Origin of the sequence: Kribbella koreensis, from assembly GCF_039525325.1 — a bacterium.
Taxonomy (GTDB): domain Bacteria; phylum Actinomycetota; class Actinomycetes; order Propionibacteriales; family Kribbellaceae; genus Kribbella; species Kribbella koreensis.
The window spans coordinates 227,847-282,805 of the sequence record NZ_BAAAHK010000020.1; the positions used below are offsets into that span (position 1 = coordinate 227,847).

The 54,959-nt window shown below is 67.9% G+C and carries 58 protein-coding genes and 1 other RNA gene (2 of these 59 cut by a window edge); 29 read left to right on the forward strand and 30 right to left on the reverse strand.

Annotation, left to right across the window (positions count from 1 at the left end):
- A protein-coding gene (locus ABD116_RS36165; RefSeq protein ID WP_343981271.1) for a hypothetical protein crosses the window boundary here: on the forward strand, positions 1-326 show its 3' portion. Its footprint begins 34 nt before the window's first position; the window shows 326 of its 360 coding nt (coding positions 35-360); its start codon lies off the left edge, out of view; the stop codon is at positions 324-326.
- 9 nt (positions 327-335) lie between these two features.
- On the forward strand, positions 336-872 hold the full coding sequence (locus ABD116_RS36170) for a histidine phosphatase family protein (RefSeq protein ID WP_343981273.1): 537 nt from the start codon (positions 336-338) through the stop codon (positions 870-872).
- On the opposite strand, the gene ABD116_RS36175 is transcribed toward ABD116_RS36170, so the two are convergent.
- Positions 869-1,840, reverse strand: coding sequence for a MerR family transcriptional regulator (locus ABD116_RS36175; RefSeq protein ID WP_343981275.1), 972 nt, complete (start codon positions 1,838-1,840; stop codon positions 869-871). The two genes, ABD116_RS36170 and ABD116_RS36175, sit on opposite strands and share 4 nt — an antisense overlap.
- A 163-nt stretch (positions 1,841-2,003) precedes the next feature.
- Here ABD116_RS36175 and ABD116_RS36180 point away from each other — a divergent pair, with 163 nt between their 5' ends.
- Positions 2,004-2,297, forward strand: coding sequence for a WhiB family transcriptional regulator (locus ABD116_RS36180; RefSeq protein ID WP_343981278.1), 294 nt, complete (start codon positions 2,004-2,006; stop codon positions 2,295-2,297).
- A 348-nt stretch (positions 2,298-2,645) separates the two neighbouring features.
- Here the strand turns inward: ABD116_RS36180 and ABD116_RS36185 are convergent, their stop codons facing one another.
- The gene (locus ABD116_RS36185; protein ID WP_343981281.1) at positions 2,646-3,236 is read right to left on the reverse strand and encodes a helix-turn-helix domain-containing protein; all 591 of its coding nucleotides are present in this window, start codon (positions 3,234-3,236) and stop codon (positions 2,646-2,648) included.
- 92 nt (positions 3,237-3,328) lie between these two features.
- Here ABD116_RS36185 and ABD116_RS36190 point away from each other — a divergent pair, with 92 nt between their 5' ends.
- Positions 3,329-3,961 carry a class I SAM-dependent methyltransferase gene (locus ABD116_RS36190; protein ID WP_343981284.1) on the forward strand — a complete coding sequence of 211 codons (633 nt, stop codon included), beginning with the start codon at positions 3,329-3,331 and terminating at the stop codon, positions 3,959-3,961.
- Positions 3,958-5,547: an MFS transporter gene (locus ABD116_RS36195; protein WP_343981287.1), complete on the forward strand. Its 1,590-nt coding sequence runs from the start codon at positions 3,958-3,960 to the stop codon at positions 5,545-5,547. The genes ABD116_RS36190 and ABD116_RS36195 overlap by 4 nt, the downstream gene beginning before the upstream one ends.
- On the opposite strand, the gene ABD116_RS36200 is transcribed toward ABD116_RS36195, so the two are convergent.
- The 5 genes from ABD116_RS36200 to ABD116_RS41875 form a co-directional block, all read right to left on the reverse strand.
- On the reverse strand, positions 5,544-5,912 hold the full coding sequence (locus ABD116_RS36200; RefSeq protein WP_343981290.1) for a PLD nuclease N-terminal domain-containing protein: 369 nt from the start codon (positions 5,910-5,912) through the stop codon (positions 5,544-5,546). The two genes, ABD116_RS36195 and ABD116_RS36200, sit on opposite strands and share 4 nt — an antisense overlap.
- 70 nt (positions 5,913-5,982) lie before the next feature.
- Positions 5,983-6,870, reverse strand: coding sequence for an ABC transporter permease (locus ABD116_RS36205; RefSeq protein WP_343981293.1), 888 nt, complete (start codon positions 6,868-6,870; stop codon positions 5,983-5,985).
- Positions 6,857-7,663: an ABC transporter ATP-binding protein gene (locus ABD116_RS36210; RefSeq protein ID WP_343981296.1), complete on the reverse strand. Its 807-nt coding sequence runs from the start codon at positions 7,661-7,663 to the stop codon at positions 6,857-6,859. Before ABD116_RS36210 ends, ABD116_RS36205 begins: the two co-directional genes overlap by 14 nt.
- Positions 7,664-7,708: 45 nt before the next feature.
- On the reverse strand, positions 7,709-8,788 hold the full coding sequence (locus ABD116_RS36215) for an ABC transporter substrate-binding protein (protein WP_343981300.1): 1,080 nt from the start codon (positions 8,786-8,788) through the stop codon (positions 7,709-7,711).
- 125 nt (positions 8,789-8,913) lie between these two features.
- On the reverse strand, positions 8,914-9,009 hold the full coding sequence (locus ABD116_RS41875) for a putative leader peptide (protein ID WP_363704822.1): 96 nt from the start codon (positions 9,007-9,009) through the stop codon (positions 8,914-8,916).
- A gap of 175 nt (positions 9,010-9,184) precedes the next feature.
- On the opposite strand from ABD116_RS41875, the gene ABD116_RS36220 reads away from it, so the two are divergent.
- The 5 genes from ABD116_RS36220 to ABD116_RS36240 all read left to right on the forward strand — a co-directional run bounded on the left by ABD116_RS36220 (position 9,185) and on the right by ABD116_RS36240 (position 15,905).
- A complete protein-coding gene (locus ABD116_RS36220; RefSeq protein WP_343981303.1) occupies positions 9,185-10,444 on the forward strand; it encodes an NAD(P)/FAD-dependent oxidoreductase in 1,260 nt (419 codons plus the stop codon).
- A gap of 53 nt (positions 10,445-10,497) precedes the next feature.
- Positions 10,498-11,157, forward strand: coding sequence for a DUF1365 domain-containing protein (locus ABD116_RS36225; RefSeq protein WP_343981306.1), 660 nt, complete (start codon positions 10,498-10,500; stop codon positions 11,155-11,157).
- Positions 11,154-12,416: a class I SAM-dependent methyltransferase gene (locus ABD116_RS36230; protein WP_343981309.1), complete on the forward strand. Its 1,263-nt coding sequence runs from the start codon at positions 11,154-11,156 to the stop codon at positions 12,414-12,416. The genes ABD116_RS36225 and ABD116_RS36230 overlap by 4 nt, the downstream gene beginning before the upstream one ends.
- Positions 12,417-12,418: 2 nt before the next feature.
- Complete coding sequence (locus tag ABD116_RS36235) at positions 12,419-13,156, forward strand: SDR family NAD(P)-dependent oxidoreductase (RefSeq protein ID WP_343981312.1); 738 nt, start codon at positions 12,419-12,421, stop codon at positions 13,154-13,156.
- Between the two features lie 91 nt (positions 13,157-13,247).
- Positions 13,248-15,905: a family 78 glycoside hydrolase catalytic domain gene (locus tag ABD116_RS36240; RefSeq protein WP_343981315.1), complete on the forward strand. Its 2,658-nt coding sequence runs from the start codon at positions 13,248-13,250 to the stop codon at positions 15,903-15,905.
- On the opposite strand, the gene trmB is transcribed toward ABD116_RS36240, so the two are convergent.
- The 5 genes from trmB to ABD116_RS36265 form a co-directional block, all read right to left on the reverse strand.
- Positions 15,886-16,587 carry a tRNA (guanosine(46)-N7)-methyltransferase TrmB gene (trmB, locus tag ABD116_RS36245; RefSeq protein WP_343981317.1) on the reverse strand — a complete coding sequence of 234 codons (702 nt, stop codon included), beginning with the start codon at positions 16,585-16,587 and terminating at the stop codon, positions 15,886-15,888. The genes ABD116_RS36240 and trmB overlap by 20 nt on opposite strands.
- A 105-nt stretch (positions 16,588-16,692) precedes the next feature.
- Entirely contained in the window at positions 16,693-17,247 is a 555-nt protein-coding gene (locus tag ABD116_RS36250; RefSeq protein WP_343981320.1) for a DUF3592 domain-containing protein, read from the reverse strand.
- A 12-nt stretch (positions 17,248-17,259) separates the two neighbouring features.
- Positions 17,260-17,694: an SRPBCC family protein gene (locus tag ABD116_RS36255; protein WP_343981323.1), complete on the reverse strand. Its 435-nt coding sequence runs from the start codon at positions 17,692-17,694 to the stop codon at positions 17,260-17,262.
- A complete protein-coding gene (locus ABD116_RS36260) occupies positions 17,691-18,005 on the reverse strand; it encodes an ArsR/SmtB family transcription factor (RefSeq protein ID WP_343981326.1) in 315 nt (104 codons plus the stop codon). The genes ABD116_RS36255 and ABD116_RS36260 overlap by 4 nt, the downstream gene beginning before the upstream one ends.
- 70 nt (positions 18,006-18,075) lie before the next feature.
- Entirely contained in the window at positions 18,076-21,078 is a 3,003-nt protein-coding gene (locus ABD116_RS36265) for a bifunctional [glutamine synthetase] adenylyltransferase/[glutamine synthetase]-adenylyl-L-tyrosine phosphorylase (RefSeq protein ID WP_486336015.1), read from the reverse strand.
- A 267-nt stretch (positions 21,079-21,345) separates the two neighbouring features.
- Between ABD116_RS36265 and ABD116_RS36270 the strand changes: the two genes are divergently transcribed.
- Positions 21,346-21,753 carry a hypothetical protein gene (locus ABD116_RS36270; protein WP_343981329.1) on the forward strand — a complete coding sequence of 136 codons (408 nt, stop codon included), beginning with the start codon at positions 21,346-21,348 and terminating at the stop codon, positions 21,751-21,753.
- Positions 21,754-21,942: 189 nt separating this feature from the next.
- Positions 21,943-22,518 carry a peptidylprolyl isomerase gene (locus tag ABD116_RS36275; RefSeq protein ID WP_343981331.1) on the forward strand — a complete coding sequence of 192 codons (576 nt, stop codon included), beginning with the start codon at positions 21,943-21,945 and terminating at the stop codon, positions 22,516-22,518.
- 12 nt (positions 22,519-22,530) lie between these two features.
- On the opposite strand, the gene glnA is transcribed toward ABD116_RS36275, so the two are convergent.
- Positions 22,531-23,871, reverse strand: coding sequence for a type I glutamate--ammonia ligase (gene glnA, locus ABD116_RS36280; protein ID WP_343981334.1), 1,341 nt, complete (start codon positions 23,869-23,871; stop codon positions 22,531-22,533).
- Between the two features lie 147 nt (positions 23,872-24,018).
- Between glnA and ABD116_RS36285 the strand changes: the two genes are divergently transcribed.
- Together ABD116_RS36285 and ABD116_RS36290 are read left to right on the forward strand one after the other, a co-directional pair.
- A complete protein-coding gene (locus ABD116_RS36285) occupies positions 24,019-24,402 on the forward strand; it encodes a thiol-disulfide oxidoreductase DCC family protein (protein ID WP_343981337.1) in 384 nt (127 codons plus the stop codon).
- 17 nt (positions 24,403-24,419) lie between these two features.
- The gene (locus tag ABD116_RS36290) at positions 24,420-24,824 is read left to right on the forward strand and encodes a hypothetical protein (protein WP_343981339.1); all 405 of its coding nucleotides are present in this window, start codon (positions 24,420-24,422) and stop codon (positions 24,822-24,824) included.
- Here the strand turns inward: ABD116_RS36290 and ABD116_RS36295 are convergent.
- From ABD116_RS36295 to ABD116_RS36305, 3 genes are read right to left on the reverse strand one after another with little or no spacing between them, the layout of a single operon-like run.
- Positions 24,750-25,697 (reverse strand): HTTM domain-containing protein, encoded by a 948-nt coding sequence (locus ABD116_RS36295; protein WP_343981341.1) that lies wholly within the window; start codon positions 25,695-25,697, stop codon positions 24,750-24,752. The genes ABD116_RS36290 and ABD116_RS36295 overlap by 75 nt on opposite strands.
- Positions 25,694-26,173, reverse strand: coding sequence for a hypothetical protein (locus ABD116_RS36300; protein WP_343981344.1), 480 nt, complete (start codon positions 26,171-26,173; stop codon positions 25,694-25,696). The genes ABD116_RS36295 and ABD116_RS36300 overlap by 4 nt, the downstream gene beginning before the upstream one ends.
- 43 nt (positions 26,174-26,216) lie before the next feature.
- A complete protein-coding gene (locus tag ABD116_RS36305; protein ID WP_343981347.1) occupies positions 26,217-26,786 on the reverse strand; it encodes an ArsR/SmtB family transcription factor in 570 nt (189 codons plus the stop codon).
- A gap of 68 nt (positions 26,787-26,854) precedes the next feature.
- Between ABD116_RS36305 and ABD116_RS36310 the strand changes: the two genes are divergently transcribed.
- From ABD116_RS36310 to panB, 4 genes are all read left to right on the forward strand, one after another.
- Positions 26,855-27,445, forward strand: coding sequence for a dienelactone hydrolase family protein (locus ABD116_RS36310; RefSeq protein ID WP_343981350.1), 591 nt, complete (start codon positions 26,855-26,857; stop codon positions 27,443-27,445).
- A 9-nt stretch (positions 27,446-27,454) separates the two neighbouring features.
- Complete coding sequence (locus ABD116_RS36315; RefSeq protein ID WP_343981353.1) at positions 27,455-27,817, forward strand: nuclear transport factor 2 family protein; 363 nt, start codon at positions 27,455-27,457, stop codon at positions 27,815-27,817.
- Between the two features lie 63 nt (positions 27,818-27,880).
- Positions 27,881-29,668, forward strand: coding sequence for an NAD+ synthase (locus tag ABD116_RS36320; protein WP_343981356.1), 1,788 nt, complete (start codon positions 27,881-27,883; stop codon positions 29,666-29,668).
- A gap of 176 nt (positions 29,669-29,844) precedes the next feature.
- The gene (gene panB, locus ABD116_RS41880; protein WP_425552226.1) at positions 29,845-32,478 is read left to right on the forward strand and encodes a 3-methyl-2-oxobutanoate hydroxymethyltransferase; all 2,634 of its coding nucleotides are present in this window, start codon (positions 29,845-29,847) and stop codon (positions 32,476-32,478) included.
- Here the strand turns inward: panB and ABD116_RS36330 are convergent.
- Positions 32,475-33,377: an aldo/keto reductase gene (locus ABD116_RS36330; protein WP_343981359.1), complete on the reverse strand. Its 903-nt coding sequence runs from the start codon at positions 33,375-33,377 to the stop codon at positions 32,475-32,477. The two genes, panB and ABD116_RS36330, sit on opposite strands and share 4 nt — an antisense overlap.
- Before the next feature lie 153 nt (positions 33,378-33,530).
- Between ABD116_RS36330 and ABD116_RS36335 the strand changes: the two genes are divergently transcribed.
- Positions 33,531-34,028, forward strand: coding sequence for an NUDIX hydrolase (locus ABD116_RS36335; RefSeq protein ID WP_343981362.1), 498 nt, complete (start codon positions 33,531-33,533; stop codon positions 34,026-34,028).
- A 24-nt stretch (positions 34,029-34,052) separates the two neighbouring features.
- On the opposite strand, the gene ABD116_RS36340 is transcribed toward ABD116_RS36335, so the two are convergent.
- On the reverse strand, positions 34,053-34,229 hold the full coding sequence (locus ABD116_RS36340) for a hypothetical protein (RefSeq protein WP_343981541.1): 177 nt from the start codon (positions 34,227-34,229) through the stop codon (positions 34,053-34,055).
- Positions 34,230-34,292: 63 nt separating this feature from the next.
- Positions 34,293-35,030 (reverse strand): helical backbone metal receptor, encoded by a 738-nt coding sequence (locus tag ABD116_RS36345; protein ID WP_343981365.1) that lies wholly within the window; start codon positions 35,028-35,030, stop codon positions 34,293-34,295.
- 314 nt (positions 35,031-35,344) lie between these two features.
- Here ABD116_RS36345 and ABD116_RS36350 point away from each other — a divergent pair, with 314 nt between their 5' ends.
- The gene (locus ABD116_RS36350) at positions 35,345-35,950 is read left to right on the forward strand and encodes a histone H1-like repetitive region-containing protein (RefSeq protein ID WP_343981368.1); all 606 of its coding nucleotides are present in this window, start codon (positions 35,345-35,347) and stop codon (positions 35,948-35,950) included.
- A gap of 79 nt (positions 35,951-36,029) precedes the next feature.
- Here the strand turns inward: ABD116_RS36350 and ABD116_RS36355 are convergent, their stop codons facing one another.
- Positions 36,030-36,218, reverse strand: coding sequence for a hypothetical protein (locus ABD116_RS36355; protein WP_343981372.1), 189 nt, complete (start codon positions 36,216-36,218; stop codon positions 36,030-36,032).
- Between the two features lie 53 nt (positions 36,219-36,271).
- Here ABD116_RS36355 and map point away from each other — a divergent pair, with 53 nt between their 5' ends.
- Positions 36,272-37,120 (forward strand): type I methionyl aminopeptidase, encoded by an 849-nt coding sequence (gene map, locus ABD116_RS36360; RefSeq protein WP_343981375.1) that lies wholly within the window; start codon positions 36,272-36,274, stop codon positions 37,118-37,120.
- Complete coding sequence (locus tag ABD116_RS36365) at positions 37,117-37,500, forward strand: GNAT family N-acetyltransferase (RefSeq protein WP_343981378.1); 384 nt, start codon at positions 37,117-37,119, stop codon at positions 37,498-37,500. The genes map and ABD116_RS36365 overlap by 4 nt, the downstream gene beginning before the upstream one ends.
- Here the strand turns inward: ABD116_RS36365 and ABD116_RS36370 are convergent.
- From ABD116_RS36370 to ABD116_RS36380, 3 genes are read right to left on the reverse strand one after another with little or no spacing between them, the layout of a single operon-like run.
- Positions 37,488-37,952, reverse strand: a complete 465-nt coding sequence (locus ABD116_RS36370; RefSeq protein WP_343981382.1) for a GNAT family N-acetyltransferase — start codon at positions 37,950-37,952, stop codon at positions 37,488-37,490. The genes ABD116_RS36365 and ABD116_RS36370 overlap by 13 nt on opposite strands.
- Positions 37,953-38,786, reverse strand: coding sequence for a nucleotidyltransferase domain-containing protein (locus ABD116_RS36375; RefSeq protein ID WP_343981385.1), 834 nt, complete (start codon positions 38,784-38,786; stop codon positions 37,953-37,955). It lies immediately after the preceding gene.
- Positions 38,783-40,264 (reverse strand): S10 family peptidase, encoded by a 1,482-nt coding sequence (locus ABD116_RS36380; RefSeq protein WP_343981388.1) that lies wholly within the window; start codon positions 40,262-40,264, stop codon positions 38,783-38,785. Before ABD116_RS36380 ends, ABD116_RS36375 begins: the two co-directional genes overlap by 4 nt.
- Before the next feature lie 65 nt (positions 40,265-40,329).
- On the opposite strand from ABD116_RS36380, the gene ABD116_RS36385 reads away from it, so the two are divergent.
- Positions 40,330-40,725: an ester cyclase gene (locus tag ABD116_RS36385; protein WP_343981391.1), complete on the forward strand. Its 396-nt coding sequence runs from the start codon at positions 40,330-40,332 to the stop codon at positions 40,723-40,725.
- The gene (locus ABD116_RS36390) at positions 40,725-41,324 is read left to right on the forward strand and encodes a TetR/AcrR family transcriptional regulator (protein WP_343981393.1); all 600 of its coding nucleotides are present in this window, start codon (positions 40,725-40,727) and stop codon (positions 41,322-41,324) included. Before ABD116_RS36385 ends, ABD116_RS36390 begins: the two co-directional genes overlap by 1 nt.
- A 103-nt stretch (positions 41,325-41,427) precedes the next feature.
- On the opposite strand, the gene ABD116_RS36395 is transcribed toward ABD116_RS36390, so the two are convergent.
- From ABD116_RS36395 to ABD116_RS36405, 3 genes are read right to left on the reverse strand one after another with little or no spacing between them, the layout of a single operon-like run.
- Complete coding sequence (locus tag ABD116_RS36395; RefSeq protein WP_343981396.1) at positions 41,428-42,567, reverse strand: ThuA domain-containing protein; 1,140 nt, start codon at positions 42,565-42,567, stop codon at positions 41,428-41,430.
- Positions 42,568-42,580: 13 nt separating this feature from the next.
- Positions 42,581-45,397, reverse strand: coding sequence for a carbohydrate-binding protein (locus ABD116_RS36400; protein WP_343981398.1), 2,817 nt, complete (start codon positions 45,395-45,397; stop codon positions 42,581-42,583).
- A 14-nt stretch (positions 45,398-45,411) separates the two neighbouring features.
- Positions 45,412-48,264: a fascin domain-containing protein gene (locus tag ABD116_RS36405; protein WP_343981400.1), complete on the reverse strand. Its 2,853-nt coding sequence runs from the start codon at positions 48,262-48,264 to the stop codon at positions 45,412-45,414.
- 167 nt (positions 48,265-48,431) lie between these two features.
- On the opposite strand from ABD116_RS36405, the gene ABD116_RS36410 reads away from it, so the two are divergent.
- The 3 genes from ABD116_RS36410 (at position 48,432) to ABD116_RS36420 (ending at position 50,069) form a co-directional block, all read left to right on the forward strand.
- Positions 48,432-48,800 (forward strand): DUF952 domain-containing protein, encoded by a 369-nt coding sequence (locus tag ABD116_RS36410; protein WP_343981402.1) that lies wholly within the window; start codon positions 48,432-48,434, stop codon positions 48,798-48,800.
- Positions 48,801-48,807: 7 nt separating this feature from the next.
- An RNA gene (rnpB, locus tag ABD116_RS36415) (RNase P RNA component class A) lies at positions 48,808-49,211 on the forward strand.
- A gap of 15 nt (positions 49,212-49,226) precedes the next feature.
- Positions 49,227-50,069 carry a 1-aminocyclopropane-1-carboxylate deaminase/D-cysteine desulfhydrase gene (locus ABD116_RS36420; RefSeq protein ID WP_343981405.1) on the forward strand — a complete coding sequence of 281 codons (843 nt, stop codon included), beginning with the start codon at positions 49,227-49,229 and terminating at the stop codon, positions 50,067-50,069.
- Here the strand turns inward: ABD116_RS36420 and ABD116_RS36425 are convergent.
- A complete protein-coding gene (locus ABD116_RS36425) occupies positions 50,066-50,746 on the reverse strand; it encodes a DUF899 domain-containing protein (RefSeq protein ID WP_343981408.1) in 681 nt (226 codons plus the stop codon). The genes ABD116_RS36420 and ABD116_RS36425 overlap by 4 nt on opposite strands.
- A gap of 166 nt (positions 50,747-50,912) precedes the next feature.
- A complete protein-coding gene (locus ABD116_RS36430; protein ID WP_343981411.1) occupies positions 50,913-52,028 on the reverse strand; it encodes an MFS transporter in 1,116 nt (371 codons plus the stop codon).
- A 52-nt stretch (positions 52,029-52,080) separates the two neighbouring features.
- Here ABD116_RS36430 and ABD116_RS36435 point away from each other — a divergent pair, with 52 nt between their 5' ends.
- Positions 52,081-52,815, forward strand: coding sequence for an AraC family transcriptional regulator (locus ABD116_RS36435; protein ID WP_343981414.1), 735 nt, complete (start codon positions 52,081-52,083; stop codon positions 52,813-52,815).
- Here the strand turns inward: ABD116_RS36435 and ABD116_RS36440 are convergent.
- The gene (locus ABD116_RS36440) at positions 52,812-53,354 is read right to left on the reverse strand and encodes a GNAT family N-acetyltransferase (protein ID WP_343981417.1); all 543 of its coding nucleotides are present in this window, start codon (positions 53,352-53,354) and stop codon (positions 52,812-52,814) included. The two genes, ABD116_RS36435 and ABD116_RS36440, sit on opposite strands and share 4 nt — an antisense overlap.
- Between ABD116_RS36440 and ABD116_RS36445 the strand changes: the two genes are divergently transcribed.
- The gene (locus tag ABD116_RS36445; RefSeq protein WP_343981420.1) at positions 53,344-53,952 is read left to right on the forward strand and encodes a TetR/AcrR family transcriptional regulator; all 609 of its coding nucleotides are present in this window, start codon (positions 53,344-53,346) and stop codon (positions 53,950-53,952) included. The genes ABD116_RS36440 and ABD116_RS36445 overlap by 11 nt on opposite strands.
- 34 nt (positions 53,953-53,986) lie before the next feature.
- Here the strand turns inward: ABD116_RS36445 and ABD116_RS36450 are convergent, their stop codons facing one another.
- On the reverse strand, positions 53,987-54,959 hold the 3' portion of the coding sequence (locus tag ABD116_RS36450; RefSeq protein WP_343981424.1) for an RNB domain-containing ribonuclease. It continues 464 nt past the right edge of the window; the window shows 973 of its 1,437 coding nt (coding positions 465-1,437); its start codon lies off the right edge, out of view; it ends in the stop codon at positions 53,987-53,989.

A 54,959-nucleotide genomic window follows, 5' to 3' on the forward strand; every position in this document is an offset into this window, starting at 1 on the left:
GCGACCTCAGTGGGGTGTCGGGGACGGGCGTGGTCGCTGAGGGGTGTGTGTTCACCGATGGGTCGGTCGCGCTCCGTTGGCGGGGTACGAATCCGGCGACGGCCGTCTGGCCCGACCTGGAGTCGGTGCTGGCCGTGCACGGCCATCAGGGTGCGACAGAGGTCCGCTGGCTGGAAACTGAGGCCGAGGTCGAGCGGGCCGACGTCGAGTTGGAGCAATTGTTCGGGGGGCAGCACAACGTGCGGCCGCCGAGTTCACTGTCCGATCCTTCCGCGCTTCCGCCAAGCCGCGCCAGAGGCTGGGCGGGGGCCCGACATCTGAGGTAGAAGGTTCCCGTGACCCAGATCTACCTGGTCCGGCACGGTCAGCCGGACTATGCGCCGGTGGATAGCCGTGGCTGGCCCGGAATGGCCGCTGACGCCGCTCCACTGACCCCAGAGGGGGCCAAGCAGGCCGAGGCGGTCGCGGACCTCCTGAGTGGCATCGGTGCCACATACCTGGTCAGCTCGCCGTTCACCCGGGCGCTTCACAGTGCCGCGATCATCGGGCACCGGTTGGCTCTCGGCGTACGGGTCGACTACGACCTGCGCGACTGGCTGCCGGACAACACCGGCTCCTGGCGCGGGGTTGCCGACGTCCGGGCGGCTGAGGCCGAGCTGGACGAGTACGACGGCGAGTGGCCGGAGGGGATCCGCCGTTCTTGGGAGCCACTGTCCGTGGTGCGAGCCCGGGCTCGGGAGGCTCTGGCCCGGCATACGGCGAGCACGGACGGGCCGGTGCTGGCGATCACGCATGCCATGGTCATCCGGGCGCTGACCGGTGAGCGCGGCGTTGAGCACGGCGGGCACGTGTACTTCAGCTACGAGGGCTAGGGGCGCACTGCCGCTACCAGGGCCGCGACGGCCTCGGCCAGGGAGTTCACCCAGCCGTCCGGCTTCCCCAGCGTCTGCCAGCCGGGTCCACCGACCACCAGCTGGTACGACGGCCTGGTGCGCGCCAGGGTCCGCAGGGCGTCCCCGTCGGCCGTCTCGGGCGTACTCGACCAGATGAAGACGGCGGCCGGGCGGATCCGGCGTACGGCGTCCGAAAGCGAGCTGACCGGGGTCGCTGCGCCTAGGGTCCGCACCTTGATGCCACGCTCAGCCAGTGCAGCCGCCACCGCGAGGAGGGGTAGCGCATGGTCCTCCCGCTCGAGACACGCGAGTACTACGGCCCGCTCGCTCTCGTCCGGCTTGAGGCGCTCGACTGCCCGACGGGTGTGGTACCTGAGCCCACCGGCGACCGCATCCGACGCCAGGTGCTCGACCTCGACGCAGGCACCCGTGCGTTCCCACTGGTCGCCGACCTCGACCAGTAGCGGCATGAGCCGGCTGGTCCAGGCCTCGACCGCCCCGGACTTGTCCAGGCTGCGGGCGACCTCGTGGGTGAGCCGGTCGCTGTCCATGGCGTTCGCCAGCTCGAACAGGTCGGCCAACTTGCCCGGGCCGTCGGTGCGGGAGCGGGCTGAGCGGCGTACCGGCAGTGGCTTCGGCACTGCGTGTGACCGCCCGCGGGTGCCTGCGGCAACAGAAGTGGCGGATGTCACAGTGGGTGATTGAGCGAGGTAGATCCGGTCACGAACCGAGCCGGCCGCTTCGGCGGTCGGAACCCCCTGGTCGATCAGCCGGAGCATCGCCCGCAGCCGGGCCAGATCCTCGGGGCTGTAGCGCCGGTGACCGCCCGCTGACCTGGCACTTGGGCTCAATCCGTACCTGCGTTCCCAGCTCCGCAGCGTCGGCGCGGCGATCCCGAGCCGGCGCGCGGCGGCCCCGACGGTGAGGGTCTCGGAGCTGGTCGGCACGGCGTTCATGATGCCCGCTCGGTGCCCTGAATCGGCGGAAAACAGCGCTCGTCGATAACAACTCGACGGACTTTCGCGACAACAAGGGTTGAACTGCGCATGAGTTGAGCATAGTTTTCACCGAGCGCCCGTCCGCGCTCACGGTGAGTCATAGGAGGTTGCCATGTCGAGAGGGATGCCTCGCCTACCCCGCCCGCTCATGGATCTGTGGGACTGGCAGTCGCAGTCTGCGTGCCGCGACGTCAACCCGGAGCTGTTCTTCTCCCCCGAATCGGAGCGTGGCGTTCGCAAACGCGCTCGCGAGATGGTGGCCAAGTCGCTCTGCGGTACCTGCCCGGTCCAGCCCGAATGCCGTCAGCACGCCATCTCCGTCGGAGAGCCGTACGGCGTCTGGGGTGGAACCACGGAATCCGAACGGGACAACGTAGTACTCGCCGAACACAGGAAGTCCGCCTGACGGCCGCCGGGTGAACCACCCCGACCCACCCGGGTCCGGCCCTGCCGCCGGACCCGGCCCCCGATCCCCCAGCAGCCTCAACTGCTGAAGATCGGATTACACCTCACCCCAGGACCCCTTGCCTGGCAACGATTGCAGCCACGCCACCAGCCGACCAGCGACGCCTGCACCGCTGCGCCGAAGCCTGCGCCAGCTGCATCGCGGACCGCCACGCATACCCAAGTCCAGAGGCGAGCGCCGTTCCCACCGTGCCACGGACCCGAGCGCGGACTTATGCGTGCGCGGCCGTCCACCCCGCCCCCGTCGATGGCACCGCGAGCCGGGCGGCGGGCGAGATGGCGAAGTGGGTCAAGGGAGTTTGGGGGCTGCCCGGATGTGGGCTCGTTCGCCTTGTTTGCCGATCAGGCTCAGGTATTCGACCGGGCCGGCGCTCGTCGAGCCGAACCAGTGCGGGGTGCGGGTGTCGAACTCCGCGGCCTCGCCTGCCTGGAGGAGCATGTCGTGCTCGCCCAGGACGACGCGCAGGGTGCCGTTGAGGACGTACACCCAGTCGTAGCCTTCGTGCGTCCGGAGCTCAGGCTCGGCGTTGTCGTCGCCGGCCGGCCGGATGAACTTGTACGCCTGGATGCCGCCCGCTCGTCGGGTGAGCGGCAGGATGGTTGCCCCGTCGCCGGATGCGATCGGGCGGAGGTTGATCCGGGGATCGCCGGTCGGTGGCGCGTCGACCAGCTCGTCGAGGGTGGCGCCGTACGCGCTCGCCAGGGGTAGTAGCTGCTCGAGCGTCGGCCGCCGCAGGCCTGCTTCCAGCCGGGACAGCGTGCTGACGGAGATACCGGTGAGCTCCGAGAGGTCGGCGAGCGTGATGTCGCGCCGGAGCCGGAGCTGCTTCAGGCGGGGGCCGACTGCGTTGAGAGTGCGGTCGATCGGGTCGTCGCTCATCTCGTCAGTTTGCCATTCGGCAACAAGGTTTGCCATCGCTCATCCGTCGAGCCAGTCTCGGAAAGGCAGGCGACGACGCGAAGGAGCAGCCGATGACCTTCGGCAAGGACTACTGGAACCAGCACTGGCAACCCACCACCACCGGCATGGAGCGCAACCCACCGAACCCGTACCTGGTCAACGCAACCACCACCTTCACCCCCGGCACAGCGCTCGACGCCGGCTGCGGCGCAGGCGCCGAGGCGATCTGGCTCGCCTCCCAAGGCTGGCAGGTCACCGCGGCCGACATCTCCCGCACCGCTCTCGACAAGGCGATCAGCCGGGCGGCCGGACTCCCGATCAACTGGCTGGAAGCAGACCTCACCGTCTGGACTCCTGACACCCAGTACGACCTGGTGACCACCCACTACGCCCACCCGACAATCCCCCAGCTCGCCTTCTACCAACGCCTCTCCACCTGGGTAGCCCCCGGCGGCACTCTCCTCCTGGTCGGCCACGGTCACGCCCCCGACCCCAGCCATGGGCACACGCACGGCCACGGGCACGGGCGTGTTGAGCACTTCCCGGCCGAGGCATCGGTCAGCTTGGCGGACATCACGGCAGGGCTCGACGACGCGCAGTGGGAGATCCTCGCCGCCGGTGAACACACCCGGACGTTCCCCGGCCGTGAGGGCGGCCTCCGCGACGTCGTAGTACAGGCAACTCTCAAACCAAGGAAGTCATGAACGCCAACCAGGCGCTACCCGTCCACGCCCCCGACACCACCATCCACGACCCCCGCAAGCGCCGGGCAATCCTCATCGCCGTCTGTATCGCACTGATGGCGGTCATCGCCTCGGTCTCCGGGCTCAACGTCGCCCAACCCCAACTGGCCGTCGCCTTCGGCGCCTCGCAGAGCACCGTGCTCTGGATGATCAACCTCTACACGATCACCCTCGCCGCGCTCCTCCTCCCACTCGGCGCACTGGGCGACCGGCTGGGCCGCAAGCCGATGCTGCTCGCCGGCCTGATCGTGTTCGGCGTCGCGAGCATCGCCGCCGGCCTCGCCCCGTCGACCGAGGTCATGCTCGCCGCCCGCCTCCTCAGCGGTATCGGCGCGGCGATGATCATGCCCGTCACCCTCGCCGTCATCACCTCGACGTTCCCGGACGAGGAACGCTCCAAAGCGATCGGGGTCTGGACCGGAGTAGCCGGCGGCGGAGGCCTCCTAGGCATGTACCTGTCCGCAGTACTGGTCGACGTAGCAACCTGGCGCTGGCTCTTCGTACTCCCCGCCGCCCTCGTCGCCGCGGCCATCGCCATGACGCTCCGCTCCATCCCGAACTCGGTCGAGCAAGCGACCCACCGGTACGACGCAGCCGGCTCCCTCACCTCCGTGGTCGCCGTGATCGGCCTCATCTTCGTCCTCCACGAAGGTCCAGAGCGCGGCTGGACCGCCCCCAGCACCGTCGTCAGCCTCGCCATCGGCCTCATCGCCGCGATCGCCTTCGTCGCCTGGGAACTGCGCCGGCAGTCCCCACTCCTCGACCTTCGCCTGTTCCGCCAGCGCGGCCTGGCGAGCGGCTCCGTCTCGCTGCTCACCGTGTTCGGCGTACAGGCCGGGATCTTCGTCGTGCTCTTCCCGTACTTCCAAGCGGTACTCGGCTGGTCAGGCCTTCGCTCCACGCTGGCCATGATGCCGATGGCGCTCCTGATGATGGTCGCCTCCGGCCTGGCTCCACGCGTGGCCGCGCGCATCGGCGGCCGCTCGACGATGGCAGCCGGTATCGCCCTCGCCGGCGCCGGTCTCGCGCTGATGGCCGCCCTGGTCTCCGTCGACGGCGGCTACTTGTCTGTACTACCGGGCATGCTCGCGATGGGCCTCGGCATGGGTCTCACGATGACCCCCTCCACCGAAGCGATCACCAGCGCCCTGCCCCGCGAACGCCAAGGAGTCGCCTCCGCCCTCAACGACGTCACCCGAGAGTTCGGTACTGCGCTCGGCGTCGCCCTGCTCGGAGCAGTACTGTCCGCCGGCTACCGCACCGCCATCGACTCCCGCCTGGACGGCATCCCGGCCGGTGCTGCCAGCGCTGCTCGTGACGGCATCGCCAACGCGATCGCCGCAGCCAACGCGGGCGGTGCGACCAACGCGGGTGGTGTGGCGAATGGCGCCCGATCGGAGGCGTTGATCCGGGCGGCCCAGGAGTCCTTCGTCACCGGCTGGCAGCAGGCGATGTGGGTGGGCGCGGGCATCATGGCGGTGCTGTTCGTCTACGTCATCGCCCGCGGGCCTCAGCGCAGCGCGCCCGTAGTACAGAAGACCAGTTAAGACTTGCCGGTCTCGGGGTCTTCGTCTTCGGGGGTCTTGTCCTGCGGCTCCGGCTCAGGTGGCTTGATCGTGGTCCTCGGATCCCGGTAGCGGTCCAGGGACGCCAGGAAGTCCGGGTCGTCGTCGGGCGCCACCGGCCGGCCGGTGGGTCTCGCCTTCGGGACCGCGGCCCGCTCGCGGCGGACCGCCTCCGTGCGGGACATCAGGAGCCAGACGATCGGGCCGACGAACGGCACGAAGACGATCAGGACGATCCAGACCAGCTTGGGCAGGTAAGGGACGTCTTCGTCGCGTGTCTGGATGCAGGAGAAGAGCGCATACACGCTCAGCACCAGGCTGATCAGGAACGGCAGAAATCGGACCACGCTCCAACAGTACGGGCACCGGAGGATCGGTGCGGCCAGTCGACGCCGATCCTCCGGTTACGGGATGCGGTCAGTTGTGGGCGCCGGTCAGGCCGCGGGCGCGCAGGACGGAGTTCTCCAGCGGGCGGAAGACGAGCAGTTCGATCCCGACACCGACGATGAAGATCAAGAAGATGCCGGCGAAGACCATCGAGATGTCCGACAGGGACATTCCGTCGTGCAGGTACTGGCCCAGGCCTTTGCCGAGGTCTGGTGAGGTGGCGATCAGTTCGGCCGCCATCAGCGAGCGCCAGGAGAAGGCCCACCCCTGCTTGAGGCCGCCGAGGAAACCGGGCAGCGCGGCCGGCAGCAGGATGTAGCGGATGCCACCCCAGCGACCAGCGCCGAGCGCCTTGCCGACGCGCGGCAGGATCGGCGGTACCTGGTCGAGGCCGGACACCAAGCCATTGGCGATGGACGGGACAGCGCCGAGCAGCACGACCCAGTAGATCGCCCGGTCGTTCAGCCCGAACCAGAGAACCGCGGCCGGCACCCAAGCCACCGACGGCAGGCTCTGCAGCCCGGACACCAGCGGCCCGATCCCCCGGCGTACGACGCTGAAGTTCGCGATCGCCAGCCCGAGCGGCACCGCGATCAGCAGCGAGAACGCGAACCCGATCACCGCCCGGTGCACCGACACCCAGAACAACTCGATGATGTCGCCCGACGTCACCAGCTGCCAGACCTGCGACCACACGTCCGCCGGTGCGGGCAGCTTGTACTCCGGCCAGAAGGCGGCCGCCCACAACACCTGCCAGACGACCACGAACAGCACGATCGCCGCGACCGGCGGCCACACCTTCGACAGCGTCCGCCGCAGCAGACTCCCGTCCGGCGCGTTGACCGGTGTGTCGAGCGCGTCGAGGCCGGCCTCGACCGACCCCGGCTCCAACCGGTCCTGCACGTCAGGCTGCGGCATGACTGCTGATCACCTTTCGCAGAGCGCCGTTGATCTCGTCGACGGCCCCGGTCTCCCCCGGACCCGACAACCCGTCGACATCCCATTCCCGGACGACCCGTCCGGGCCGCGAGGACAGCAGTACGACGCGCTGTCCGAGCCGCACCGCCTCGCGTACGTCATGCGTGACGAACAGGATCGCCGTACCAGTCGCCTGCCAGATCCGCAGCAACTCCCCCTGCAGTACGTCGCGGGTGATCGCGTCCAGCGCCGAGAACGGCTCATCCATCAACAGCAACGAAGGCTTCGCCGAAGCCGCGCCGGTGTTGTCCGAGGTGGATGCCAATGCCCGAGCCAATGCGACCCGCTGCCGCATACCGCCCGACAGCTCGTGCGGACGCTTGTCACCCAGCCCACCGAGCCGTACCAGCTCCAGCAGCTCGGCAGCCTTCGCCCGACGCGCGGACTTCGACACGCCGGCCATCCGCAGCGGCAGCTCCACGTTGCCCGCCGCGGTCAGCCACGGCATCAGCGCCGCCTCCTGGAACACGACCGCCGGCCGCGACGAGCTCAGCTCGATCCGGCCGGTGGTCGGCTTGTCGAGCCCCGCGACGAGGTTCAGCAGGGTGGTCTTGCCGCAGCCGGACGCGCCGAGCAGGCAGACGAACTCACCGGCCCCGACCTCCAGGTCGACGCCCTCGAGCGCGACCACCGACTTGTGGCCCTGCCCGAACGCCTTGCCGACCTGGTGGAACCGCACCGGCCGTACTGCGCCGCTGGTGACCGTCCTGCTGGCTTCGACTGTCGCAGTCATCGTCTGCCTCCTCGTTGCGGAACTGTGGGCACTTCGGGGCGACACTTACTTCTTGTCGAGACCGGCGGGGTCGACGGTGGGCTTGCCGGCCTTGGTGAGTACGTCGTTCAGCGGGCCGAGGTCGGCGAAGCCGGAGACGTTCGGCGCCGTCTTGGCGATACCGGCCGTGACCTGGTCCTTGGCGAGCTGCGGGAACTGCGCGGCGATCGGGTCCACGGTGGCGGTGATGTTGCCGAACGCGCGGTCGATCACGGCCGGCTTGAGCGCCTTGCCGGTCAGGTCGAGCAGTTGCTTGTTGACCTCGGCCTTGGCCGCGGTCTTGTCCGAGTCGATGAAGTCGATCGAGGCGACCAGCCCGCCGAGCAGCTGCCGGACGGTCTCCGGGTGCTCCTGCAGGAACTGGGTACGGACGATCAGCACCGTGGTCGGGAACTTGCCGTCCGGCCACAGCGACGCCTCGTCGAGCAGCACCTTGGCGCCGGCGTCGAGGACGAGTCGCGACGACCAGGGCTCCGGCAGCCAGGCGGCGTCCACGTCGCCCTTCTTGAAGGCGTCCAGGGTGGCCGCGTTCTCCAGGTTGGTGACCTTGACCTTGCTGGTCAGGTCCTTCCCGGCCAGCCACTTCTTCAGCGACACGTCCTGGGTGTTGCCCAGCTGCGGGGTGACGATGGTCTTGCCGACCAGGTCCTCCGGCTTGCTGATCGTCGGCTTGACGACCAGCTGCGCGCCACCGGACGTCGTACCGGCGATCAGCCGGACGGCCTCGCCGTTCGACTTCGCGTAGGCGTTGATGGCCGGGCCGGAGCCGATGAACGACGCGTCCAGCGAGCCGCCGAGCAGCGCGCCGACCGCCTCCGGGCCGGCGTTGAACTTGGTCGGGACGAGCTTGGTGCTGCCGAGCTCCTTGGTGAACAGCCCCTTGCCGAGGCCGACCAGGGCAGCCGCGTGGGTGACGTTCGGGAAGTAGCCGAGCCGCAGCTCGGTCGCGGCGCCCTTGTCGGACGCGGCAGCCGGGGCCGCCTTGCCCTCGTCGGCGCGCGAGCAGCCGGCAACGGCGGCGATCAGGGAGAGGACGGCGGCCGAGGCGGCCAGAACACGGGCAGGACGGAAGCTCGTGATGCTCACAGGAGAAACCTTCGGGTGCGGGCGACCGGTTCGGGGTCGCGGGCGGGATGTTCAGAGCGGGCTGGACAGGAAGCAGCTGGCGTGACCGGATGCGGTCAGCCGTGCACTGAAGAGAGCGCCGAAGGTCAACAGGTTGCGGAGGCGACGCGGAGCAGGTCGACGTGCCGACGGCGCGTGAGCGCGTCGGCTGGCCGGTTGGCGGTGACCTGCATGCACACCATGAAACCGGACAAAGTCCATCAACGGGCTCTGGTTTCGCGATGTGAGACGACAAATCACGATCTGAGACATTTCAAGCGATTCATCTCCGGACCGATCAGCTCCGGCCGCTGCTCCGAAGTACTCCCGAAGCGTTCTGAACTTGTTCAGAACTTATGCATCGGGAAAGGCTTTCGTATGAGCGGCGACCGTCCGACCGCCGCGGTGCTGGGCTCGGGAGTCTCCGGGCTGACCGCGGCCCACCTGCTGAGCAGGACCCATGACGTGACCGTCTTCGAGGCCGGCGACCGGCCCGGCGGCCACGCGCACACGCACGACGTGGTGGATTCCGCCGGCAACCTGTTGCAGGTCGACACCGGCTTCATCGTGCACAACGAGCGCACCTACCCGAACCTGCTCCGCCTCTTCGCCGAGCTCGGCATCAGGACCCAGCCGACCGAGATGAGCATGAGCGTGCACTGCGACGGCTGCGGCCTCGAGTACGCCGGCGGTCGCGGCGCCCGTGCCCTGTTCAGCCAGGCCAGGCGCGCGGCCGACCCGCGTTTCCTGCGGATGCTGACCGAGGTACCGCGCTTCCATCGCGAGGCGAAGGCGGTCATCCAGGCCGGTGACGACGGGCTGACCTGGGGCGAGTTCCTCCACACGCATCGCTTCTCGCCCTACTTCAGGAAGCACTTCGCCGTACCGCTGGTGTCCTGCGTCTGGTCGTCCGGCTCGGCCGACGCCGAGCGGTACCCCGCGCACTACCTGTTCCGCTTCCTCGACCACCACGGCATGCTCGCGGTCAGCGGCTCGCCCAAGTGGCGCACGGTCACCGGCGGCTCCCGCACCTACGTCGACGCAGTCGTCAGCAGACTCCAAGCAGTCCGTACGTCGACGCCGGTCCGGGCCGTACTACGCCACGACGACGCCGTCGAGGTGGTCACCGACCGGTCCGAGGAGTTCGACCACGTCGTCGTCGCGACGCATGCGGACACAGCACTCGACCTGCTCGGCGACGCAACCCCCGAGGAGAAGGCGCTGCTCGGCGCCTTCGACTACTCCGTCAACCCAACCTGGCTGCACACCGACACGGCAGTACTGCCACACGCGACGAATGCGCGCTCCTCCTGGAACTACCGCATGCGCAGCTGCGAGACGGCCGAGCCACAGGTACTGGTCAGCTACTGGATGAACCGCCTGCAGGACCTGCGGAGCCCCGACGAGCACCTGGTCACGCTGAACCCGCAGGGCTGGGTAGACCCCACCAAGGTGATCGCCCAGATGACCTACGCCCACCCCATCTTCACTCCCGAGTCAGTAGCCGCAGCACCCGCACTACGCGCCGCCGGCGGCCCCCGACTCGCCTTCGCCGGAGCACACCTCGGCTGGGGCTTCCACGAAGACGGGTGCCGCTCCGGAGTAGAAGCAGCCGAACGCCTAGGCGCTACATGGTGAGTAGTCCGCAGTTGCCCGCAATTGTCTCTGGACATGTGAGTCACTCACGCCGCGTGCCCCTGCGTCATCGCTTCCGCTATCGGACGTACCAATGGCTGGTAGATGTCGACCGGCTCCCCCGCCGGCGCTTCTCGGCCAAGGACCACCTCGGCTTGGGGCCATCTCTGCGGGACAACGTCGCTACCTTCACCGCAGCACAGGGCGTCCAGCTGCGGCCGGACGACCGGGTGCTGATGCTGGCCAACGCCCGGAGCCCGTTCGGCTTCGTCTTCGACCCACTGAGTGTCTTCTGGTGTCTCAGCTCGACCGGAGAGCTGCGCTGCGTAGTGCTGGAGATCCACAACACCTACGGCGAGCGCCACGCCCAGCTGGCACGCCCGGACGCCGCAGGCCGCTTCACCCTCCCCAAGCAGTTCTACGTCTCCCCCTTCTTCACAGTCGACGGCCGGTACGACGTAACGCTCCGCCTGGACGCTGACCACGTCTCCGTAGCCATCGACCTCGTCCAGCACGAGTGTCGCGTCTTCTCGGCCGCCTTCACCGGCCAGCCCCGGCCCGCTACCCGCCGAGCCGTGCTGAAAGCGGCCTTGCTCACACCGTTCGTCACCTATCAGGTGTGGGCGCTGATCCGAATGCATGGTGTCGCGCTCTGGCTCCGCCGCTTGCCAGTAATCCACCGCGACCCCCACATCCCACCGGAGGGAGTCCGATGAGTTCCCTACCCCTCGTCGACGCCGAACGCTGGCCCCGCGTCGCCCGTACCCCACGCAGCCCGATCCGAGCTGCCGCTGCCCGGCTGATCCTGCGGAGAGCGGTCCGCGACCTCCCGCTGGTCGTCCTGCTCCCCAAGAGCGGTCGGCCCGGAGCCCGCGGGGCGGCCGGCGGGCCAGAGCGGCTCGGAGCCGGGGGCGCCGGTGCTCCGGTCATGGAGATCGTGTCGGACGCCTTTTTCCATCGGATCGGGGCTGACCTCAAGATCGGTTTCGGCGAGGCCTACATGGCGGGTGACTGGCGGCCCGCCGACGGCACCGACCTGGCCGACTTGCTGACGGTCTTCGCCAACCACCTCACCGACCTCGTCCCGCCGACCCTGCAACGCTTCCGCAGACTGATCGAGCAGCGGATGCCGTCAACGGAGCTCAACGACCGGGCCGGCGCGAAACAGAACATCGCCCGCCACTACGACCTGTCCAACGACCTCTTCGCGACGTTCCTCGACGAGACGATGAGCTACTCCTCGGCCTGGTTCGAGACCCACGACGAAGACCTCGAGACGGCGCAACGCCGCAAGATCGACGGCATCCTCGACTACGCCGAGGTCAGCGAAGGAACCCGGGTACTGGAGATCGGTACCGGCTGGGGTCAACTCGCCATCCAGGCCGCCGAACGCGGCGCCTCCGTCACCTCGGTCACCCTGTCCGCCGAGCAACGAGACCTCGCCCGCAAACGGATCGCCGAGGCCGGCGTCAACGCAGAGGTCGAGCTGCGCGACTACCGGGACGTGCGCGGCCAGTACGACGCGATCGTCAGCGTCGAGATGATCGAAGCCGTCGGAGCGCAGTACTGGCCGACTTACTTCGCGACGATCGACCGGCTCCTGGCTCCCGGCGGACGGTTCGCGCTGCAGTCGATCACCATGCCGCACGACCGGCTGCTCGCCACCAGGCACGCCCAGGGCTGGATCCATCAGTACATCTTCCCTGGCGGCCTGATCCCCTCGTTGACCGCGATCGAGCAGATCGCGGAGACAGCCGGCGGGCTCGAGATCGCACATCGCCGCGACCTCGGGCCCGCTTACGCCCACACCCTCCGGCTGTGGCGGGACCGTTTCACCGCGCACGCCGCCGAAGTCGCGAACCTGGGCTTCGACGCCGTCTTCCGGCGGATGTGGGAGTTCTACCTCGCGTACTCCGAGGCCGGTTTCCGCGCGGGGTACCTGGATGTTTCCCAACTCGCATTGGTGAGGAAGTAGCTATGGATCTCACTGGCCGCAGGGTCTGGGTCGTCGGCGCCTCGTCTGGCATCGGCGCGGCGCTGGCCCGCGAGCTGTGCCTCAGGGGTGCACAGGTCGCGGTGTCCGCGCGCCGGGCGGACGCGTTGAAGGAGGTCGCCGGCGAATGGATGACGGCGGTGCCGTGCGACATCACCGACGCCGACGAGGTCCGGCAGGCGGCCGGCGTGGTCGCGGCCGAGCTCGGCGGGATCGACATCGCCGTCCTCAGCGCCGGCTACTGGAAACAGATGGGCGACGAGTTCGACGTCGAGTCGTTCGACCAGCACCTGGCGGTGAATCTCAGCGGGATGGCGAACTGCCTCGGCGAGCTGATCCCCCGGATGAAGAAGCAGCGGGCCGGCATGATCGTCGGTATCTCCTCGGTCGCCGGGTATCGAGGACTGCCCGGCTCGGAGGCGTACGGCGCGACGAAGGCCGCGCAGATCAATCTCCTCGAAGCGCTGCGAGTACGGCTCCGCCCGGACGGCATCGACGTACTCACCGTCTGTCCCGGTTTCGTCGAGACCGAGATGACCTCGGACAACACCTTCCCGATGCCGTTCATCGTCTCCGCCGAACAGGCCGGACGGGCGATCGCGGACGGGATCGAGCGGCAGTCCGCCCGGATCGTCTTCCCGTGGCAGATGTCACTCCTGATGCGTATTTCCCGCCTTGTTCCCGATCGCCTGTGGGCGCTCGCTCTCACGCCTCGGTCCTGATCTGTCCAGATCAGGACATGGCTGTTGCCCGAGGCTCGGACGGGTGCATACGGTCCTCCGGGACCTTCCCGTCTTGTGAGGAGCTTGCCTGATGAGCTGGACCCCTGGTGGACCGCTGACCGCGGCCAAGCTCACCACCGAGTACGCCGACCGCCCGCTCGGTACGGACGTCAGCCGGCCCCGGTTGGGCTGGATCGCGACCGCACCGGGGTACGGCGCGACGCAGTCGGCGTACCAGGTGCTGGTCGCCTCGGCGTCTGAGCTGCTGACGCCGGAGACAGCCGACGTCTGGGACTCCGGGCAGGTCGCCTCCGCGCAGAGCTTCGGTGTCGCCTACGACGGTCCGGCGCTGGAACCGCGGACTCGCTATCACTGGGCCGTGCGGTTGTGGGACGGGCTGGAGCGGGTGGGGCGCTGGAGTGCGGGGAGCTGGTTCGAGACGGGCCTGCTCGGTGAGGGGTTCGGCGGGGCGCAATGGATCGGTGCGCGCGATTCCGAAGTACGGGATGAGGATGTACCGGCGCCTCTGCTGCGGCGGACCTTCACGCTTGAGTCTGTTGAGAGCGCCCGGCTTTATGCGAGCGGGCTCGCCTACCAGGAGCTGCGGATCAACGGGCAGCGCGTGGGCGACTCGGTGCTCGATCCTGGGTTCACCGACTACGACGAGACGGTGCTGTCGGTCGCGTACGACGTGACCGGGCTGCTGCGACCCGGCGACAACGTGCTGGGCGCTGAGCTTGGGCGCGGGTTCTTCGGGTTGTCGACGCCGAACGTCTGGCGCTGGCACCAGACGCCGTGGACCGCTGAGCCGCGACTGCTCGCGCGATTGGTGATCGAACACGCCGACGGCAGCGTGACCGAGATCGTCACGGATGACGCGTGGCGGGTGGCCGACGGGCCGACTCGGTCGGACTCGTTGTTCTCCGGTGAGACGTATGACGCGCGGCTGCATCCGGCGGGTTGGGATGCGGCCGGGTTCGACGACTCGGAGTGGAGCGCGGCTCTCGTCGTCGCGGCGCCGCGCGGTGAGGTACGGGCTCAGGAGCATGAGCCGATCCGGGTGATCGAGGACGTCGCGCCCGTGGAGTTCACGCAGCCGAAGCCGGGCATGTGGATCGCGGACTTCGGGCGGACGACGGCCGGCTGGACCAAGCTACGGGTGACCGCGCCGGCCGGTACGACGATCAGCCTCACGCACGGTGAGTGGTTGCTTGCCGATGGCACCGTTTTCGCGGAGAACGAGCATGTGAAGAAGGACCGGTTCCAGCGCGACGAATACATTGCCGCGGGCAACGGGGTCGAGGAGTGGGAGCCGCGCTTCTCGTACAAGGGTTTCCGGTATGTCCAGCTCGAAGGTTTCCCGGGGGTGCCGACGCGTGAGTCGGTGACGATGCGGGTGGTGCATTCCGACGTACCGGCGGTCAGCCGTTTCAGCTCGAGCGAGCCGCTGTATGAGCAACTCGAGCAGGCGATGCGGCGGACCGTGCTCAACAACCTGCACGGCATCCCGACCGACACTCCGAAGATGGAGAAGAACGGCTGGACCGGCGACGCGCAGGTCGGGGCACCGACGATGGCCGGCACGCTCGGGATGGCGCGTTTCTTCACCAAGTGGCTCGGCGACCTGCGCGACAGCCAAGACGCTTCTGGCCGACTGCCCGTCATTGTGCCGACGGGCGATTGGGGTTACACCGAGCTCGCGCCGGCGACCGAGTGGTCGACGGTCTATCCGTTCATCCTGCGCGAGATGCATCGCTGGTACGGCGACGAGCGGTTGCTGGCCGACCATTGGGACGCCGTACTCCGCTACGTCGACTACGAACTCGATCGGGTCTCCGACGGGTTGTCGCTCAGCGTCCTCGGCGATTGGCTCCCACCCGGCTACCAGGACGGCCCGCCACCCGAGGACCGGCGACTGACCGGTACTGCGTACTTGTACCGCGCTGTCATCGCGGTCGCCGAGATCGCTGAACTGCTGGGCAAGTCAGCCGAGGCCGACCGGTTGCGGAAGGCTGCGTCGGAGCTCGTCGATGGGCTGAACCGGGCGTTCCTCGATCGATCGGCCGGGATCTACCGGACCGCGTCGGATCCGGATTACCGGCAGACGTCCAATGCGGTGCCGCTGGCTTTCGGGATGGTGCCCGCCGAGGTGGTTCCGGCGGTGGTGGCCAACCTGGTGGCGGACATCGAGGCGCGTGGGTTCCATCTCAACACCGGGTGTCTCGGGGTCGGTGTGCTGCTGCCGGTGCTCACTGCCTTTGGTCATGCCGACGTGGCGGCGAAGGTCGCGTTGCAGCGGTCGTATCCGGGTTGGGGGTACTGGATCGACAACGGCGCCGACACGATGTGGGAGATGTGGGAGACGGATACCCGGTCGCGCAACCACTACTTCCAGGGGACGGTGGTGCAGTGGTTGCTGGAGAACGTGGCGGGGGTCCGGAACCTGGGTGGTGGGTGGTCGCGGATTCTGGTGCGGCCGGACGGCCGGGCGGACGTTGATTCGGCGTCTTTGCTGACGGATACCGTTCGGGGGCGGGTGTCGGCCAGTTGGCGGCGGGTTGGGAGGGTGTTCCAACTCGAAGTACAGGTTCCTGTTGGTGCTGTCGCCGAGGTGCACGTGCCGGCTGAGGCAGTGGGTGACGTGGCGGTGGTGCCTGCGCCTTATGCACCGGAGCCGGTCGCTGTCGACGGGTACTGCGTGTTCACGGTGCCGTCAGGTCAGTGGAACTTCACGTCGCGGACTTCATGAACATCAGGTCATGACAACGGCGGCCCTCGTCGTGCGCCCGTGACTCGAACTTGGTGATCGGGCGCCAGTCGGGTCGCGGCGCCCAGCCGTCGTACTCGTTGGTGAGCAGCGGCTCCGCCTCGCAGATCGCGAGCATGTCGTCGGCGTAGTCCTGCCAGTCCGTTGCCAGATGCAACCTTCCGCCCGGCTGCAACCGGGAGGCGAGCAACTTCACGAACGGCGGCGTGATCAGCCGGCGCTTGTGATGGCGCTTCTTCGGCCAGGGATCCGGGAAGAACACCCGTACGCCCGCCAGCGACTCGGCCGGCAGGTGGTCGGTCAGGAACTCCAGCGCGTCGCCGTGCAGCAGCCGGACGTTGTCGAGCTCGTACTTCTCCACCCACAACATCAGCTGGCCGAGCCCGGCCGGATACACCTCGGCGGCGATGTGGTTGACCTCCGGAGCCTGCCGGGCCAGCTGCGAGGTGCCCTCACCCATCCCCGACCCGATCTCGAGCACGGTCGGCGCGTCCCGCCCGAACCAGTCCGCCAGATCAACCAGTCCCGCCGGAATGTCTTCGAGCTTCCGCCCCAGTTGCGCCCAGTTGGTCTCCCAGACCCGCTGCTGCCCCACCGTCATCCGCACGCTGCGCCGGACGGTACTGAACACCCCCGCCTGCCGCACCTGCTCCACCGTCTCCACGCCCTAATCGTAGGCGGGGTGCTTCGGTCGCCCCAAAACAAGCACTCGACGCCAGCCGGCCGCGCGGTTGGCCTCCCGCGACGTTGCGGGCCCGGTGGTCCGAGGTCAGCTGGAGACGGCGTCCGAGTACCAGCGATTCCAGGCGAGGCCGCGGCGGCGGGCTCCGACGGTCAGCAGGACGGCGGCGAGGATCACCAGCAGACCGCCTCCGGCCAGCAGGCCTGCGCCGAGGGTGAGGTCCTTGCGGTCGGTCGCCCACTCGTGCGCGTCGATCGAGGCGATCGCAAAGGCCGGGTCCTCCGGGTCGTACAGGATCTTGAGGGGCATCGCGTACCGGGTGCCGGTGGCAGGCGCCTGCTCTCCCTGCGGCATTCCCTGCGGATCATCGTCTTTGATCTTCAGCACCGCCGTGTTCGATCGGCCGTCGATCGTGCTGAAGGTCACCGTGACGTCCTCGACGAGCGGGCTGGCCTTGCCGGAGTAGACCGTGAGCCGGACGGACGCCGCACCGGTCTCGACACCATGATCGAGGAGATCCCGGCTTTCCCCACGGTGGTAGAGGGTCTGGCCGAAGATCAGCACCCCGATCACCAGCACGACCAGCCCGGGCACGCCGATCCAGGTCGGACCTCTGCCCGGGTAGTCCACTCTGCCTGCCATCAGGCGATGGTCTCAGAGAACGATCGCCAGTGTGCGACCGGTTTCGAGATAGGTCTTGAGGTTGGCCAGGATCGGGCCCCAGCCGTTGCGCCAGCCTTCCACGGTGTCCTCGGCGATCTGGTCGTGGACCACCTGGAGTTTGACGACCGAGTCGCCGGCCGGGGTGATGCTGAAGGTGACGCGGCCGGGGACCTCGCCGTCGACGGTCTCGTTCTTGAAGGTGTAGGCGAGGGTCTTCGGCTCGTCGTACACGAGGACCTCGCCGGAGTCGGTCAGGCTGTCGTCGGCGCTGTCGTAGAACCGGACCGGCGAGCCGACCGCCCAGTCGGACTCGATCCGGCGGCCGAACCAGTACAGCTGGGTGAAGGCTCCCGAGGTGAGCGCCTGCCAGAGTCTCTCCGGCGTGGTCTCGATGTAGGTGACGTGGATCATCGCGGGACTGCTCATGGTTTCTCCTCCAACGCTGCCTTCAGCGCACTGAGCGCGCGCAGCTTGTCGCGTTCGTAGTTGCCGATCCATCGCTCGGCGATCTCGTTGATCGGCACCGGATTCAGGTAGTGGTACTTGTTCCGCCCCCGCTTGACCGTGACCACCAGGTCGGCGTCCTCGAGGATCCGCAGGTGTTTCGTCACTCCTTGCCGGGTCAGCTCGGGCAGCAGCTCGCACAACTCCCCCAGCGTCTGCCCGTTCCGCTCGCGCAACGCGTCCAGCAGCCCCCGCCGCTGCCCGTCCGCCAACGCCTTGAACACCAACTCCACCCTCACAAAATAGGCAACCAAAAGGTTGCCTGTCAAGCAGAGGTTGCCGGCCTGGGGAGTTCGAGCAGGCTCAGTCGCCCCAGAAGAGGCGGTCGACGACGTTGCGGGCCTGGCGGGTCCGGCGGAGGTAGTCGTCGGAGAAGCGGCTGGTTTCGCCGGCGTTGTAACCGCAGATCTGGGCTACGGCGGCGAGGTCGCGCGGATCCCGCGGGAGGGAGTCGCTGGGGCGGGCGCGGACCAGCATGATCGCGTTGCGGATGCGGGTGGCCATCTCCCAAGCGCGGCTGAGGACGTCGGCATCGGGCGCCTCGACCAGGCCTACGTCGACGGCGGCCCGGAGTGCTCCGAGGGTGCGAGTGGTCCGGAGGCCTTCTACCTGGTGGGCATAGCGCATCTGCAGGAGTTGCACGGTCCATTCGATGTCGGCCAGACCGCCTCGGCCGAGCTTGGTGTGGGTTGCGGGGTCGGCGCCACGGGGTAGGCGCTCGGCGTCTACGCGGGCCTTGATGCGGCGGATCTCCATCACGTCGCGGTCGGAGATACCGCCGTCCGGGTAGCGCAGCGGGTCGATGAGTTCGCGGAACGCGTTGCAGAGCGTTGGGTCCCCGCACAGCGGATCGGCCCGGAGCAACGCCTGCGCTTCCCAGACGGCTGACCAGCGGGCGTAGTACGAGGCGTAGGAGGCGAGCGTCCGTACCAACGGGCCTTGCCGTCCCTCGGGACGCAGATCGGCGTCGATCGCCACCGCGGGATCAGCACCGGGTAGCGCCAGCAGTCGCCGCAACTCGGTCGCCGCCTGCGTGGCGAAGTCCGTCGCCGCCTTCTCGGAAGCGCCCGGCAACGGGTCGTGCACGAACATGACGTCCGCATCGGAGCCATAGCTCAACTCATGCCCGCCGAACCGTCCCATCGCGACGATGGACATCCGCGTCGGCTCCGGCTCGCCCTTCGCCACCGTCCGCCTCGCTACCTCCAATGCGGCCGTCAGCGTCGCCATCGACACCGTCGTCAGCGCCTCACCGACCGCCTCGACCTCGAGCAAGCCCGACAGATCCGCCGCCGCGACCCGGAACAACTCCCGCCGCCGGGCCCCACGAATCGCCGCGACCGCAGCCTCGGGCTCATCCTGCCGCCGCCCGGCCGCGGTCATCTCCGTCAACAGCGACTCCGACGAGCGCGGCGACAACTCCCGCTCGTCCGCGAGCATCGCCGTCGCCTCGGGCGCCCGCTGCAACAGATCGACCGCGTACCGCCCGCTCGCCAGCAAGTGCGCCAGCCGCTCGGCCGACGCGCCCTCGTCGCGCAACTGGCGCAAGTACCAAGGTGTCGAACCCAATGCGTCCGAGATCGTCCGGAAGGCCAGCAACCCGGCGTCGGGATCAGGCGACTCGGCGAACCACCCGAGCATCGCCGGCAGCAGCGCGCGCTGGATCGACGACCGGCGCGACACACCCTCCGACAACGCCTCGATATGCCGGAGCGCCGACCCGGGATCGGCGTACCCGAGAGCCGTCAGCCGCTGCTTGGCGGCCTCCGGCGTCAACCGCACCTCACCACCGGGGATCCGCGCAACGGCGGCGAGCAGCGGTCGGTAGAAGAGCTTCTCGTGCAGTCGCCGTACTTCGAGCCCGTGCTTCTTCCAGGCTGCGGTGAGGTCGTCGATCGGGTTCTTGGTGAACCCCAGCGACCGGCCGAGTCGGCGCAGATCGTCGTCATCGTCCGGCACCTGATGCGTGCGGCGCAGGCGGTACAGCTGGATGCGGTGCTCCATCGACCGGAGGAATCGGTAGGCGTCGGCGAGTACCGCGCCGTCGGTGCGGCCGACGTATCCCGAGCCGGTCAACTGCTCCAGCGCGACCAACGTAGTACCGCTGCGGACCGATTCGTCACTGCGTCCATGCACGAGCTGCAGGAGCTGTACGGCGAACTCCACGTCCCGCAAGCCACCAGGGCCGAGCTTCAGCTGGCGATCCGCGTCGGCCGCCGGAATGTGGTCGACCACGCGCCGGCGCATCGCCTGGACGTCACCGACGAAGCCTTCGCGATCAGCCGCCGACCAGACCAGTTCGCGGGTCCTCTTGGCGTACTCCTGCCCGAGTTCTGCATCGCCCGCGACCGGCCGCGCCTTCAGCAACGCCTGGAACTCCCAGGTCTTGGCCCAGCGCTGGTAGTAGGCGAGGTGGCTGTCGAGCGTCCGCACGAGCGGGCCGGCCTTGCCCTCTGGGCGCAATGCGGCGTCGACCGGCCACAGCGTGCCCTCGGCGGTATGGGCCGAGCAGATCCGCATGGTCGCCGACGCCAGAGCAGTAGCCGTCTTGAGGGCCGGCGCTTCGGGCTCGCCCTCCAACGGCTCGGCGACGAACAGTACGTCGACGTCGCTCACGTAGTTCAGCTCGCGGCCGCCACACTTGCCCATGGCAACAATCGCGAGGCGGCAGTCGGCAGCCTTCGGGTGCGCGGTGAAGTAGTCCTTGCGCGCGATCCTGAGCGCCGTCTCCAGCGCGCCACCGGCGAGGTCGGCCAGTACTGCGGCGGTCTCGTCGACGAGCAGCCCTTCGGCGAGATCCCTCGACGCCAGCCGGAGCAGCAACCGCCGGTACTCGATCCGCAGCGCGTCGACCGGGTTGGTGGCATCGACGGCGGTCGCGAGGCACGCGGCGACATCATCCGGCGTCGGCCGGGACCCGGCCAACGCCGGGTCCGCAAGGTCGTACCAGTGCCGTGGATGCACGCTCAGGTGCCGGCCGAGCGCCTCACTCGCGCCGAGCACGAAGACCAGCCGCCGCCGGAAGTCGGGATCCATCTCCAGACAGCGCGTGAAGGCGGCGAGGTCGAAGCCTCCTGCGTGCAGCGACTCGGCGATCCCCAGCAGCCCGGCGAGCGCGAGATCCGGATCCGCCGACTCCCCCAGCGACGCGATCAGCTGATCACTGGCCATCGGACTGTGCTCGTCCGGCCCGCTCAGCGCGTCAAGGGCATCCAGCTGATCCAGCATCCGCCCAGCCCGAGCCGAATCCGCAAACCCAGCCCGCGCCAACCGCCCCGCACCCGAAACCCTCCGAACCTCCGCCACACCCGCCAGCCTAGTGTGACCCCTCCGCCCCCACCTCAGCCGTCGTGTTGCGCTGCCGGGGGCCGGTGTCGGGCCCGCCTGCGTCGGCGGGTGGTGAAGGGTTCGAGGGAGATCTCGGGTGGATTGCGGTGGGATTGCGGTCAACACACGGAGTTGCCTGGCATATTCGGGCTGTAGTCGGCATGATGGCTCGTTATGGTCATGATGACGGGGTCGCTCGCTGTCCGGGGCACGGTGGTCTGGTTGACGCCCCAGCAGGGTGGGCGAGTGTCCGGGCCGCCCGAGCCGGACTACGACTACGACTACACAGCAACCGCCTACCTCCCACCGAGGTCAGCCGAGGACGGCCAAGCAGGCCTCTCCCTACGCCGCTTCGCCCCAGGTGCCTGGCGCACGCCCGCCGAGGGCATCCTGGTACCCCCCAAAGGCCACCGTGCCCAGCAAGTTGTCCCCGGCAACATCGTGGTGATCACCGAAGGCATCCGCCCCGTAGGCCTCCTCACAGTTGAAGAGGTCCACGCCCTCGCCCCCGACGGCTCCGCGGTGATCGAGCGCGCCCCCGAGGTGGAGATCACCGGCCTCACCGCCATCAAAACCCCCGACACCGACGCGCCGTACCGCCACTCCACGGCAGCCACCCGCTGGAGCTCACACGAACGCGCCGGCGCCAGCTAGCGACTGCTTACTCGGCCGGGAACTGATTCAGTACTGCGGACATGTCGGTGGCGCCTCCGTTGGAGGCGAGCAGGACGTCGGACGACCAATGGATGACGCCTCAGGAAACTATTTACCGCGCAAGCGCGGCCGAGAGTAACTATCTGCGACCCTGTCGCGGACGCTACTCAGAGTGTTACTTTCGTGACTATGCGTCGATGGAAGCGGATAGTCGCCATCCTCCTGATCGCCGTGCTGGCCTTCGTGATCGAAGGCTGGGCCTCCAGCGCCCAGGGCGCCGAGACGTTCTTCAAGAAGTGCACCTACACCCGCACCGAGCCCGACGGTGTGAAGCCGCCGTTCTCGCTGGCGCCCCTGATGGGGTCGGTCAAGGTGACGGCGAAGACCAGCCAGGGCAGCGTCGTGCTCCGGCTCGACCGCAAGCTCGCCCCCTGCGCGGTGCACAGCATCGTCCACCTCAGCCTGATGGGGTACTACACCGACAAGACCTGCCCAGGGAAGACGGCCGCGTACGTCGAGTGTGCGACCGCCTCGCCCGGCTATCGGTTCGCGCCGGAGCTGTCTGGGCATGAGAGCTACCCGCGCGGCACCGTTGCGCTGGGCAACGTCAATGGCAGCGGGGCCCGGCTGATCCTGGTCCACCACGGCTCGCGGTTGCCCGCGAAGTACACCGTGGTCGGCAGGATCACCGGCGGCCTGCCCGCGGTCGACCGGATCGCGCGGGCAGGACAGCCGGCCTGGATCACCGGCGTACAGATCGGCTGATCGCCGACCTGATTACAGGACGGGGAGCAGCTTGTTCAGTTCGAACGGGGTGACCTGGCGGCGGTAGTCCTGCCACTCGACCCGCTTGTTGCGCAGGAAGAAGTCGAAGACGTGCTCGCCGAGGGTTTCGGCGACCAGTTCGCTGTCCTCCATCACCGAGATGGCTTCGGCGAGGCTGCTCGGCAGCGGCTTGATGCCGAGGGCCTTGCGCTCGCGGCTGGTCAGCGACCACACGTCTTCCTCGACCTCGCGCGGCAGCTCGTAGCCTTCCTCGATGCCCTTCAGCCCGGCCGCGAGCATCAGCGCGAACGCCAGGTACGGGTTCGCCGCCGAGTCCAGCGAGCGGAACTCGACCCGCGAGGACTGGCCCTTGTGCGGCTTGTACATCGGCACCCGGACCAGCGCGGACCGGTTGTTGTGGCCCCACGAGATGAACGAGGGCGCCTCGTCGCCGACGGCGAGCCGCTTGTACGAGTTCACCCACTGGTTCGTCACCGCGGTGATCTCGGCCGCGTGGTGCAGCAGGCCGGCGATGAACGCGCGCCCGGTCTTGGACAGCTGGTACTGCGCGCCGCCCTCGAAGAACGCGTTCCGGTCGCCCTCGAACAGCGACATGTGGGTGTGCATACCCGAGCCGGGGTGCTCGCTCAGCGGCTTCGGCATGAAGGACGCGTAGATGCCCTGCGACAGCGCGACCTCCTTCACCACCACCCGGAAGGTCATGATGTTGTCGGCGGTCGACAGCGCGTCGGCGTACCGCAGGTCGATCTCCTGCTGGCCCGGGCCGCCCTCGTGGTGGCTGAACTCGACCGAGATGCCCATCGACTCCAGCATCGTGATCGCCTCGCGGCGGAAGTCGTTGCCGATGCCCTGCGGAGTGTGGTCGAAGTAGCCCGACGAGTCGACCGGTTCGGGGTACGTGCCGGGCGCGCCGGTCAGCGACTTGAACAGGTAGAACTCGATCTCGGGGTGGGTGTAGAAGGTGAAGCCGAGGTCGGCCGCCTTCGACAGGGTCCGCTTCAGCACGTGCCGCGGGTCGGCGAACGACGCCGAGCCGTCGGGCATGTTGATGTCGCAGAACATCCGCGCGGTGCCCATCGTCTCGCCCCGCCAGGGCAGGATCTGGAACGTCGACGGGTCCGGCTTGGCCAGCATGTCCGCCTCGGTCACCCGGGCGAAGCCCTCGATCGCGGAACCGTCGAACCCGATCCCCTCGGCGAAGGCGCCCTCCAGCTCGGCCGGCGCCACCGCCACCGACTTCAGGAACCCGAGCACATCGGTGAACCAGAGCCGCACGAACCGTACGTCGCGCTCCTCGAGCGCGCGCAGCACGAACTCCTGCTGCTTGTCCATCGGCGAGTCCACCTCTCCTGTCCTGAAACGACACTGTCCGAACGCTTGCTTCGCCCGGCCTCACACAGTCTGCCCCGGGCGTGTTAAGCAGACGTTACGTGTTGGAGGAGAGATCGCTCGCATCCGGCCCGGCAGTAGATTGGTGGTGTGCCGACCACCCCGATTCTGATCTTCGACGGCGACTGCGCCTTCTGTACGACGAGCGCGCGCTGGCTGCAGCGCCGGCTCGGCGGCGCGGTGCCGGTCGAGCCGTGGCAGTTCACCGACCTGGCGGCGTACGGGACGACCGCCGAGCGGGCGCAGTACGAGGTGTTGTGGGTGGACGGCGCCGGGACGATTCACGGCGGCGCGCAGGCGTTCGCCCGCTGGTTGATCCACAGCGGCGGCGTCTGGCGACCGCTCGGAGTGATGATCACGCTCCCACCCGTGCGCTGGGTGGCGGCCGGCGTCTACCGGCTGATCGCGAACAACCGCGAGAAGATGCCCGGCGGCACGCCAGCCTGCGCCCTCCCTCCCCAAAAGGAGCAGTGAACCTCTAGTCTCCTCTGGTGCAGACGATCTTCCATGCGGCGCTGGTGATAGCTGCGATCCTCTGCGCGGCTGACCTGCTGCTCAGCACGGGTCGCTTCATCCGGTCGGTCCAGCGTCGGCGGCCCGCGGAACTGGATGTGCTGGGAAGGCGCTGGCTGCCGATCCCGGAGCTCGGGTTCGGGATGTTCGCGTTCTGCTGCCCGGGGCTCGTCACGCTCGGCCTGACACATGCCGACGCCGGCCTGCCGACCAAGCAGATCCTGTTCGCCGCGCTGATCTTCGGGTACGCCGGTGCCGTGCTCTCCCGCGTCGTCCGTACTCCGGGCCCCGGCGGGCGCCGCTTCCGGCTACGCGCCGGCCTGCTGCTCGGCCTGCCGGCCCTCTTCGGCCTGGTCTTCGGCCTCTCGGGCGTGGCTGTCTGACCTGGCCGCGGATCGACGCTCCTGGAACCAGGGCACGATCCGCTCGAGCGGCGCGAACGCCAGCCAGCAGACCACGGTCGGCAGGAAGTGGATCAGCAGGATCGCCGTGTTCGCGACGTGGAAGCCGATGAAGAACAGCGCGCCCATCAGTTGCCACCGGCCCTTGAGCCAGAGGATCACCGGCGAGCAGAACTCCCCGATGATGCCGACCCACTGCATCACGTGCAGCATCCACGGATAGTGCAGCAGCCACTCCCCGACCGGGTGCGGGCGACGCACGATCGCCCAGGTCAGGATCGCGCTGCCCGGCCAGGCCAGTGTCCAGCCGGCGCCACGCAGCTTGGCGATCGCGGACAGGAAGTACGTCGCGATGACGGCGATCTGGACGCAGCGGATCGCCCAGCCGGCCGCCTCGGAGCGAGTCTGATCGGCGTACGGCGAGACGTCGCGGCGCCACTTGGTGTTCCAGCCTTTGACCGCCGGGGCGACGGTCGGCATCACCCAGAGCGCGACGACGAGCGCGAGGTGGTCGTGGTCGACCTTGCCGTCACTCATCCCGATCAGCACCCACCAGGTGAAGGCCGGCGCGACGATCCAGCCGGCCAGCCTCGGGAGACGGTTGGCCGCGCCGATCAGGCAGAACACGATCAGTACGACGTACAGGGTGGTGGTGTTCGCGACGGACGGCTTCGGGAGGTCGAGGAGCCGGGCCAGCAGCAGTGGCTGGTAGAGGCCGGGGTGCTCGCCCTTGAGCCGGGTGTCGCGGACGAAGGCGTGCATGTCGAGGATGACGAACAGGTACAAAATCGTCCGCAACCACGCGATCCGCGCGAGGGCGATCGTGGGCGTGAACCAGTTGGCGACCTTGTTCACTTCCGCACCTGCCAAGTCGCCAGGACCTCGGGGGTCGGATCGCCAACGACCCGGCCCTTGACCAGCGTGGTGGTGTCGCGGATCAGTTCGAGCTTCACGTACTTCGGCTTGTCCGGGTGCTTGCGGGCCCAGCCGTCGGCGACCGCCTGCAGCAACGACGGGTCCTTCACGATCTCGCCGGTCCGTGCCTCGATCTCGGCCCTCGCGACGCCGGCGCCCTCGATGTTGAGCGGTACGTCGACCGTCGTACCGGCATCGGTCTGCGCGGTGATCCGGGTGTAGGTGATCGACGCGTCGTCCGCGACCGATCCGGCGTACTGCGACATCGGCCCGAACGGCCAGGCGTCGTCACTGGCCCGCACCGACCCGTTGATCAGCAAGCCGATCCCGGCCAGCGCGACGACGACCCTGACGGCCTTGCCCACCGTGCCCAGCCGGACATCCCCAGTACGTTCCTTCGTCACCACGCCCGCCATTACACACCAACCACCTGGTCTGGTCGTCGTTCCTTCGACTGACTCAGTCCGCGTCGCTCGCCTGCGGTGGCAGCGTCGGATAGTCGGTCACCGGATAGGTGCCGACGACGAACCCGTACGTCGTGTCGCCCGACCGCGGCAGCTGGTCGAACTCCTGGACCAGCTCGTGCACACGCCCCCAGAACTCGCCGATCCGCTCGTCGGGAACCCGCGCGTGCCGGATGAAGGAGCGCAACTGCCCTGCCTCGAAGGCAGTGACCGACTCCTTCGCCGCGACCTCGAAGTCGTTGAAATCCAGCGCGCCCGTCCGGCCCATCTCGTAGAAGAACACCCGGGCGGCGCGGCCGTAGAACCGCTCCTCGATCGCGCGCACCCGGCGGGTCCGGACCACCTTCAGCAGCCCGGCGTCGGCGAGCACGTTGACGTGGTGCGCGACCGTGCTCTTCGGACGCTTCACCGCGGCGGCCAGCTCGGTCACCGTCGCGGCCCGCTCGTGCAGCAACTGGATGATCGACGTCCGGAGCGGATCGCTGATCGCCTTGACCTGCTCGGCCGTCGTGAGCTCGAGACTGTCCTCGAGCTCGTAGTCCGGGGTCTGGGGATTGCCTGTCATGGTCCGATCAGACTAACATCGCAGAACGTTCGACATTCTTGGATCATTCATCTGATGAGAGGTTCGCGATGGCTGAGGTAGTGCTGTTCCACCATGCGCAGGGACTGACCGACGGGGTCCGCGCTTTCGCCGACACCCTGCGCGAGGCGGGCCATACCGTGCACCTGCCCGATATGTACGAAGGCAACGTCTTCGGCACCCTCGACGAGGGGCTCGACTACGCACGCCAGAACGGATTCGGCGTGGTCAAGGACCGTGGCATCAAGGCCGCCGAGGAACTGGGCGACGGTGCGGGCGGCAACGGTCTGGTCTTCGCGGGCTTCTCGCTCGGCGTGATGCCCGCTCAGCAACTGGCCCAGACGAGTACTGCGGCTCGCGGCGCGCTTCTGCTGCACGGCTGCATCCCGGTCTCGGAGTTCGGCGAGAGCTGGCCGGCGGGCGTCCCGGTCCAGGTGCACGCGATGGAAGAGGACCCGTTCTTCATCGAAGAGGACGGCGACCTCACCTCGGCGAACGCCCTGGTCGCTTCCACGTCCGATGCCGAACTCTTCCTCTACCCCGGCAAGGAGCACCTCTTCACCGACTCCTCGCTACCGGCGTACGACAAGGCCGCGACGACGCTTCTCACCACCCGGGTGCTGGACTTTCTCAAGAGCTAGCATCGGCGGATGCCGACGATTCAGCAGGTGGCTGAGGCGTTCTCGAGCCATCAGTTCCGGGAGACCTACGAGTTCCTGCACCCGCAGGTCGAGTGGACCCTGGTGGGTGCCGCGCGACTCGAGGGAACCGAGCAGGTCCAGGCCGCCTGCGAGCAGTCGCTCGGCCGGCTGGAGCGGACCACCACCCAGTTCCTCCGCTTCAAGACAGTCGCCGGCCCGGACGCCGTCGCCATCGACACGGTCGCGAAGTACGTCGACGCCAGCTGGAACACGTCGTTCGTGCGCTCGTGCGACATCTACGAGTTCGCCCAGGGGTACCTGACCACCATCACCACCTACACCGCGGCCATCGAACCCGAGGACCTTCCGTAAAGTCCGGCCAACTTCTTCGGGCAGGTCAGCGGACGGAGGGCCGGTAACCAGTAGGGTGCTGCAGTGCCTCAGCTTCGGGTTGCTCTCGCTCAGCTCAACGTGACGGTCGGTGATGTCGACGGCAATGCCGAGAAAGTCGTCACCTGGACCCGGAACGCCGTTGAGCGCGGCGCCCATGTGGTGGCCTTTCCGGAGCTCGCGCTGACCGGTTACCCGGTCGAGGATCTCGCGTTGCGGGCGTCGTTCGTGGACGCGTCGCAGGCCAAGATCAAGAGCCTCGCGCAACGCCTCGCCGAGGAAGGACTCGGCGAGATCGTGGTCGTCGTCGGCTACCTGGACCGCGCGTCCGGTACTGCGATGGGCGTCGACCGGCTCGGCCGCCCGAAGGGTTCGCCGACGAACTCGGCGGCGGTGCTGCATCGCGGTGAGGTGGTCACCTCGGCGGTCAAGCACCACCTGCCGAACTACGGCGTCTTCGACGAGTTCCGGCACTTCGTCCCTGGCGACAGCCTGCAGGTGATCCGGATCCACGGCGTCGATGTCGCGCTGGTGATCTGCGAGGACCTCTGGCAGGACGGCGGCCCGGTCGCCGCGACCCGGGCCGCTGGTGCGGGGCTGCTGCTCGTCATCAACAGTTCGCCGTACGAGGCCAACAAGGACGACGTCCGCGGTGAACTCGTCACCCGGCGGGCCCGCGAGGCCGGTTGCTCACTCGCGTACGTGAATCTCGTCGGCGGGCAGGACGAGTTGGTGTTCGACGGCGATTCGCTGATCGCCGATGCCGAGGGCAAGGTGTTCGCGCGGGCCCCGCAGTTCGAGCAGGGCAGCATGGTCGTCGACCTGGACCTGCCTGCACCGACCGGTACGCCGGGTGGCGAGCATGAGGGCATCCGGATCGAGCACACGGTGCTGCACGAGGAGCCACTGGCGCAGTACGAACCGATCGCTTCGGCGCTCGCGCCGCGGCTGTCGGACGAGGCCGAGATGTACGGCGCTGTCGTGCTCGGCCTGCGCGACTACGTCCAGAAGAACGGCTTCAAGTCCGTACTGCTCGGGCTGTCCGGCGGTATCGACTCCTCGCTGGTCGCCGCGATCGCCTGCGACGCGATCGGCGCGCAGCACGTGTTCGGCATCTCGAACCCGAGCGTCTACTCCAGCGACCACTCCAAGGACGACGCCGCGGAGCTCGCCGCGCGGACCGGCCTGAACTACCGGGTGGTGCCGATCCAGCCGATGGTGCAGCCGTTCCTGGACACGCTCGGGCTGACCGGGCTGGCCGAGGAGAACCTGCAGGCACGCGTTCGCGCCGTCATCTGGATGGGGCTGTCGAACGCCGACGGCCACCTGGTACTTGCCTGCGGCAACAAATCCGAGCTGTCCGTCGGCTACTCGACGATCTACGGCGACGCGGTCGGTGGCTACGCGCCGCTGAAGGACGTGCCGAAGACGGTCGTCTGGCGGCTGGCGAAGTGGCGCAACGCGGACGCCAAGGAACGCGGCCAGCAGCCGCCGATCCCGGAGAACGCGATCGCCAAGCCACCGTCGGCCGAGCTCCGGCCGGGCCAGAAGGACACCGACTCGCTGCCGCCGTACGACCTGCTGGACGACATGCTCGACGACTACGTCGAACAGGACCGGGGTACGGCCGAACTGGTGGCGGCGGGCTTCGACACCGAGCTGGTCAGCAAGGTGATCCAGCTGGTCGACAAAGCCGAGTACAAGCGGCGGCAGTATCCTCCGGGTCCGAAGATCACCCACAAGGCCTTCGGCCGGGACCGGCGACTGCCGATCACGAACGCTTGGCGTGAGGACGCGACCCGTGTGGTCAGTAGGAAGGCTGCAGAAAGCTGAGTGGATCCTGGCGTAACCGCCCTTTCAACGACAGTCCGTTCTTTCCGCCCGAGGATCCCGAGCTGGCTGATTCCTTCGGCGTGCCCGAACGCCGCAATCCTGACGCGTCAGGTGTGAGCGATCCCTCAGCGTCGGCCGGTAGCGCTCACCCTGCGCAACGGTGGGACGATGAGCCCATGGTTGACAACTTCATGTCGGCCGGTACCAACGGCGACGCCGACGACGAGCTGCCGGCGCCGTACGGGACCGGACCGAAGAACCGGACAACCGAGGATCAGCACCGCTCGGACTATGGCTACGCCGGAGGCTCCGGCGACGGCGGCTGGCGCGAGCGCTCGACCGCGCTCGACGGGCTCGACCCCGCGCCCTCGCTGCCGAACGCCCCGAGGTCGTACGAGCGTGGGCCGGTGCCGCAGCAGCCGTATGTGCCGAAGCCGCCGTTCCTGCCGGAGCGCGAGTACCCGGCGGGCGGCTATCCGCAAGAGGCCGAGTCGCCGTCGTACGGTGGCGCCCCGGGCTGGGGTGAGCGGGAGACGTACCAGGAGCCTGGCGGGTTCGAGCCGGGTTCGCCCTTCGCGCCCCGACCGCCGTACCAGGACGGACCGCCTCAGGACCGTGCTGGACAGGACAGGTCTGCGCAGGAGCGGGCTGCCCAGGAACGCGCGGCTGCCGAACGTGCAGCGGCTGAACGTGCTGCGGCTGAACGTGCTGCAGCCGAGCGGGCTGCTGCTGAACGTGCTGCGGCTGAACGTGTTGCCGCTGAACGGGCTGCGCAAGAGCGGGTTGCGCAAGAGCGCGTCGCACAAGAGCGGGCCACCGCCGAGCGGGCGGCACAGGAACGAGCTGCGGCTGAGCGCGCTGCACAGGAGCGGGCGGCGGCAGAGCGAGTGACCCAGGAGCGGGCAGTACAAGAGCGTGCGGCGCAGGAACGTGCGGCTGCGCAGGAACGAGCCGGCCAGGAGCGGGCGGCGCAGGAGCGGCAGGCGTTGGACCGGCAGGCGTTGGAGCGGCAGCAGCAGGAGCGGTACCCGGACCGTGGGTACCCCGAGCAGACTCCGTTCCGGCAGCAGCCGCCAGGAGCACCGCAGCAAGGACAACTGCCACCCTTCGGCCCCGGCCGCAACGGCACCACCGGTCCCCCGCCGAGCCGCCCAGGACAGGGAGGCCCCGGTAGCCCGACCGGCCCCCTCAGCACTTCGTCCGGCCCGCTCGGTACGCCGACGGGTCCTCTCGGCTCTACGTCTGGACCGGCCCTCGGCGGGCCTGCCGGATCCGCGCAGTCGCGTCCCGGCGTACCAGGCAACGGCTCACCGCTTGGCCCAGGCAGCAACGGCCTCACCCCCCACTCCTCCAACGGCTCGGCCGCGAGCAACGGGTGGACCCAAGCCGGTCCGGAGTCGCGGGGGCCGAGTGCCAATGGGCTTCCGGCGAATCAAGCCGGACCGGGCGCCAATGGTCTGCGTTCTCCGGGCAACGCCAGCTCCAACGGTACGACCGGAGCACTGGGTTCCCAGCCGCAGAACGGTCCTGCGGCTGGTCGCAATGCGGCTGCTGGGCAAGGTCCGGGTAATCGGGCTGGGCAGGGAGCTACTGGATGGACTGGAGCTGCACCGGCACCCACGTCGGGACCGCCGGCCAGTGCGTCTACATCCGCCAATGGCTATCCATCAGATCCATCCGCCGAGTATGAGAGCAATGCCCCTTTGAGTGCAGCACCGACGTCCACTGGTGCTCTGCCGGTCATCAAGGCAGAGACCCCACCGCGACCTGCAGGTGCGCGGCGGCGAGCCGACGTACAGCAGGATGCGCCAAGCCAAGTACCGGAGACACCTGTGAGCTCACACCGCGCTCGTCGCGCAGGCGCATCGCCTGCGGCAGCTGAGCCGGCTGCAGAGACCAGTACGCCGAAGGACGCAGCCAAGCCGGCTGCTGTGACCAACAGCCTCGGTGGCAACGGCGGTAGCTCGGCACTCGGGTCGGCTGGCGGCAGTACGCCGGCAGACGCGAGCAAGCGACCGCGGCGCTACCGCATCCACCACCTGCGGGACATGAAGAACCGCGGCGAGAAGTGGGCGATGCTGACCGCCTACGACCAGTACACCGCCGAGATCTTCGACCAGGCCGGCATCCCGGTACTGCTGGTCGGTGACTCCGCCGCGAACAACGTCTTCGGCTACGAGTCGACCCTGCGCGTCACTGTCGACGAGTTGATCCCGCTGTCGCGCGCGGTCGCGGGTGCTGTCGAGCGAGCGCTGGTCGTCGCCGACCTGCCGTTCGGTTCGTACCAGGCGTCGCCCGAGCAGGCCTTCCACACCGCCGTCCGGTTCATGAAGGAAGCGGGCGTGCACGCGGTCAAGCTGGAGGGCGGGCGCAACATGGTGCCGGCCGTGGAGAAGCTGACACAGTCCGGCATCCCCGTGATGGCGCACATCGGCTTCACCCCGCAGAGCGAGCACACGATCGGCGGCTACCGAGTCCAAGGCCGCGGTGACCAAGCAGCCGGCCTGATCGACGACGCAGTAGCCCTCGCCGAAGCCGGCGCCTTCTCCGTCGTCCTGGAGATGGTCCCCGGCGACGTCTCCGCGGAAATCACCAAGCGCATCCCCATCCCGACCATCGGCATCGGCGCCGGCCGAGACACCGACGCCCAGGTTCTGGTCTGGCAAGACATGGCCGGCATGCGAGCCGGCCAGATGCCCCGCTTCGTCAAGCAGTACGCCGACCTCCGAGGCATCCTCACCAACGCCGCCACCGCCTTCGCAGCAGACGTCACCGGCGGCACCTTCCCCGGCGACGAGCACACGTTCTAGACCCAGGGCAGCGCTGAGCGTTCTGACCAGTACTCGTAGGGCTCCTGGACGAACTCGTTCAGGGGCCCTTGTACTACGGGGGCCAGGTTGCTCTTGAGTTGCTCTGCGGTGGTGGCGCCGCTGAGGACGATGTCGGCCCACGGCTGTGCGGCGGCCGCACCGATGGCAAGGGCGTCCGGGGCGAGGCCGTGTTGCTCGGCGAAGACGTTGAACGGCGTCTCGCCTGCTTTGGCTGTCAGCCGCCCGTTGGCCACCGCTTCCTTCACCACTACGAACCAGCCCGCGTCGTGGGCCTCGGCCAGGGCGGGAGCCGCTGAGGTCTCTAGTACGTTCCAAGTGGACTGGACCGCAGTGAAGGGAGTGTCCAGAGCCAGTGCCTTGCGCAACGTCTCGGCTTGGCGTGGGCCGCTGGTTGAGAGACCGACCCGTACGCCGGTGTCTGCCAGCTCGCGTAGACGGTCCAGGAGCTTGGGGTCGTCGAGGGCAGGGCTGTCCGCCGTGAGGCTGTGGACCAGGTAGAAGTCGGGCGGGCCGCCCAACGCGCGCAACGTCTCGGGCCATTGGCGCTCGAAGGTGCCCAGCGAGTGGTCCTTCACCTCGTGGGTGTCCGCGTCGTGCTTCCAGTCGGCGACGTAGGTGTAGCCCCACTTCGAGCCGATGGTGAGCTGGCTGCGGCGTTCCGGGGTGAGCCACTCCCCCAGGAACGACTCGGCCAAACCATACGAGCGCGCCGCATCGAAGTACCGGACGCCGGCCTTCCAGGCTTGGTCCAGCAGCTCGTGCGTCAGCTGCCGAAGATCGTCGACCTCACGGCCGCGCGGAAGGTCCTGGTCGTGCCCGAGGTTGATGTAGCCCGGCCGCCCGAGAGCAGCGAGTCCGAGGCCGATGCGTGCGGTCATGTCTCGATGCTCTCACCAAGCTCAACCATGCGGCTCGCCAAGCTCGGCCACCCAGCTCGGCAGCCGTTGCCCTGTCCCCGCATCCGGACGGCGTGACGAGACGCGCCGCGCGACGCGTCGTAGTACCGGCTGTGTCGTCTAGCGTTTTGAGGTGTGACCGAATCCCGCCTGCCACCGCCCGGCACCGTCGTCCGGCGTACGACGGCCCGCGTCCTGCCTGTCCGCCCGGACGGCAAGGTGTTGCTGCTGCACGGCTGGGACCCGCTGAAACCGCAGACGCCGTACTGGTTCACCATCGGCGGTGGCGTCGAGGCGGGCGAGACGGTCGAGCAGGCCGGGATCCGCGAACTGCGCGAGGAGGTCGGCATCGTCTGGCCGGCCGAACAGCTGGGTGCGCCGGTGGCGACGAACACGATCGAGTTCGAGTGGGGCGGCTGCCCGATCATCCAGCACCAGACGTTCTTCGCCGTCGGCGTCGACGCGGTCGAGGTGAGCTTCGCGAATCAGGAGCAGCTCGAGCTGGAGACGATCAGCGCGCACGGCTGGTGGCATGCCGATGAGCTGGAGGCGACCGGTCAGGCCGCGCACGCGACGATCCCCGACCTGCTCCGGCGGGCCGTGGAGGCGATCCGTTACCGCGAGGCCTCGTAGCGACCGGCTCAGGACCCCGAGCGCTCAGCGGGCGCGAGCGGCCTTGAGGACCTTCTTCGGGAGCTTCTTGTCCACGATGTAGTGGCGCAGGTCGAGGCGCTCGGCGCAGCCTGCGTCACTGAGCCGCTTGAGGACCACCGGGCACTTCTTGCACCTCGGCTTGTCCTTGCAGCACTTCTTCTTCGCGGTCATGGACGGCACCCGGTAAGCGTAGGTGAGGCTGCCCTAACCGTCTACCTGAGAACTCAGCAATCGTGTCGCACGTCACGCGAGTTGTTCGGTGAGCAGCGCCCGCGCCTGCACCAGTGACGGTCCGTACCAGGTCAGATGCCGCCCGCTCACGTTATAGGCGGGCCGGTCGAATGCCTCCGGTCCGTCCTCGGGCGAGAACGCATAAGGCTCGTCCGGAAGTACCACCAGGTCGTACTCCGGTACGCCCGCCAACTCGATCCTGGGATAGCGCTCGGGCGATTCCGCGAGCACATTGTCGACCCCGATTCTTTGCAAGAGGTCACCCGCGAAGGTGTCCCGGCCCAACGCCATCCACGGCCGCCGCCAGATCGGAATGAGGGCCCGCCGGCGCGGTCCGGCGTACGGGGTGCGCCAGACTTCGCGTGCCTGGGTCAGCCACTCCGGTACCTCGCCGGCGACGGCGCCGAGCAAACGCTGCAGCGAGTTCAGTGATTGCTCGACCGTCGTCGGCGCGGTCACCCAGACGACGAGTCCGGCGCCGCGCAACGCGTCGAGATCGGCGGCGCGATTCTCTTCTTCATTCGCGATGACGATGTCCGGCGCGAGCTCGCGAATGAGATCGACGTCGGGATTCTTGGTGCCGCGAACGCGCGTCACGTCGAGGTCCGCGGGGTGCGTGCACCAGTCCGTCGCACCCACCAGAAGGCTTGCGTGCGTGGTCGCGATCGCCTCCGTCAACGACGGCACGATGCTGACCACACGACGCACTCGCAACGGTACGTCGAGCCTGGTTCCGAGATCGTCCTGCATGTGTTCGCACCCCTCTTCGCAGACCCGTCGCGTAGACGTTGCCGATGACAACACTGTGCCGAAAGCACCGCGAATCGGCACTTCGAACCCAACTCCGCGCGCGTGTCGCCAACATTTCTTTGCCGCTGTCCGGCAGCCTACTGCCACCGTGAAAACCCAACTCTGCAAGGGTTTCCAGACATTTCGCGGTTGACGGTCTCCGGGACGCCTTAACGTGCAGACCTTTCGGGTGCTTTACGAATGGCACAAGTGTTGTCATCATCATGACGACGAGGAATCCACCGTGGTTTTCCTCAGCGCACCAAGGAGGCAGAGTGCCAGCCACAAAGGCAGCCGCAGGGAAGGCGACAGCCAAAAAGGCTTCTCCCGCCAAGAAGACCGTCGCCAAGAAGGCCAGTGCAGCGAAGACGACGACCGCACGCAAGGTCACCGCTGCGAAGAAGACGACGGCGAAGAAGGTGACAGCGGCGAAGAAGGCACCGGCCAAGAAGGTCGCCGCGAAGAAGACGCCGGCGAAGAAGACAGTCGCCAAGAAGACCGTTGCCAAGAAGGCTCCGGCGAAGAAGGTGACCGCCAAGAAGACGGTCGCGAAGAAGGCCCCGGCCAAGAAGGTGACCGCCAAGAAGACGGTCGCCAAGAAGGCCCCGGCGAAGAAGACGGTCGCGAAGAAGACCGTTGCGAAGAAGGCCCCGGCCAAGAAGGCGCCGGCGAAGAAGGCTCCCGCGAAGAAGGTCGCCGCCAAGAAGGCGCCGGCCCGCAAGGTCGCGGCCAAGAAGGCCCCGGTCCGCAAGGTCGCCGCGAAGAAGGCTCCGGCCCGCAAGGTCGCCGCCAAGAAGGCGCCCGCGCGCACCGCTGTCGCCAAGCGGGCGACGACGGCGCGGAAGGCACCGGCGCGCAAGGCCGCCGCGAAGAAGGCCTGATCGCACCAACGCAGTAACGCCGAGGGGCACCACCGGTTGTCAACGGTGGTGCCCCTCGGTCATGCGGTCAGGCGGTGATTCAGTCGTCGTTCCAGTTGGGGTCGTTGTCCCAGGCCTCGTTGCGTTCCTGGACCTTCTCCAGCGCCCGGGCGGCTTCCTCCGGCGAGCTGTACGGTCCCAGCCGGTCACCGGACTTCTCACCCTGGTACGGCTCGACCTTGCCGGTCTTGGTGTTGTAGTACCACTCGTTGCTGTGATCGTCGCTCATAAGGGCTGACCACCTCCTGAGGTGTTTTAACGGCTCATTAGAATGATCTCACCATGTCGCTTCTCACTCCTGGCATCATCTCGCCTCGCCGTCCGGTACCCGCGTCCATTCCCCGTCCCGAGTACGTCGACAAGCCCGCACCGACGCCCTACGACGGTTCTTATGTGACGTCCCCCGAACTGGTCGAGAAGATGCGCGTCGCGAGCAAACTCGCGGCGCAGGCGCTCGAAGCCGTCGGTGCCGCAGCGAAGCCTGGTGTCAGCACCGATGAGCTCGACCGGGTCGGCCACGAGTATCTGGTGGAGCGTGGCGCGTATCCGTCGACGCTCGGCTATCGCAACTACCCGAAGTCGTTGTGCACATCGGTCAACGAGGTGATCTGCCACGGCATCCCCGACGACCGTCCGCTCGAGGACGGCGACATCGTCAACGTCGACATCACCGCGTTCCTCGACGGCGTGCACGGGGACACCAACGCGACGTTCCTGGTCGGCGACGTCGACGAGGAGAGCCGGCTGCTGGTCGAGCGCACCCGCGAGGCGCTGAACCGCGGCATCAAGGCGGTCAAGCCCGGTCGCCAGGTCAGCATCATCGGCCGGGTGATCGAGTCGTACGCGAAGCGCTTCGGCTACGGCGTCGTCCGCGACTTCACCGGCCACGGCATCGCCACCGCCTTCCACTCCGGCCTGATCATCCCGCACTACGACGACGAGCGCTTCGACGACGTGATCGAGCCCGGCATGACGTTCACCATCGAGCCGATGCTCACCCTGGGCTCCTACGACTACGACCTGTGGGAAGACGGCTGGACCGCCACCACCAAGGACAAGTCCCGCACCGCCCAGTTCGAACACACCCTCCTGGTCACCGAAACCGGCGCCGAAGTCCTCACCCTCCCGTGAGCATCACGACGTACACCCGCGACCACCTCGCGGGAATCGTCGCCCTCTGCGAAGCCGAGAACTGGCCGAGCTTCGGCGCAGACCCCGACGGCGCCCACGCCGTCCTGACGGCCCCCGGCGTCACCACCGTCGTCGCCCTCGACGGCGACCTGGTCATCGGCTTCGCGTACGCCCTGAGCGACGGGCACGTAGCCGCCTACCTCTCGATGATGGCCGTGCACGAGCGCTACCGGCGCAAAGGCATCGGCCGCGACCTCATCGACTACGTCTTCCCGCTCACCGGAGCCCAACGCATGGACCTCGTCACCGGCGACGCCGGTGGCTTCTACCGCTCCTTCGAGCACCGCACCTTCGAAGGCTTCCGCATCTACCCCGGCTGAAAGCCCAGTACTTCGTACAGCCGCACGGCGGCGGTGTTGTCCGGCAGGACGTTCAACGCGAAGCGGCCGGGTGTCCGGCCCATGCACTCGGTGAGCAGCGCAGTGGCGAGGCCTTTGCGGCGCCAGGTGGGGGCGGTGAAGGCCTCGATGATGAAGGGGCAGTCGGGGGTGTTCGGCCAGGGGGCGCGGTCGACGACGAGGACTGCGCCGATCATTTCGGTGCCGAAGAAGGCCAAGCGGCTGATCGTGGGGTTCAGCGGGCCGTATTCGCCTTCGAAGGTCAGGCGGATGTCTTCGATGCCGGCTGCTTCGTTGTCGACTACGGGTGGGGTGTAGGCCTCGTAGTACAGGCGGCCGAGTTGTTCGATGTCGGTGGGTGATGGCTGCCGGAGTACGACGCCCGGTGGCGGCGGGACGACTGCCAGCGGGGCTGGCTCGCGGATGTACAGCATCTACAGGGCGAGGGCTGCAGTGATGACCTTGCGGCCGTAAGGGACGGCTGATCTGGCGTCCGCGACGGTGAAGGTTTCTGGTTTGCCGGAGCGGTGGTCGAGGCAGCGGTGGAGTAGCGGGGACCATTCCGGGAAGGCGATCAGGGCGTGTTCGCCGGCGGCGGTTTTGGAGATGATGTTGCCGGTGGCAAGGAGTGCGTGGAGGCGGGGGACGCCTAGCATCACCCAGGGGAGGATCCAGGTGTCTACGACCTCGTCGTCGGGATGGTCGGCGAAGGCGGTTTCCAGGGCGTCGAAGCGGCCGGACCAGTAGGACGTGAGGTTGGCTCGGGTGAATGCTTCGAGTGCCTCTTGGTCGTCGTGCACGATCAGGTCGGGCACCGCGCGGAGAGCGGTGGATTGGCGCGCCACTTCTGACCAGAGGACCGGTGATACGGGACCGCCGGAGGGTGCTTGTTCGAATTGGCCGTCGAGGGTGAAGACGACTGGCTTGGTGGCGTCCGGTGGGGCCGTGAGGTCGGCGGTGTTCAGGTAGGTGACGTCGAAGGCCGGGGACGTCGGCAACTGCGCGTGCACACCGCGTACAGCCGCCACCTCCGGCTCGGTCAGTGGTGAAGCGATGATGACAACACCGTCGATGTCGCTGAGGCCGCGGCGGTAGTCACCGAGTGGGAGCGAGCCGGTCAGGTACAGGCCGGTGACCTGCCCGGGCAGTGCCTGGTCGATCAGTTGCAGGTAGAGCTTCGTCGTGGCGCTGACCTCCGCCGGCAGCACCGGACCACCACCGTCGGCCGGGAGCGTCAGGTAAGTGGTTTCCGGTGGCGGCTGGGTCATCGGTTACTGGCTCCCTTGATGAAGGCGGCCAGGTCCTTGGACTGCTGTCGCCGGGTCGGTTCGTGCACGTACATCATGTGACCCGCCGGGTAGTCGCAAAGTTCGATATTGTCCCGAAGTTCTGCCGGAATCTGCAACCGGCCCAGCGTGTACCGGGTGGCGAAGTACGGCGTCGCGCAGTCGTAGTAACCCGACGCGACGTGCACCTTGAGATGCGGGTTCGCCCGCATCGCCTCGGCCAGCTTGTCCGCGACGTTGACGTGGCTGTTCTCGAACTCCTTGTACGACCAGTCCTTCGCCGCCGTGGTGCTGAGGAACTCGTACGGCAGATCGTTGTGGTACTCGAGCTCCGCGTGCAGGTAGTGATTCAGCGCCGCCGTGTACGGCCCGATGATCGCCCGGAACGACGGGTCGTCGGTGGAGGTCTCACCGGCCGAGTCCGAATCCCAGCCGGTGAACCGCGCGTCCAGCCGCCCGACCACCTGACGACGCTCACGCAGTACCTCCGCGAAGAACCGGGTGTGCTCGACCCGCAGGTTCACCCGGTCGAGATAGTCCTCCGACAGCCCGGTCAGGGCAGCCAGCCGGGCCAGCACCTCACCGCGGTAGTCGTCCGGAACACGGTTGCCCTGGGCAAGCGCATTCGGATAGCGCCCGGCCGCGAACCGCTCCGCGTCGGCGAGCACCTCTTCGAGCGACTGGTCCGGGATCAGCCCGTGGTAGTGCGCGGCCGCGGCATACGACGGCAGGAACATCGTGTACGGCAGGTCGTTGCCCGGCACGAACTCCAGCGTGCCGAACTCGAGGACCGCCGAGATCAGCATGATCCCGTTCAGGTACATGCCGTGCCGGTCCTGCAGATGCGCGGCCAGCCCGGCGGCACGTGTCGTACCGTACGACTCCCCCGCCAGGAACTTCGGCGACATCCAGCGCCCGTTGCGCGACGTCCACAACCGGATCACCTCGCCGACGGACTCCAGATCGGCCGTGAAGCCGTGGTAGTCCCCCGGCTTCTCCCCCTCGACAGCACGCGAGTAGCCGGTCGAGACCGGGTCGATGAACACCAGGTCGCTGTCCTTCAGCAACGTCTCCGCGTTGTCCACCAGCCCGTACGGCGGTGGCGCGAGCTCGCCTGCGTCGCCGGAGACCACCCGGCGCGGCCCGAGCAACCCGAGATGCAGCCAGATGCTCGACGACCCCGGCCCACCGTTGAACGCGAACGTCACCGGCCGGGTCCCCGGATCGGCGTCGTCCAGCGTGTACGCCGTGAGGAACACCTCGGCCTTGGGCACGTGCCCGTCGGACTTGCCGTCGGTCACCACCTCCTGACGCAGCACTACCCGGCCAGTTGTCGCCGTGTACTTCAGCTTCCGCCGCCCCGCCGTCAGCGTGTGCTGGGTGCTGACGAGGTCGTCGGCCGGTGCGGCCTTCACGGGCTTCGCCTCGACGGTCTCCGGGGTCTGCTCAGGGGTACTCATGCGCGAAAACCTATCAGCGTGGGCTATGTTTGACAGCAGTGTCAAACATGACTCGAGGAGGACGGATGGAGAGCACCCGCGCGGTCGAACTGGTGGAGGCGTTCTGGCACGAGGTCTGGAACGCGGCGGACCCCGCTGCGGTCGACCGGTTCGTCACCGAGGACTTCGTGATCACCAACGCCGGCCGGGACATCGTCGGCCGGGAGGCGTTCAAGAGCTGGATCGCCGCGTTCCTGGCGGAGCTGCCGGACCTGCGGCTGGAGGTGATCGAGACCTTCGCGAACGCGGACGGCAGCCGGGTCGCGTCGCGCTGGCGGATCACCGGAACGAACAACGGCTATCACCACACGGCGGCGATCGGCGATCCGATCAGCTTCACCGGTACTGCGGTGTGGCAGGTGAGCGAGGACGGCAAGCTGCTGCACAACTGGGTGGAGCGCTCCGCACCGGTGGCCGCCTGATGGCCGGCGTCCGGCAGTTCGACGAGGGCGCCCTGGTTGAGCAGGCGCTCGGCGTCTTCTGGGAGAAGGGCTACCGGGCGACCTCGATGCTCGACCTGGCCGCGGCGACCGGTGTGCAACGTGGGTCGCTCTACCACGCGTACGGCGGCAAAGAGCAACTCTTCACGAAGATCTTCAGCCAGTTCGCAGCAGAGTTCCTAGCAGGTGCTGAGCGGGCGCTGGAGGCTGATGATCCGCGGCAAGCGCTCACCGACCTGTTCGACTACTGCATCGCCTCCATCACCACCGGTACGCCGTCCCGCGGCTGCCTGTCGACCCGGACGGCCGTCGAAGCAGCCGAACCGCAGGTAGATGCGGCTGTCCAAGCGATGCTGGACGGCCTGGAAGAACGCGTTGCCACCATGCTCACTCGCACCGCCAGCGCCAGCTCCAGCGCCCGCAGCGCTCGTGCGCGCAGCGCGTTGTCGGTGCCGCCGCGGGACGCGGCGCGGCTCGTCGTCGCCATGACGCGAGGACTCGCCGTCCTGGAACGCGTGTACGGCGATCCCGCGCGGCTGCGAGAGACCGCCGCCACCCTCGTCACCGCGTTACTGAGGTGACAGTTCGTGGCGACCTCGAACACCTTCCGGCGACCTTGAACAAGCTATTTCATGTTCAAGGTCGCCGTTGGGTGTACGAGGTGCCTAGTTCTGGCCGGTTGAGCTAGCTGATGGTGAAGGTGTCGATGTCGAACAGAGCGCCCGAGCCGCCGCTGAAGGTGAGGAACAAAGGACCGGTACCCGAGCCGTTCAGTGTGGTCGAGATCGTCTGGAAGTTGTCCCAGCCGCCCGTCACCGGCACGGTAACCGTGCCGAGGATCGGACCGGTTGCCGAGCCCGAGCGGATCCGGATCGTGCCACCCGCGCCGCCCGAGGAGATCCGGGCGGAGAACGACGTCTTGCCGGACGTACTGACCTGTGAGTACCCCGCCCAGTCACCGTTGTCGATGTACCCGAGCGTCTGCCCGCCACTAGCTCCCCCATGCCCGGCAACCTGTACGCCGGACTGCGACGTGAACGCCTCCCCCTCGATCGACGTCACCGGCGGAGTCGCGCCGACACCAGCGGCGTACTGGATGCCACCGAGCAGATGCTTGCGGAACGCCGTATCGGAGTACGACTCGATGGTGTGCCCGAAGCCCGTGTAGAACGACCGCCCCGAGCCCTGCGCGTGGTACCAGGCGATCGGGTGATCACCCATGTTGCCGCCGCTGTAGGTCGACTCGTCGAGGTTGATCAGCACGTGCACATTCGGCCTGGGGTTGGTGCGGTAGTTGTACAACTCATCCGTCCGCACCCAGGTCGCCCCCAGATGCGAGGTCGACAGATGCGTCCGATCCTCGACGCGAGCGGTCACCTGCTGGATCGCCGGGTGACTGTGGAACCACGCGCCGACCAGCGTCCCGTAGTACGGCCAGTCGTACTCCGTGTCCGCGGCCGCGTGCACCCCGACATACCCGCCTCCACCGTTGACGTACGTCTCGAAGGCGGTCTGCTGCGTGGCATTCAGAATATCGCCGGTGGTACTCAAGAAAACGACCGCCTTGTACGCCGCCAGCTGCGACGTAGTGAAAACCGCACTGTCCTCCGTCGCGGTCACGGTGAATCCGTTCGCGGCCCCCAGATCCCGGATCGCCTGAATGCCGGCCGGGATGGAGTCATGCCGGAAACCGGCCGTCTTGCTGAACACCAGCACTTGATAAGGAGCCGCTGCCGCAGCGGTGAGCGGTTGCCAGCCGAGGGCTCCGCCGACGACCAGCAGTGCACCGCCGACGAGGCCTTCACGACGCGTAAAAGTAGTCATTGTTGTGTCCTGTTCACGAGATGGTGAAGGTGTCGACGTCGAAGAGCGACCCGGATCCGCCGGTGAAGCTCAGGAACAACGGCCCGCTGACATTGCCGGTCAAAGCAGTGGAGACCGTCTGGAAGTTCTCCCAGCCACCCGTCGCCGGTACTGCGACAGACCCGAGCAACGTCCCCGTCTGCGAACCCGACCGCACCTGCAGCGTGCCGCCGGGACCGCCCGAAGAAATGCGCGCGCTGAAGCTGGTCTTACCGGCCGTGCTCACCTGCGAATAGCCCGCCCAGTCACCGTTGTCGATGTACCCGAGCGTCTGACCCCCGTTGGCCCCGTTGTGCGCCGCAACCTGTACGCCGGACTGCGACGTGAACGCCTCGCCCTCAGCTGTAGTGCCGGTCGACCCCGAGGTCGCAAACGTGAAGGCGTCGAGGTCGAACAGGTTGCCCTGCCCCGTCACCCCCTTGAAGACGAAGAACAGCGTCGTCGTCCCGGCCGGCTTGCCGGTGAGGTTGGCCGACACGTTGACGAACGTCTCCCAGCCACCCGTCGGCGCCACCGTCATCGTGCCCATCAACGTCCCGGTGGCAGATCCGGCCCGGACCTCGATCGTCCCGCCGACGCCACCCGACGACACCCGCGCGCTCACCGACGTCGCGTTGCTCACGGCGTACGGGGTGAACGAGATCCAGTCACCGTTGTCGACGAATCCGACCGTCTTGCCGCCTTCCGCCGGCGGGTGGTCGGCCAGCTGGATGCCCTGCTGCGCACCGAAATGCTCCGCCTGCCGATGACGCGGCTGCAGCTTGCGCACGCTGTGCGTGGTCAGCCCGCCGTTGTCCGTGTACTCCGCGTCGAAGACGCCGTAGACGTTGGCCGCCGGGTCGTGCTCACCATCGATCGGTACCGCGATCGACCCACTGCACCCGTTCTTGGAGGTGATCTGGTGCTGGTGCACGTCATGACCGAGGAGATACGTGACCTTCACCCGGCTGCAGTCGATCGTGCCGTCCTCCGGATCCGACACGTTCACCTGGAACGGCACGGTGTCACCGAACGAGAACAGCTGCCCATCGGTCGGCGTCTGCAACGTCACCGACGGAGCCGTGTTGCCCACACTGATCGCCACGTTCGCCGACCCGGTCAGCCCGGCCGGATCGGTCACGGTCAGCGTCGCCGTGAAGTTGCCGGCCGTGTTGTAGGTGTACGAAGGGTTGGCCTGCGTCGACGTACCGCCGTCGCCGAAGGTCCAGCGATACGTCAGGGCACCGCCTTCGGGATCCGAGCTGCCCGCCGACGAGAACGCGACGGTGAGTGGGCGGCCGCCGGAGGTCGGCGTACCGGCTGCCTTGGCGATCGGGTTGCGGTTGGTGTTGCCCTTGTAGTCGATCCGCCAGAGGCCCTGGTTGTTGGAGCCCGTGCCGTAGTCGAGCACGTAGAGCGCACCCTCCGGACCGAAGGCCATGTCCATCACCTGGGTGCCGGTCCACGGGAAGGCGCCGATGTCGCCGACTCCCCCGCTCGAGGTGACCTCGATGGCCTTGATCCACTGCCGGCCGAGTTCACCGGCGAAGTACCGGCCGTCGAGCGACTGCGGGAACTTCGTCGCCGAGTTGAGGTTCGGGTCGAAGCGGTAGACCGGCCCGCCCATCGGGGACTCGGAGCCGCCGTTGCCGAACTCGGGCGGGGTGCCCGCGTCACCGCCGTACCGGATCCAGGACGGTTTGGCCGGGAGCAGCTTGGTCAGGCCGGTGTTGCGGAAGGAGTTGTTGGTGACGCCGCCCGCGCAGTCGAACTTCGCGCCGGACGGGCCGCTCGGGAACTGGAAGTCGTTGTACGTCTCGACGCTCGTGTTGGTGCCGGTGCAGTACGGCCAGCCGTAGTTGCCCGGTGCGGTGATCCGGTCGAACTCGACCTGGCCGTTCGGGCCGCGGTCCGGGTTCGTGGAGCCTGCGTCGGGTCCGTAGTCGCCGAGGTAGACGATGCCGGTCGGCTTGTCGACACTCATCCGGAACGGGTTGCGGAAGCCCATCGCGTAGATCTCGGGCCTGGTCTGCGCGGTGCCCGGTGCGAACAGGTTGCCGCTCGGGATCGTGTAGCTGCCGTCCGGCTGGGGCTTGATCCGGAGCAGCTTGCCGCGCAGGTCGTTGGTGTTGCCGGCGGTCCGTTGCGCGTCGAACTGCGGGTTGCGGGTGGTCCGCTCGTCGATCGGCGTGTAGCTGTCCGACTGGAACGGGTTGCTGTCGTCGCCGGTGGTCAGATAAAGGTTGCCAGCGGCATCGAAGTCGAGATCGCCGCCGACGTGACAGCACTGGCCGCGGTCGTTCGGCACGGCCAGGACGACCTTCTCGCTGGCCAGGTCGAGCGTCTTGTCGGTCTTGAGGATGAACCTGGACAGGTGCAGCTCGCCCTTGAACCGGTCCCAGTCGGCCTGGGTACCGTCGGTCGGCGCGTCACCGTCAGGGGTGGACAGCCTCGGTGAGTAGTACAAGTAGATGTAGCGGTTGCTGGCGAAGTTGGGATCGACCGCGACGCCCTGCAGGCCTTCCTCGTCGTGGGTGTAGACGTTGAGCCGGCCGGCCACTGTCGTCGTACCGGCCGCGTCGGTGATCCGGACTGTTCCGTCGCGGGCCGTGTGGACGACGGATCGGTCGGGCAGGACCGCCAGCGACATCGCCTCGCCGAGCTCACCCGAGCCGGTCGCCAAGGACACTTGCTGGTAGTCGCCGGGAGGGATCGTCGAGCCCGCCTGGGCGGTTGGAATGCTGAGGCCGAGTGCTGCGGTCAGTGCGGCGGTGATCAACAACGAGATCCGCCGGACGCCTTTCTTCTTCATATCGGTCGTGCTCCTCAGTTGTTGATCAAGTCGAATTGTTCCCACGGGCCGATCGCGTCTCTGTTGGCGATCAGTGGGGCGGCACCGGCGTTGTCGGCGCAGACGAGCTTGTTGTTGACCGCTGCCCGGAAGCTGACCGAGCCGTCGCCGTTGCGGATCAGCTGGAAGGTCTCCCACGAGCCGACGGCCTGGTTCTTGGCCAGCAACGGCGCGGCACCCGCGTTGTCCGCTGCCACCAGCAGGTTGTTGGCCTTGGCCCGGAGCGACACGTTGCCGCCGCCGAGGTCGGTCATCTCGTACTGCTGGGCAGTCCCGTTCGTGGTGCTGTCGGCGATCAGCGGCGTACCGGTGCCGGCGGTGACGTACCTGCCGTTGGCACGCGCTTTGAGGCTGATCGTCCCGGTGCCCGAGGTTGCCTTGGGCAAGCCGATGGTCGCCTTGTCCCAACGGCGGGCGGCGGTGGCCGGCGTACCGGTGAGGGCCTGAAAGGGCTGTACGGCGGTCCCGGTCTTCTCGACCAGGTAGGACTTGCCGGATTGGGCCGGGATGGTGAAGGTGGCGTTGGTCTGGGGACCGACCACCGTGGCCCGGGTCTGACCGTCCAGCACCGTCACGCTCTGGCCTGGCCAGGGGCTCCGTACGGCGAGCTGCTGGTTCGCGCCAGATGAGATGGCGACCGTGGTCGGGCTGCCTCCGGCGATCTGGACGTGGACCCGCGATTTGTGGCCGATGGCAACAGTTCCTTCACCGGACCAGTCCGTCGGCCAGGACGGGGCGATGCGCAGTACGCCGTCGTAATCCGTTGCCAGCGCCTCGGGGACGGTTGCCGCGAGTACGCCGGACTGCTCGATGTACGGCTCCTGCGCCGGCTGCGCGGTGAAGCTGGCCATGCCGGACGGGTAGACCTGGAACTGCCTGATCGCCGCCAGCAACGCGGTCTTCATCTCGGTCGGCAACCCGAGCCTTGCCGCATGCAGTGAGTCGTAGCTCCACGAGTTGCTGTTGACGTAACTGCGGGACGCATAGGTTCGCCGCGCGAGCGCCGTCATCGGCCCGCTGTCGCCGATCAGGTTGAACGGCCAGACCGCTTCGAGGCCGATGTTCTCGCTGTTACGCCGCTGAGCCGCCGGCTGGGTGGACGGACCGATCATCGTGGTGCCACCTGCATCGTTCGCCGGGGTCAGCAACTGGGTCTGCGTCGCCGTGTCGGTCCGCGGCAACGTCTGGATCTTCGGGATCGCCGCGTTGAGTTGACTGACCAGCGCCGCGTCGACGTTGAGGAGCTGCGCAGCCTTCACCGCGATCGGGAAGAAGGCCTGCATCGCCGCGATGTCGGTGGTCGGATCGGTGACGTCCCACTGGGTCTCATGAGCGTTCGACCTGGTGTGCAGCTTGCCGTCCGATCCCGTTGTCGCGTGCGAGAGCAGGAACTGCGCCGCGCCCTTGATCAACGGGTAGTGCGACTGCAGGAAGGCCTGGTCGTCGGTCATTCGGTAGTGCTCCCAGACCCACAACCCCACCTCCGCTCCCGTCGTGACGTTGAGCGAGTTCCACTGCGGCGTGATGGTCGAGTCGCAGGACGAGTTGTCGGTACCGCCGTTGTAGGTGCCGTTGCCGTTGAACCGCATCGTCTCCGGTACGCACAGGCCCGTTCGGCCGGGCATGTGCGCGCTGGTCCAGGCCGCGATCGCGTCGACGTTGTCCTGGTAGAGGCGGAACATCGGATCGTTCAGATTCGGCACCCCGGCCGAGACGTTGGCCGCGACCTGCATGCGGAGGTTCCAGAACCAGTAGCCGGACGGATACCAGTCACGCTTGTCCTGCGAGAAGGTGAACAGATCGGCGACCCCGGCCTGCGATCCCGGTAGCACGCCCCGGCTCTGGGCCGCGCTCGCGTACAGGAAGATCGTCCGTAGGTTCTCGACGTAGTCGCCGGTCCCGTCGGCCGAGCTGATCTTGATCAGGCCGGCCTGGTTCCAGTAGTCGTGCCACCACTGCAGATGCGCGTCCCGTACTTCGTTCGCGGGCCTGGTGGCGGCGCCGTTCAGTACTGCGTTGGTGGTGGCGATCGAGTCGCCACCGGTCCACGTTGGTGCGGCGACGACGACCCGGAACGAGCCGTCGGTGTTGGGTTGGAAGGCGACCTGGGCGGTCAGGTTGTTCGGGGTCGAGCCGACGACGTTGCGACCGCCGGCCGTCACACCGGCCAGCGAGCCGAACGTCCGGCCTGAGGCACCGGCGCCGTTGTTGTCGACCCAGGTCTCGGCGAGTGCGGCCACTGAGCCGGAGGCACGCGCGGTCGGCGTACGGGGGCTCCAGAGTTTGACCTGGGCGGTCTGGGTGGCGTTGGGGTCGGCGCCGGTGACGTCGACGACCAGTTGCTGGGTGTCCGCCCGGATGAACGCGGTCAACGTCATGCCTCCACCACTTTGGCGGAGCATCCCGTCGTACAGGTCGAGCCGGCCGGTGAAGTCGGCGGCGCTCGTCATCCGGGACAGGCCCGGGATGACGACCTGGCCGAGCGACTTGCGGTCAGGGAAGGTGTCGGTGCGGTTGAGTTGGGCGGTGAACCCGCCGGCGGACCAGACCGCCGCCCCCAGGGCGCCGTTGCCCAGTGGGAGTGATTCGGTCGGTGCCGGGTTGGCGCGGCCGAGGATGATGTCGGAGCGACGGACCAGGTTCGGCCGGTCGACGACGAAGGAGCCGTTCTGCCAGGCCGTCATACCGGCCGCCGGTAGTGCGGTTGCGGGGCCGTTGGCGACCAGTGATCCGGCGACGACAGCTGTCACCAGCAGCAGTCTGTGCAGGAGTTTCCGGCGCACCTTGGGCCGGGTTTTGGGCAGGGGGGATCGCAGGAGGTCGTTCATCGGATCTCTCCTGGAGATGGAGCGGACCGGTGACCTGGGGGCGGAGAGGATCACCGGTAGACATCGGATCTTTCTGTGCTCACGCTGCGCTGTCAAGGGGCTACCGGTTCCGGAACCTGTCGCGCCGCTGCCGCTGCTGCGGCGGCCGCACCGATAATCTCGGGCGCATGGCTTTGATCCTGCATTTGGCCTTCGTCGAGCAGTGGGAAGCGGCGCGGCGGGCCGGTAGCTACCGGATCTCCACCCGGGGCAAGTCGCTCGACGACGGCGCGACCTTCATCCACTGCTCCCGCCCGGACCAGGTGGCCGAGGTCGCGAACTCGTTCTACGCCGACGTGACCGAGCCGCTGTGCCTGCTCGTCATCGACACCGCGCTGCTGGTGTCGGCCCTGTGCGACGAGGATCTGGACGCGATCGGCATCTCGTTCCCGCACCTGTACGGTCCGCTGAACCTGGACGCGGTCGTCGACGTGCGCCCGTACGAGCGGGCTGCCGACGGCCGATACCCGGAAGTGAGCGCGCAGGCCCTATCCTGAGGGTGAACGGGCCGGTCGGGCGACCGCGTCGTTCACCAGCGATGGTGGGCGCCGAGGAAAGTCCGGACTCCACAGGGCAACGTGGTGGGTAACGCCCACCCGGGGCAACCCGCGGGACAGTGCCACAGAGAACAGACCGCCAGCGGCCTGGATGGACCCCGTGGTTCATCGAGGTGCGGGTGAGGGTGAAACGGTGGTGTAAGAGACCACCAGCTCCGCAGGCGACTGCGGAGGCTAGGTAAACCCCACGTGGAGCAAGGCCAAGAAGGACGACGGGCAACCGCCGTCCGCGCGAGCGTTCGAGGGCTGCCCGCCCGAGCTCGCGGGTAGGCTGCTAGAGGTGCCCGGCAACGGTCACCGTAGATGGATGGTCGCCGACTACAGGATCCGGCTTACAGACCGGCCCGTTCACTTAATCTGATCCTTGTGCTGAACGTTCGCCTGCCGTCGCCGGTCGTGGAACTCCACGACGAGCGGCTGACCGCCGCGGGGGTGCGGGTGCTGTTGAAGCGCGACGACCTCGTCCATCCCGAGGTCCCCGGCAACAAGTGGCGCAAGCTCAAGTACAACGTGCCGTTGGCGGTGTCGGCGGGCACCTTGCTCACCTTTGGCGGCGCCTATTCCAACCACCTCCGCGCGGTTGCTGCCGCCGGCCACCACTACGGCTTCAACACCATCGGCGTGGTCCGAGGCGAGGAACACCTGCCCCTCAACCCATCCCTCGCCTACGCCGTCTCGCGTGGAATGCACCTCACCTACCTGGACCGGGCCACCTACCGAGCCAAGACCTCTCCCCTGGTCCTGGACCGCCTCCACCAGGAATTCGGCGACTTCCACCTGCTCCCCGAAGGCGGCGGCAACCCCGCCGCGGTCCGTGGCTGTGCCGAGTTGCTCGCCGAGCTCGCCGAGCCGTACGACATCCTCCTGTGCGCGGTCGGCACCGGCACCACCCTCGCCGGCTTGACTACCGGTTCCCAGCCGACCATCGGCGTACCAGTGTTGAAGGCGTCCTTGGAAGACGACATCGTCGCTCTCCAGCAAACAGCTTTCGGCGAGCGCGTCGGCGACTGGCGCTTGCTCGCCGGCTACCACTTCGGCGGCTACGCCAAACGCACCCCGGTCCTGGACGCCTTCATCGACGACTTCGTGTCCAGGCATGGGCTGGCGCTCGACTGGGTCTACGAGGCCAAGATGATGTACGCCCTCTTCGACCAGGTCCGCCAAGGCGCCTTCAGCACCGGTACGACGATCGTCGCGCTGATCAACTAGGTCCCTTGCCGCCCGAGCGCGGTCAGGTCGATGACGTTGGTCGTGAACCCCATCGAGTCGCAGCCGCGCCCGTACGTCGAATAGGTGTGGTGCACGTCGTCGTCGACCCGCAGGAAGCAACTCATCCCGTGCAGGTCGAACGGCTGCTCACCCTGAACCAGCCCACCGCTCGGCAACGCGTCCCACTCGGCCTTGCTGCGGTAGTTGTACGACAACGGAACGACCGACTCGTCCAGCGTCACGTGGTAGTCGTAGTTGAACCTACTGCCCGCCGACGAGTACCAGGGGAAGGTCCAGCCCTTCTCCTCCTTGAAGGCCGCGAGCTTCTCGTACGGCGCCCGGGACACCGCCACGAAGCTGGTGTTCAGCTCGTACAGGCCCTTCAACGCGCCGATGTCCTCGACGAACCACGAGCAGTTCGGGCAGCCCGCGTTCCAGTCCGGCGGGAACATGAAGTGGTAGACGACCAACTGCTGCCGCCCGTCGAACAGATCGAGCAGGTGGACCTCACCAGCCGGGCCTTCGAAGACGTAGTCCTCGGCGACCTCCACCATCGGCAACTGGCGGCGCTTCGCGTTCAGCTCGTCGCGGCGCTTGGTGAACTCCTTCTCGTCGGCCAGCAGCCGCTTCCGAGCCACCAGCCACTCTTCGCGCGACACGATCTCGGGCAGTTCCATCTGCACAACTCCTCTTCGTGAGCCGACCTGGCACCGGTACGTCGGAGTCGCCGTCCGACGCTCGACATCCACCCCATCCCTGGCCCACTTTGTGCTCGACCTGAGCGTTCCGACCGCCCCAGAACACTCAGGCGGAGCACAAAGTCCTCGAAGTGCACCGGTGGACTCAGGTGGGTTCGGCGAGGCGCCGGGTGAGGAGGACGGCCAGGGCGGGGAGGGTGGCCAGGCAGGTGAGGACCAGTTGGAGCGAGGTGGCCTTGGCGGCGGCTGCCAGGGCGGGGGCCAGGACTCCCCCCGCGCTGACGGCCAGGCCGAGGGTGACGCCGCTGACTGTGCCGACGCGGGTTGGGAGGTAGTCCTGGCCGAGAGTGATGTGCAGGGAGAAGGGGATGTAGAGGGCGATGGCGGTGAGGGCGACGAAGAGGAACAGAGCGGCGGTCGGGATGAGGGCGACTCCGGCCAGGGCGAGCGCGGCGACGGCGTACGACCAGCGCATGGTGACGAGCCGGCCGTAGCGGGTGGCCAGGCGGCCGCCGAGGAGGGTGCCGATGACGCCGCCGCCGAACAGTACGAAGAGGGTCGTCGCGCTGGCTCCGGCGCTGAGGTGGAGCCGCTGGCCGACGTACAAGCCGAGGAAGGTGCTGAGGCCGACGTACGTGATCGAGCGCAGGACGATGATCGCGGTCAGCGTGCGGAAGGCGGGCCAGTCATCGACGCCTCCCAGTTCGCGCGGCCGCAGTCGGGCCGCGCCACCGGATCGCAGGAGCGGCACGGTGATGGCGGCGCCTGCGACGGCGGGGAGGATCAGGAGCGGGCTTGCCGCCAGGCCGGCGTACGCGAGAAGCGGACCGGCCGCGGGAGCGACCGCGAAGCCGAGGTTGCCGCCGAGCGAGAACCAGCTCATCCCGACGTGACTGCCGCCGGTCACCGAGCGCGCGGTACGGGCCGCTTGTGGGTGGTACGCGGCGACGCCGATGCCCGTGAGGCCGATCGCCGCGAGCGCGAACGGGTACGACTCGGCGACACCGATCAGCGCGACGCCGAGCCCGGCCGTGATCATGCTCGCGGGGATCAGCCACGGCATCGACCAGCGATCGGTCAGCAGGCCGAAGACCGGCTGGACCACCGACGAGAGCAGCGTCGCGGCCAGCACGAATCCGGAGACGGCCAGGTAGTCGTAGCCGCGCTCGGCGACCAGGAACGGCACCAGCACGGGGACGATGCCCTCGTAGAGGTCGACGCTGCCGTGGCCGGCGGACAACAGCACGGTCTTTCGTTGCACGCCTTCCAGCCTGGTCCTTCGCCGTGCTGACCGGCTTCCGATAATCTGACAGATGATGTCGATTCCCCGCCACGCCCCGATCGCGCCGACCGCGCTCCGCAGACTCGCCTCCGGCGCCGGGATCGACGCGCATCGCCATGACGACCACCAGATCGCGTACGCCGCCAGTGGCGTGCTCGCCGTGACGACCGATCGCGGCCATTGGATCGCCCCGGCGACCCGCGCGATCTGGGTGCCGGCCGGGACCGTCCACGAGCATCGTGCCTATGGCTCGACCGACCTTCACCTCGTTGGCCTTTCGGACAATCCCATCGGCCTGGATGCACCAGCAGTACTGGCCGTCGGCCCGCTGCTGCGCGAGCTGATCATCGCCTACACGGCCGATCCTTCTGAAACCAGCGACGCGCGGCAGCGGCTCCGTGGCGTCCTGCTCGATCAACTCGAACGATCACCACAGCAACCAATCCGGTTGCCCGTGGCAACCGATTCCCGCCTCGCCGCCGTTTGCGAGATCCTGTCCGCCGACCCCGCCGACGGACGCGGTCTGGCCGAACTGGGCCGCACGGCGGGAGCCGCTGAGCGCACCCTGTCGCGCCTGTTCCGCCACGAGTTCGCGATGACCTTCCCGCAATGGCGCACGCAACTTCGTCTCCACCACGCGCTGATCCAGCTGGCCGAAGGCGAACCGGTCACCACCGTCGCGTACCGCTGCGGCTGGTCCAGCCCGAGCGCCTTCATCGACGTCTTCCGCCGTACCTTCGGCCAGACGCCCGGCAAGCAGTTCTAGAGATCGGCCTCATACGTCTGGCTCAGCAGACCCTCGCCGAACAGGTTGTGCGGTTCCTCGCCGGTCAGCTTGAAACCGCGCTTGAGATAGATGTTGCGAGCGGCAACCAATGGGTCGTTCGTCCAAAGCACCATTCGCTTGTAGCCGGACTCGCGAGCAAACTCCATGCAGGTGTCGACGAGCCTGGCGCCGAGCCCCTGACCACGGCTCGACGGGTGCAGTAACAGCAGCCGAAGCTTGGCGGTCGCCTCGTCCGGGCCGCGCACGCAGAACACGCTGCCCACCCGCTCACCGTCCTGCTCCGCGATCCAGGCCGCCTCACGCGCCGGGTCGAAGTTCTTGCCGAAGTCGGCGACGATCTGCGCCACCAGCGCCTCGTACTCCATCCCCCAGCCGTACTCCGCGGCGTACAGCTCACCGTGCGCCTGCACCACCCAGCCGAGATCCCCCGGCCGATCCGCGCGTCTGATCTCCATCTGCCCACCTCGATCTACTGACACGACTGTTTCAGTAGGAGATACTAGCCGGGTGACCACCACGAAACCAGCCCCTTCCGCCCGGGAGACCGAGCTGCTCGAGCTCGCCTACGCGTACTCGCTGACTCACGGGCTGGCCGATCTGTCCCTGCGCCCGCTGGCGACCGCGATCGGTTCGAGCCCACGGGTGCTGCTGTTCCTGTTCGGCAGCAAGGACGGCCTGATCCGCGCCCTGCTCACCCGCGCCCGCAGCGACGAACTGGTACTCCTGCAAAAGATCACCAGCCAGTACGCCGAACCGCCCGGCCTGGAGGTGGTCGCCCGCGAACTGTGGACCTGGCTGGCCGCCGAGGAACGCCGCCCCCTGATGAAACTCTGGGTAGAGGCCTACGGCCGCTCCCTGGTCGCCCCCGACGGCCCCTGGTCCGACTTCGCCCGCTCCACCGTCGAGGACTGGCTAGACCTGTTCAAGTCGGTCCAGCCAGGCAAAGACACCAAGGCCGCGCAAGCCCGCCGTACCGGAGTACTGGCGGTCCTGCGCGGCGGTTTGCTCGACTTGCTGGCTACTGACGACACCGCTCGTGTGACGGCAGCGGTGCTCCGAGCCCTACCTGTGGATAACTCCCCGGCAAAATCGACCCCCGCCGATAGACTTAGTTAGGAAAGACAGGGGCGCACACAACCAGCGACGCCGCTCAGGGAATCAGCTCGAAAGCGACCGTCCGCTTGGCAATGTCCGCCTCGGTGAGCTTGACGCGGACCGGCTGGCCGAGGGGCAGCGCCGCCGTGCCGGTGACGCGGCCTTCGATGGCAAGCGTGGAGAGAGCGACGATGCCGCGGGTCGGTTCGCGGTCGTCGACGTCGGTGATGACGCCGTCGAAGGTCGAGCCGACCTGGTCCGCGACGAGACCGGCCTCGACCATGCCGACGATCGACCGCTCGTAGGCGTGCGCCTTGCGGTCGCACTCCTCCATGATCTTCGGGATCTCGTCCATCGACTCCCGCACCCAGGCCGGCACCTCGGCATCCGCGCACAACGCCACGCAGATCTCACTCGTCCAGCGATCGACCAGCCGGCGCAACGGCGCGGTGACGTGCGCGTACTCCGACTTCATCGCGGCGTGCTCCGGTTGCGCCGGAACCCCGCCGGAGAAGGACGTGTAGCCGGCGCCACGGAAAAGTACCGTGCAGGCCGCGAGCATCGCCGCGTGCGCGGGCACCTTGGGATCGAGGCCGTGGATGAACTCGGCGTACGACGTGCCGACCGGCCACGGGATGCTGAGCGCCTTGGCCGTGTTCTCCAGTTTGCGCCGCAGATCGTCGTGCGACTCGGGCAGCGTGCGGAGGATGCCGATCTCGCCGTACATCATCAGATGCGCGGCAGCCATCCCGGTCAGCAACGAGATCTGCGCGTTCCACCCCTCGACCGGCAGCGGCGCGCGGAACTCCAACGTCCATTGGCCATCGGAGGTGACGACCTCCTGATCCGGGATCGGCAGGTTGACGCCACCCCGCTCGAGTTCGCGCTGCTCGCGGAGCTTGCCGACCTCGCGGAGCAGTTGCAGGCTCTCCGAGGCGGTGCCCGCGTCGAGATCCTTCTGCACACCGGCGTAGTTGAGCTTGGCGCGCGACTTCACCAGCGCCCGCTTGCAGCTCACATCGGTACCT

Bases quoted from the DNA above. Each gene is read 5' to 3' on its own strand.
- ABD116_RS36395 (WP_343981396.1), bottom strand. From the start codon at position 42,567: ATGACTACTTTTACGCGTCGTGAAGGCCTCGTCGGCGGTGCACTGCTG.
- ABD116_RS36275 (WP_343981331.1), top strand. From the start codon at position 21,943: ATGCGTCGATGGAAGCGGATAGTCGCCATCCTCCTGATCGCCGTGCTG.
- ABD116_RS36390 (WP_343981393.1), top strand. From the start codon at position 40,725: ATGGCCGGCGTCCGGCAGTTCGACGAGGGCGCCCTGGTTGAGCAGGCG.
- ABD116_RS36230 (WP_343981309.1), top strand. From the start codon at position 11,154: ATGAGTTCCCTACCCCTCGTCGACGCCGAACGCTGGCCCCGCGTCGCC.
- ABD116_RS36425 (WP_343981408.1), bottom strand. From the start codon at position 50,746: ATGGAACTGCCCGAGATCGTGTCGCGCGAAGAGTGGCTGGTGGCTCGG.
- ABD116_RS36400 (WP_343981398.1), bottom strand. From the start codon at position 45,397: ATGAAGAAGAAAGGCGTCCGGCGGATCTCGTTGTTGATCACCGCCGCA.
- ABD116_RS36205 (WP_343981293.1), bottom strand. From the start codon at position 6,870: ATGCCGCAGCCTGACGTGCAGGACCGGTTGGAGCCGGGGTCGGTCGAG.
- ABD116_RS36355 (WP_343981372.1), bottom strand. From the start codon at position 36,218: ATGAGCGACGATCACAGCAACGAGTGGTACTACAACACCAAGACCGGC.
- ABD116_RS36405 (WP_343981400.1), bottom strand. From the start codon at position 48,264: ATGAACGACCTCCTGCGATCCCCCCTGCCCAAAACCCGGCCCAAGGTG.
- ABD116_RS36255 (WP_343981323.1), bottom strand. From the start codon at position 17,694: ATGAGCAGTCCCGCGATGATCCACGTCACCTACATCGAGACCACGCCG.
- ABD116_RS36220 (WP_343981303.1), top strand. From the start codon at position 9,185: ATGAGCGGCGACCGTCCGACCGCCGCGGTGCTGGGCTCGGGAGTCTCC.
- ABD116_RS36370 (WP_343981382.1), bottom strand. From the start codon at position 37,952: ATGCTGTACATCCGCGAGCCAGCCCCGCTGGCAGTCGTCCCGCCGCCA.
- ABD116_RS36190 (WP_343981284.1), top strand. From the start codon at position 3,329: ATGACCTTCGGCAAGGACTACTGGAACCAGCACTGGCAACCCACCACC.
- glnA (WP_343981334.1), bottom strand. From the start codon at position 23,871: ATGGACAAGCAGCAGGAGTTCGTGCTGCGCGCGCTCGAGGAGCGCGAC.
- ABD116_RS36330 (WP_343981359.1), bottom strand. From the start codon at position 33,377: ATGACCGCACGCATCGGCCTCGGACTCGCTGCTCTCGGGCGGCCGGGC.
- ABD116_RS36380 (WP_343981388.1), bottom strand. From the start codon at position 40,264: ATGAGTACCCCTGAGCAGACCCCGGAGACCGTCGAGGCGAAGCCCGTG.
- ABD116_RS36235 (WP_343981312.1), top strand. From the start codon at position 12,419: ATGGATCTCACTGGCCGCAGGGTCTGGGTCGTCGGCGCCTCGTCTGGC.
- ABD116_RS36375 (WP_343981385.1), bottom strand. From the start codon at position 38,786: ATGACCCAGCCGCCACCGGAAACCACTTACCTGACGCTCCCGGCCGAC.
- ABD116_RS36210 (WP_343981296.1), bottom strand. From the start codon at position 7,663: ATGACTGCGACAGTCGAAGCCAGCAGGACGGTCACCAGCGGCGCAGTA.
- ABD116_RS36410 (WP_343981402.1), top strand. From the start codon at position 48,432: ATGGCTTTGATCCTGCATTTGGCCTTCGTCGAGCAGTGGGAAGCGGCG.
- ABD116_RS36385 (WP_343981391.1), top strand. From the start codon at position 40,330: ATGGAGAGCACCCGCGCGGTCGAACTGGTGGAGGCGTTCTGGCACGAG.
- ABD116_RS36310 (WP_343981350.1), top strand. From the start codon at position 26,855: ATGGCTGAGGTAGTGCTGTTCCACCATGCGCAGGGACTGACCGACGGG.
- ABD116_RS36195 (WP_343981287.1), top strand. From the start codon at position 3,958: ATGAACGCCAACCAGGCGCTACCCGTCCACGCCCCCGACACCACCATC.
- ABD116_RS41875 (WP_363704822.1), bottom strand. From the start codon at position 9,009: ATGGTGTGCATGCAGGTCACCGCCAACCGGCCAGCCGACGCGCTCACG.
- ABD116_RS36435 (WP_343981414.1), top strand. From the start codon at position 52,081: ATGATGTCGATTCCCCGCCACGCCCCGATCGCGCCGACCGCGCTCCGC.
- ABD116_RS36315 (WP_343981353.1), top strand. From the start codon at position 27,455: ATGCCGACGATTCAGCAGGTGGCTGAGGCGTTCTCGAGCCATCAGTTC.
- ABD116_RS36345 (WP_343981365.1), bottom strand. From the start codon at position 35,030: ATGCAGGACGATCTCGGAACCAGGCTCGACGTACCGTTGCGAGTGCGT.
- ABD116_RS36250 (WP_343981320.1), bottom strand. From the start codon at position 17,247: ATGGCAGGCAGAGTGGACTACCCGGGCAGAGGTCCGACCTGGATCGGC.
- map (WP_343981375.1), top strand. From the start codon at position 36,272: ATGTCGCTTCTCACTCCTGGCATCATCTCGCCTCGCCGTCCGGTACCC.
- ABD116_RS36180 (WP_343981278.1), top strand. From the start codon at position 2,004: ATGTCGAGAGGGATGCCTCGCCTACCCCGCCCGCTCATGGATCTGTGG.
- ABD116_RS36305 (WP_343981347.1), bottom strand. From the start codon at position 26,786: ATGACAGGCAATCCCCAGACCCCGGACTACGAGCTCGAGGACAGTCTC.
- ABD116_RS36185 (WP_343981281.1), bottom strand. From the start codon at position 3,236: ATGAGCGACGACCCGATCGACCGCACTCTCAACGCAGTCGGCCCCCGC.
- ABD116_RS36300 (WP_343981344.1), bottom strand. From the start codon at position 26,173: ATGGCGGGCGTGGTGACGAAGGAACGTACTGGGGATGTCCGGCTGGGC.
- ABD116_RS36240 (WP_343981315.1), top strand. From the start codon at position 13,248: ATGAGCTGGACCCCTGGTGGACCGCTGACCGCGGCCAAGCTCACCACC.
- panB (WP_425552226.1), top strand. From the start codon at position 29,845: ATGGTTGACAACTTCATGTCGGCCGGTACCAACGGCGACGCCGACGAC.